Source organism: Pontixanthobacter luteolus (assembly GCF_009828095.1).
Lineage (GTDB): Bacteria > Pseudomonadota > Alphaproteobacteria > Sphingomonadales > Sphingomonadaceae > Pontixanthobacter > Pontixanthobacter luteolus.
In genome coordinates this window covers 57,672-114,960 of record NZ_WTYP01000001.1, presented here as the reverse complement: position 1 = coordinate 114,960, position 57,289 = coordinate 57,672, and the positions used below count along the sequence as shown (strand labels likewise).

Genomic DNA, 57,289 nt, shown 5'->3' with positions numbered 1-57,289 from the left:
ATCGTTGCCCAAGGCGGCGAAGGCGGCGGCCATTGCGGCGATGTGTCGACTATCATTCTGGTCCCCGAGGTCATCGAAGCCATAGAGCAGGCTGGCGCTGACATCCCGGTGCTTGCCGCAGGCGGCATCATGAACGGGCGGCAGATGGCCGGCATGATGGCAATGGGGGCCGCAGGGGCGTGGTGCGGCAGCGTATGGCTGGCATCGCCCGAAGCGGAAACCAGCGAGGTGTTCCGCCAGAAAATGGTCGAGGCAGGATCGCGCGATACCATCCGGTCAAAACACCGGACCGGCAAATACAGCCGCCAGCTGCGCACCGCCTGGCATGAACGATGGGATGCGGCAGGCCTGCCCGCATTGCCGATGCCGCTGATGAGCCTGCTGGCAGAGCCGGTCCTGCGCGCAATCGATGCAGCGGCAGTTGCAGGCAATCCCGAGGCACGCCAGCTGGCAACCTATTGGGTCGGACAGGGTCTGGGGCTGGTCAACGATCAGCGAGGCGTCGGAACCATCGTTCAGGACTTCAAGACGGATTTTGCGGCCGGATTTGAAAATCTCGCGGCAAATTTCGAGTAGCTTTCGGCTGCCTGACCATGACCCTGCTCTACCGCCTCGATACCGGATCAGCCTCAATTGCCGAGATATTCGGCGTGTCGGCCGGCGATGACCCGTGGGCGGGCGGGTATGCAGCGCCGGGTAGTTTCGCCCCGATCGTAACCGGTGGCCGCGAATTCATCGCTGGCCCGCGCAAGGAGCATACCAAGCCGCGGATCACTCCGCGTCTGTGGGGCGTGCCGCCGCCGCCATCTGCCCACGCCAGCACGCGCGGTGTGGCGACAGTCCGCAATGCAGCCAGCCCGTTCTGGATCGGCAATCTGCGCAATAGCGAGTTTCGCTGCCTGATTCCGGCGACCAGCTTCATGGAGTGGGGAAAGGCAAGCCCCGGCGATGGCCGCCGCGCGCAGCACTGGATCGCGCCGGGCGATCAGCCCCTGTTTGCGTTTGCTGGGGTCTGGAAAGACAGCGAAGTGCCCAGCTTCGCGATGATGACGTGCGAGCCTAACGCGGCATACAAGGCAATGGGCAAGGACAGTATGCCGGTGATCCTGCCGTCTGACGAACGTGCGCGCCATATCTGGCTGTATGGCAGCTGGGACCGTGCCAGCACCTTGCTGCAACCCTATCCATCATCGCTGATGCGCGAACTGGACAGCGCGCCCGCGCGGTAATCGCCTCAGTCAGCGCCGACGCTGCGCAGATCGCCGACGAAATTGTCGGTCCACCCGTGAATATCTTCCTCGCGGACTGATTTCACCATCGACTGATAGCGCCGCTTGCGTTCCTCCAGCGGCATATCAAGCGCCAATCGGATCGCGCGCGCCAGATTGTCCGGGCTGTGCGGATTGACCAGTACCGCGTCTTTCAACTGGTGCGCGGCGCCGGCGAATTGCGACAGGATCAGCACGCCGGGATCTTCCGGGTCCTGCACCGCGACATATTCCTTCGCCACCAGATTCATTCCGTCGCGCAGCGGTGTGACCAGGCCGATTTTGGCAGTTGAATAGAAACCGCACAGTTCCGCCAGGCTGTGCCCCTTGTTGACATATCGGATCGGCACGATGTCCACTTCGCTGCGCGCACCGTTGATCTGCCCCGTCTTCTGTTCCAGTTCGGCGCGGATTTTCTGATAGCTGTCGACGTCTTCCCGGCTGGGCGGCGCGATCTGGATGAACACCAGGTCGCGCACCCGGTCAGGGTTCTGATCGAAAAAGCGAGATATACCGTCGATCCGTTCAGGCAGACCTTTTGAATAATCGAGCCGATCCACGCCGATCATCGCGGTACGGTGCCGGGTGCTGGAAAGCATCCGCTGGGCCGCCTGCCGCGCTTCGGGCAATTTCGCCTGCGCCTGGATATGATCCCAGTCGACGCCGATGGGATATGCGCGGGCATAGGTCGTGCGCCCTTCGAAACTGATCCTGCCGGTCGCCTCGTCCACTTCAGCGCCCAGTTCTTTTTCGCAGTAATGCAAGAAACTGCCTAGCCACTCATCGGTCTGGAAGCCGATCAGGTCATATTCCAGCATCGTGCGCACCAGCCGCTCGTGATACGGCAGCGACACGAACAACCGGGCCGGCGGCCACGGCGTGTGCAGGAAGAACCCGATTCGGTTTTTCAGCCCCTTCGAACGCAGCCGTTCCCCCAGCGGGAGCAGGTGGTAATCGTGAACCCAAACCAGATCGTCGGGGTCGATCAGCGGCGAGACACTCTGCGCGAAAGCTTCGTTGACCCGCTCGTAACCTCTGCCGGTTTCGTTCTCATATTCGGTCAGGTCGATCCGGTAATGAAACAGGGGCCACAGGGTCGAATTGGCATAGCCGTTGTAATATTCCTCCACATCGTGGTGGCTGAGATCGATCGTCGCGGTGGTCACGCCGTCATTGGTATGCAGCTGGATATGGCCGGTGGTCTCGTCCGCCTCCTGCCCCGACCAGCCGAACCAGACGCCGCCGAATTTCTTCAGCGCCGAATTGAGCGCCCCGGCGAGGCCCCCTTGCGCGCCCGCAGCGCCGCGCCCCTTGGCAACGGCGACGCGGTTCGAAATGATTACCAGCCTGCTCATGATATCAGCGTACCTCGCTCCACGGTTTGGACAGCAGCCCGGCGCAGTTGATGATGCCAACCAGCGAATAGGTCTGCGGGAAATTGCCCCACAATTCGCCCGTTTCCCAGTCCAGGTCCTCGCTCAGCATACCCGACCCGGTGGTGTGCCCCAGCATGGTCGAGAAGAGGCCGTGCGCCTCTTCGCTTCGGCCAGCCAGATGTAACGCCTCGATCAGCCAGAATGTGCATACGTTGAAGGCGGTTTCAGGGGCACCGAAATCATCTTCGGTCGCATAGCGCAGCATGTGTTCGCCGCGCCGCAATTCCTTTTCGATCGCTGCGAAAGTCGACTGGAATCGCGGATCGTCGGGTTTCAGGAAGCGCAGATCAATCATTTGCAGCAGGCTGGCATCGAGATAGTCTGTCTCGAAACTGGCCTTGTAGTGCCCCCGACTGCCGTTGCCGTCACCTTCGACCCAGGCCTCTTTCTCGATCGTCTGGCGGATCGCGTCAGCCCGCTCGCGCCACAATTTCTCGCGCTCGGGCTTGCCGATCCAACCGGCGGTGTTGGCCAGCCGGTCGCACGCGGCCCAGCTCATGACAGCCGAATAGGTGTGCACTTCCTGCCTCGTGCGGAATTCCCACAGACCGGCGTCAGGCTGGTCGTGCATCTTCCACGCCATTTCGCCTACCTCTTCGAGACTGGCGAAATCGGTGTCGTCCGCAATCCGCATCAGACGCTTGTCGATAAAGCCCTGCACCGTCGGCAAGACGATCTGGCCATAGCAATCGTGCTGGATCTGTTTGTAGGCAGCATTGCCGACCCGCACCGGCCCCATCCCGCGATATCCGGCGAGATGCGCGGCGGTCGTCTCGTTCAGTTCGCTTTCGCCCATCACCGAATAGAGCGGCTGGATCTGGCCGCCTTTCGCAGAATCGACGATATTACGCAGATAGCCGAGGTATTTTTCCAGCACATCCAGCGCGCCAAGCCGGTTCAGCGCCTGCACGGTGTAGTAGGAATCGCGAATCCAGCAGAACCGGTAATCCCAATTGCGTTCGCTGCCCGGTGCCTCCGGAATTGAGGTTGTCAGCGCCGCGACAATCGCCCCGGTTTCTTCATGCTGGCACAGCTTCAGCGTAATCGCGCAGCGGATCACCTCGTCCTGAAATTCGAACGGCGTGGCAAGGCCGCGCACCCATTGCTGCCAGTATTTGCGCGTCGACTGTTCCATCCGGCGGATTTCCTCGCGCAGATTTCCGGCAAATGGTTCGTCCGGGCCGAGGAAGAAATGCGTGTCTTCCTCGATCCGGAAAGTGCGCCCTTCCATGATGTAGCCAATCGGCGCATCGGTACTGAGCCGCATCGCCTGCGGACCGACCAGATAGCGTATGTGATTGGTACCGTTGGTGGTTTCGACGGTGTGCGCGCCGTAATTTTTCATCGGCCGGAGGATAACCTTGATCCGCGGATTGCCGGCCACTGGGCGCACGATACGGCCGAAAGCAACCGGGCGGTACATCCGTCCCTTACCTTCATAACGGGGGCAGAAATCCAGTACCTCCACTGCGCTGCCGTCTTCTGCGGTGAGGCGGGTGACCAGGATGGGCGTGTTGCGGATGTATTCCTGCGACGCTGAAACCTGCCCATCGAGCTCGAACCGCCAGACGCCCGCATCCTGTTTTTCGCCGTTCAGCAACGCGCAGAAAACGGGATCGCCATCCACGCGGGGAACACAGCCCCACACCAGACCGCCGCGTTTGTCGATCAAACCGCTGACCTGGCAGTTGCCAACCGGCCAAAGCTCGAGATCTGGAGTGTGGGGGCTTACAGCTTCAGCCATTCATAGACCTCTTTCACAGTGTTGATGCGGTATGCCGCGTTTTGCGAGGGGCGATCACCAACGGCGATGCCGAACCCGCCCAGTCTGCTCGCCTGGGCAAATCCATCTTCGTCGGTCACATCGTCACCGATGAAGATCGGCAGGCTGCCCGCAAACGGATCGGTTTCCATGAATGCTGCAACTGCAGAGCCCTTGTCTGCACCGGGATGGACCAGTTCGATTACGCATTTCCCGCTTTTGGCGCGCAGATTGTTGGCCGAGGCAATTTGCCGGGCCGCCGCCTCTATCTCCGGTCCGGTTTCAGGTGCAGCGCGGTAATGCAGCGCTGCACCAAAACGCTTGCGTTCAAACAGCGCGCCATTGGCTGCCGCCACTTCCTGTATTTCCTCGACGATGGAAACTGCCAGTGGTGCGGGATTGCTGCCAAGGCTGGTGCCATCTGCGGCAACCCGCTCCGCCCCGTGCGATCCGCCGCGGGCAATGGCAAGGTCGCCCACGTGATCGGCGATATTGTCCAGCCCGCGCCCGCTAACGAGAGCAAGGCGTCCGTCCAGACGCTGGCCGAGCTCCTCTAATCGCGAGGAAAGGTCCGCAGGCACTTCGATCGCATCGGGACCCGGCGCGATTTCCACCAAAGTGCCGTCAAAGTCGAGAAACAGCGCGACCGCCCGGCTTTCCGCCAGTTGCTGAAAAGCAGGCGGCGGGGGGAGCGTGGAATCGGGCGCAGACGCGGTCATTGCAAGGGGTCTACCTTGCATCGGCGCCGCTTGGAACCTGTCATGCAAACCTATTCACTGCATTGCAGCATAAATTCGCCGCAGCGCAGCATCGCCCCTTCGCAGCAGCACCCCAGCCCTCGGGTCCAGTGAAAGCACGCCAGCGGCGCAAATGAAACCAACCCGGCGGATATTTCGATCAGGGCATACGGTTTAGCGGGATAGACGCATCGCAAAACCGGCTGCGACCGCAGTGAACAGCGCTGCGGCGGTACCGGTTGCCCCGGCGATGAACAGCACCGAGTTGCCCGCCGCCATGGCGGCAAAATTCGCACCAATTGCAGCCAGACCGGCAATAAGTGTCAGGCCGCCCAAAACCTTCAGACCCGCCGAATTGCCGCTGACTATGCGCAGACCGAAGAAGGTCGCGGCAATGCCCAGAAACAGCTTGGCCAGATAGAAGAAGAAAAACGCACCTGAGACAAAAACGAAAAACAGGCCGGTTTCATCCCCACCGGCGCGCGCCGCCGGTTCGAACATCGCAAGGCCGATCCCGATCTGGACCAGGTTGAAGACCCCGAACAGCCCCAGTGCGCACCAAGCGACAGGCATCGCTGCACCGCGTGCGAGCGTTACAAAGGCGGACAGCGCAATGATTATGAATGCGGCGGCCTCTATCGCCCAGACCGCTGTAATCTCTGTGCCGCGCTCGTCGAAATAGCGAATGACGTCTGCGCTCGTCAGTGCAGCCCCCGCTTCGGCAGGCTGAGGGCCGCCGAGGAATGCCATATAGACCAATTGCAGTACGACCGTTGCGATCAAGGCGATGGAGACGAACTTCACCGCACGGTTGCTAGCAATATCCATGTGTCATTCCCCGGCAGCAGGCACGTGTACCGGGCCTGCGTGTCACCCAATCTTACTTGCTGGCGATCCAGCGATCGATCTTGGCTTCGAGGACCGGCAGCGGAAGGCCGCCCGTACCCAGAACCTGAGCGTGGAATTCCTTGATGTCGAAATCATCACCAAGCTCTGTCTCTGCCTTCTGGCGCAGTTCCTGAATTTTCAGGGCACCAACCTTGTAGGCAAGCGCCTGGCTCGGGATTGCGATGTAGCGTTCGACCTCGGAAACCACTTCGGTACGGGTCATACCCGAATTGGCGAGCATGAAGTCGATCGCCTGATCACGGGTCCAGCCCTTCGCATGGAGGCCGGTATCGACCACCAGCCGCATGGCGCGCAGCTGCTCATCCTGCAATGTGCCGTAACGGTTCCATGGATCATCGAAGAAGCCCATTTCGTAACCGAGTGTCTCCGAATAAAGCGCCCAGCCTTCAACGAATGCCGTCGTCCCGCCAAAGCGCATAAACGCAGGCAGCGCGTCGTTTTCTTGTGCCAGGCTGATCTGGAAGTGATGGCCCGGCGCGCCTTCGTGCAGGTACAGTGTGACGTTGCCCGTCGTCAGGCGGCTGGGCAGGTCATAGGCATTGAAATAGAATGTGCCGGGGCGCGAACCGTCTGGCGTTCCGGACTGGTACGAACCGCCCGCACTGAACTGTTCGATCGCAGGATCGTAGGGCTGAATGCGCAGTTCGGATTTCGGCAGCAGGCTGAAATAATCGCCGATTTTTTCGTCTACCTGCTTGCCGATGTCGTAATAGCTCTGCGTCAGCGCTTCGCGGCTTTCCGGCTTGAACTGATCATCGGTGCGGACATAGTCGAAGAATTCGTTGAGTGTTCCCTCGAACCCGACCTCGGCCTTGATTTCTTCCAGGCCGGTCTTGATCCGCTCGACTTCGCTCAGGCCGAGATTGTGCAGATAGTCGGCCGACAGAGGCAGCGTTGTCGTGTTCTCGATCAACTGGGCGTAAAGCTTGTCGCCGCCTTTCATGTCGCTCAGGCCGACGGTGTCGCGGGCAGCCGCCATGTATTCATCACGCAGGAAATCACGCATCCGGGCGTGAGCTGCATAGATTTCCGCAGTCTTGGCTTCATAGGCTGCGGTCAGGCGCGCCTTGTCTTCGTCGGAAAAATCTTCCGGGAACGCAGCAACCGGGCCCATGAACTGCGAATCCGCAATCGGGATTGCCAGCTGCGTATCGAATTGCTGGATCACATTGTTGATCGTCAGCTTGGTTTCGACGACGCCGCTTTCCATCCCGTCACGGAACTTGTCGATCGCGCGGTCGGTGATGGCGATGTAATCATCGTGGCGCGACAGGTTGTCTTCGTAGTTCGCAAGCGTCTTGAACGGCGCGGCGCCCTTGCCGCTGGCAAATGTAGGATAGAAAGTGTGGAAGCCGCTGAAATGGTTTACCGGGCGCACTTCGGTCAGCGCACGGATTTCATCGGTCTGACCGGCCAGCGACTGTTCCTGATTATATTTGAACACGTCATAGGCCAGCTGATCGGTTTCGCTCAGCTTGCTGCGGTCGATCTGCGCAAGCAGGGCAAGGTTGAGCTGCGTATCGAGACGGCTGGCGTAAAAGCTGGAATCGGTCAGGTAATCGCCAAGCTTGTCGGCGTCGCTGTCATCGCCGCGGAACAGGCGGCCAAGCGGGTTTAGCTGCAGGCTGCGCGCATCGGATTCGGCGAACAGCGCGGTCAGCTTCTCGCCTTCGGTCTGGGCAGTCTCTGTTGCAGCTGTTTCAGCGTGGTGATCGGCCAGCGCTGGGGCTGCCGGAAGTGCAAGTGCGGCGGTTGCCAACAAGGCAAGGCGTAGAGTTTTCATCGTGTTAGTCCCCTAAATGATATCGTGCGAAGTGTATTAGTCAGGCAAGGCAGGTCAAGGCATGCCCCTATCGACCAAAGGCATTTGCCGGTCGATTAGCGGCACGCCGCCTGGCGGGCCGTGATCAGTCCGCGATCTTGCCCCGCACCATTACCCAGTCGACGTTTTCCAGTACGGTTACGTCGGTCAGCGGATTGCCTGCCACCGCAATGATATCTGCCGAGTATCCCGGTGCAAGGCGGCCAATCTGGCCTTCCATACCGAGCACCTTCGCGGCGACCGTAGTCGCACTGGCAAGCGCCTCGCGGTCGCTCATCCCCTGATCCTTCAGCAGGCCGAATTCCTCTGCATTGCGGCCGTGCGTGAAGACGCCGGCATCGGTCCCGAAAGCGATCTCGACCCCTTCCTTGCGGGCACGCGTGACCAGCGAAAGCGCCACATCAACGGTTGATCGGATCTTCTCCTCAACCACCGGCGTGTAGACCCCCTTGCCCAGCCCTTCGCTGATACCTTTGAACGCCATCAAGGTAGGGACCAGGATCGTCCCGTTCGCTTTCATGGTTCGCGCCGCCTGCTGGTCGATGAAAGTGCCGTGTTCGATCGTGTAAATGCCCGCCTTGCTCGCCGCCTCGATTCCGCGCGCGCCATGCGCATGCGCCATGACCTTTAGCCCCAGCGAGCGGGCGGTGTCGGCGATGCTCTTCATCTCGTCGGCGGTGAAGTGCGCCTCCAGACCCGCGCCCTGCTGGCTGAGCACACCGCCGGTGGCAGTAATCTTGATCACGTCAGCCCCGTTCTGGCCCGCGCGGCGCACTTTCTCGGCGCATTCGACAGCGCCAGTGCAGGTGTATCCACTGGTCAGCACTTCGTTCACCTCGGGCTTGAAGCCGGAAACATCGCCGTGCCCGCCGACAATCGCCAGTGCCGGACCCGCCGCGACAATCCGCGGCCCAAGGATCATACCCTCGGCAGTGCCGCGGCGCAGAGCAAACGAGGTATGCTGCGCACTGCCCGCTTCGCGCACTGTGGTGAAACCTGCCCGCAGCGTTGTTTCTGCATTCTTTGCGCCGACCACAACGCCCCATTCTTCTGCCTCGATCGCTTCTTTCCAGAAATCGCCGCCAGGATCGCCGGTCAGATGGACATGCAAATCGATCAGCCCGGGAAGGACTGTCTTGTCGGGCATGTGCACCATCGTTGCACCTTCGGGCGTAGGTAGGAAACCGTCATCGATGCTCACGATCTTGCCATCGGTCACGGTGATGGTTGCCGGGCCGGATGCGGTTCCGGCTGCGTCGGTGACCACCGATCCTGCGTGGATGATGGTTGTTTGGGCAAAAGCAGTGCCTGCGAACAGGGCAGTGCTGGCGGCAAGTGCTGCGGCAATCAATCGTGTCGAACGCATTTGAAAATCTCCCTCGTTGCGCAGGTGATGCCTATGATGTCCCGGCGAGGCAAGCGGGCTGTGCGGAACTTCGCACCAGCCATCCGGTTGCACTGGTAACCAGTTTGGGTATTACCGTCGCAAACGTACGTCACGAGAGGAAAACACCAGATGACACGCAAGCTCTTGCTCGCAGCCACTCTGCTTGGTTCGGTTTCAATCGCCGCAACCGCAGCAGCCCGCCCGATGACCCCGGAAGATGTTGCCAAGCTGGAAAGCGTCGGAGCTATCGCGGTTTCGCCCGACGGTTCGCGGGTCGCCTACACCACTTCCAGCTTGCCCGATGTGACAGAGGGCGAAGACAATGGCTCTTTCAAGCAGGAACTGAGCGTTGCCTACGGTCCGGATAACGCACGCGTTTTCCTTCCCGCCGATGTCAGCCCTTCCAACATCAAGTTTTCGCCTGATGGCCGCACGATCAGCTTCATCTGGTCGCAGGACAAGGAAAAGCGCGCGGTCTGGGGCATCCCCGTTGATGGCGGCGCGCAGCGCAAGCTGGCCGCAGTGGACGGTGCCAATGTCAGCTCCCACGTGTGGAGCCCCGACGGAACCACCATTTACATGCTGGCCAGCGCCGATGCTGACGAACAGCGCGAAGAACAGAGCGATGCCGGTTTTGACGCGGTCGTATATGAAGAAGAAGCCCGCCTAAACCGGCTGTTCTCCGCGCGGTACGGCACCGATGTGGATGCTGATCCGGCGGAGGTCACCATCCCCGGATATGTCAGCGCATTCCAGGTTGCGCCGAACGGCACGACCGCAGTGATCGAAACATCCCCCACTCCCAATGTCGACGACAGCTATACGCTCAAGCGGGTCAATATCCTCGACCTGTCGAGCGGCGACATTACCGCAATCGTCGAAACACCCGGCAAGATCGACGATGTCGAAATTTCGCCGGACGGCAGCAAGCTTTCGATGATCGCCGGGATCGACGAGAACGACCCCGCCCCGACTACGCTGCACCTGGTCGATATCGCGACCGGCGCATTTTCAGCCGTCAACGGCGGAGCAGCAGAGGCTGCGGTGGACGCCGAATTCCTCGCCGATGGACGCCTCGCGACTGTCATCGACAAGGGCGCGACCAGTTTCCTGCGCATGTATGATGCGAACGGCAACCAGCTGGCCGAATACGGCACTGGCGGCATTGCAATTTCGGGCATCGAGGCTGGCGGCGACCGTATCGTTGTGCGCGGCGATAGTGCCATGCACCCAAGCGAGCTTTTCGCGCTGGAAGATGACGGCACGCTGACCCGTTGGAGCAACCACAATGGCTGGCTCTCGGAAATCGATTTCGGCACTCAGCGTACGGTTACCTACAAGGCGCGCGACGGACAGGATGTCGAAGGCATTCTGATCGAACCTGTCGGCGGCATCCCCAGCGGCGGCGCGCCGATGATCATGAATGTTCATGGCGGGCCGGAAGCACATGAAAGCAATGGCTGGCAGACTGCCTATAGCAAGCCCGGCCAGGTTGCCGCCGGTCAGGGTTACGCCGTGTTCCTGCCAAACTATCGCGGCTCCACCGGCTACGGGGTCGATTTCGCCAAGGCGCACCAGAACGATTACGCTGGCAAGGAATTCAACGACATCGTCGATGCGAAGCGTCACTTCGTTGCTGAAGGCATCGCCGATGCAGACCGCGTCGGTATCACTGGCGGTTCCTATGGCGGCTATGCCTCTGCATGGGGCGCAACTGCGCTGTCGGCAGAATATGCGGCGAGCGTGATGTTCGTCGGCATTTCCAACCAGATCAGCAAATTCGGCACCACCGACATTCCGGTCGAGATGTACAATGTGCACAGCCGCAAATGGCCGTGGGAGAATTGGCAGGGTATGCTGGAAGTCTCGCCGATCTATCACGTCGACAAGGCCGAAACGCCGATCCTGATCATGCACGGCGCAGAAGATACGCGTGTCGCGCCCAGCCAGAGCTATGAACTGTACCGCAACATCAAGGTTCGCACCGACACGCCGGTGCGTCTCGTGCTGTACCCCGGTGAAGGGCATGGCAACCGCAAGGCAGCCAGCCGCTATGACTACAATCTGCGGATGATGCGCTGGTTCGACACGTACCTGAAGACTGGCGACCGTGATGCACCGCTGCCGCCATCGCGGCCGCAGCTGGCCGAAGGTGCCAAGGGCGCGGCTGCCGCAGAAGATTGACCATCGGGCTGGCCCTGCTGGCCTGCACAAGAAAGCCCGCCGCCGGATCGAACCGGCGGCGGGCTTTTCTTTAATAGCTTGGCCTCAGACGCGGCGCATCGTTTGGCGCTTAGAAGGTGTAACCCACGCCAACTGCCACGAACCACTGGTCCGCATCGCCGCGAATGCTGGTGAGAGGCGTATTCTTTGCATCGCCCAGCATGCGCGAATATCCGCCGATACCGACCAGTGCGAGGCCGCCATTGGTGGCATCCCCGTCCAGGTCATAACCCAGCAACATCGTGGCACTTGCCTTGGTAAATCCGCCCTCGGCCTGAAACTGCGGCAAGCCGCTGACTGTGCTGCCCGCAGCATCGACGCTGAAATAATAGTCGGCATAGCTATCATCGGCATATTCCGCGCCCAGCGTGAGCGAGGCAACTGCACCGCGGCTGAGCGGCGTGAAATATGTGACCGACGGATCGATTACCATCCCGTCATGCGCGCCCGCGACATCCCAGCGCATATCGACGTTGAAGCTCAGGCTGTCATACGGGTTGAGCAATGCAGGCAGGCTGATGCCCGCTGTCGGACCGACTTCGATTGCCGTATCGAGTTCGCCCAGGCTTTTTACCACCGGGTCTTTGATCTGCGAGGCACGCGAGCGGCGAATACGCGCCGCTACGCCGAGATCCAGACCGGGCCCTTCCTCTGCATCAGGAATGAAATCAACGGCCAAACCGCCGGGGCGCGGATTGAAATCGACCCCGCCAACCGAGCCTTGCACAATCGGCAGGACGGAAACGACGTAATCGTCCGAACCGTCATAGCTTGGCGAATACGCGGCGCCGATGCCAACGCTGACCCAGTCACCGTCGAAAACGGTTTCCGGGCGCTCTGCCGGGCCAGAGACTTCAGCGGTTTCGCCGGTGTCTTGATAAGTCTGCGCCATCAATGGCTGACCTGCGATTGCCGCGGATGCAGCGATGAAAAGCGATGTTTTGGTGAATGACATTCTTGAACCCCTGTTTGGGTCACTAACGGGATTGCAGAAATGTCGTTCCTGTGCGGCGCGCAATTATCCCATACCCTGCCACTGCTTGATCGCCTCTATCGGCCAGAACAGCATGACGATGTTGAGGCTCAGATTGTCGCGGATCGCCCACAAGGTGAACAATTCGAAGAATCCCGCCAGCAACAGGCTCGCCTGCCACGGGATGCGTGCCGCGACATAGAAGCCGGCGATCATCCAGCCGATATCGGCCATCGAATTCACAATGGAATCGCCCGCATAGCCCAGGCTGATCGTCGCCTCCCGGTAACGGTTGATAACCGCCTCGGTGTTTTCGGAGATTTCCCAAGCAGCCTCGACGATCACTGCGATGGGCAGCGCCCATTTCGCCGGTCGCCCGCCAAGCAGCGCCCATTTTTTCCAGAGCAGGAACGCCGCCGCATACATGATCAGGCCATGGGTAAAATGGCTGGGGCTGTACCAGTCTGCGATATGCTGGCTGTTTTCGGAAGATTGCACCACGCCGTGCCACAGCTTTACCGTTCCGCAGTCACAGATCGCAGGCCGTCCCATCGCGAACAGGATCGCCAGAACGACAAGCAGGAGAATGATCGTCGCCAATGCGGCTTTGCGATGCGGCAACAGATGACTGGTCATGCCGCCTTGTGACACGGGGGACGACGGAAGCAAACACATTGCTCCCCGGCGCGGCGCAGCCTAGGGGAATGCAGGTAATGAACGGGCGCGCTAGTCAGACCAGAACCGAAATTGCCATTGTCGGCGGCGGACTTTCCGGCGGGCTGATTGCGCTCGCGCTGCGCCGCCACCATCCGGAAATGCATGTCACGCTGATCGAGGCTGGCGAAACGCTGGGCGGAAATCACCGGTGGAGCTGGTTCGAGAGCGATCTTGGCCCCGAAGGAACCGCGCTGATGGCGAGTTTCCGCAAATCCGAGTGGGATGGATACCAAGTCCAATTCCCGGCTTACCGGCGCAGGCTAGGCTCACGCTACAGATCGCTGACTTCGGAAGATTTCAATGCCGCGCTGCGCCGCGAACTGGGGCAGGACACGATCCACACCGGCTATTCTGCGGCATCAATCGATGCAGGCGGCGTCACGCTGGCAAACGGCCACCGTATTTCCGCGCGCTCCGTCATCGATTGCCGGGGTCCTGAGCCCAGCCGGCACCTGACCGGCGGCTGGCAGGTTTTCATGGGCCGTCTGACACGGACCGATCGGCCGCACGGCATCAAGCTGCCGGTGATCATGGACGCGAATGTCGAACAGTTTTCGCCCGGCAGCGATGATGGGGCCTACCGTTTCGTCTATGTCCTGCCGCTGGGCGCGAACGAGCTGTTCGTCGAAGACACCTATTACACGGACACACCCGATCTGGACCGCAGCGCATTATCATCCCGCCTCGACCGATATCATGCCGCGCAGGGCTGGGACGGCCAGATATTGGGCGGTGAAACGGGCATCCTGCCGGTCATTACCGGCGGCGATTTCAGCGCGTTTCAGGCGCAGCAGCGCGTCGATGGCGTCAGCCTTGCTGGCGCGCGTGCCGGATTGGTCCACCCGCTGACCAGTTACACCTTGCCCTTTGCAGTCAGCACTGCACTGGCGATTGCACAGGACGCAGAATTGCCCGGACAGCAGTTGGCCGCTCTGCTTGAAACACGCGCACGCAGGCATTGGTCGCGCACCGGCTTTTACCGGATGCTTGGTTCGATGCTGTTCGGTGCGGCCCGGCCGCGGGAACGCTACCGGGTGTTCGAGCGCTTCTATCGCTTGAACGAGGGATTGATCGAAAGGTTCTATGCCGGGGAATCGCGCCTGAAAGACAAGGCGCGCGTCCTGATGGGCAAGCCGCCCGTACCTGTCGGCAGGGCAATTTCCGCCCTGGCCGGAAAAGGCGCGCCATTGATTGCGCGCGAGGAGAAAATTGGATGAGCAGCAAGACTGCCAGCGCTGAACCTGACCTGCTTTCCCAAGTGGAAGCTGCACCGATGGATACGGGAACCGGCAAAACCGCCTGTGTGATCGGTTCCGGCTTTGGCGGTATGGCGCTAGCCATGCGTCTGCAATCGGCCGGCATCCAGACAACCGTTATCGAAGCCCGCGACAAGCCCGGCGGCCGGGCCTATTTCTGGGAGAAGGACGGCTTCATTTTCGATGGCGGCCCGACCGTTGTAACCGATCCGCCCTGTCTGGAAGAATTGTGGTCGATATCCGGCCATGACATGAAAAAAGATGTCGAGCTGATGAAGGTCCACCCCTTCTACCGGCTCAACTGGCCCGACGGTCACAATTTCAATTATTCAAACCGGCAAGAAGAACTGAACGAGGAAATCGCCAAGCTGGAACCGGAAGACGTCGCCGGGTATCAGCGGTTTCTCGAATATTCTGCCGGGGTTTACGAAGAAGGCTATGTGAAGCTGGGCACGGTCCCGTTTCTCGATTTCAAATCGATGCTGAAAGCTGCACCCGCGCTGGCCAAGAAACAGGCATGGCGCAGTGTTTATTCGATCGTTTCGAGCTTCATCAAGAACGAGAAAATCCGCGAGGCGCTGAGCTTCCACACGCTGCTGGTGGGCGGAAACCCGTTCAAGACCAGCGCAATCTACACTTTGATCCACAAGCTGGAAAAAGATGGCGGCGTCTGGTGGACGCGCGGCGGCACCAACCGCCTGATTGCCGGGATGATACGCCACTTCGAACGGCTGGGCGGGACCATGATGATCGGTGATCCGGTGATCCAGGTCCACACCACTGGCAACAAGGCGACCGAGGTCGAAACAAAGAGCGGTTTCAAACAGCGTTTCGATGCGGTCGCCAGCAATGGCGACATCATGCATTCCTACCGCGACCTGCTGTCAGGCAGCAAACGCGGCAAGGATCAGGCGAAGTCCCTGTCACGCAAGAAGTTCAGCCCCGGCCTGTTCGTCGTCCATTTCGGGCTGGAAGGGACATGGCCGGGTATCCCGCACCACATGATCCTGTTCGGCCCGCGGTATAAGGGGCTGCTGGACGATATTTACGACAACGGCGTGCTGCCGCAGGATTTCAGCATTTATCTGCACCACCCGACCGTGACCGACCCCAGCATGGCCCCGAAGGGCAAAAGCACTTTCTATGCACTCGTGCCCGTTGCCCACATGGGCAAGCTGCCGGTCAACTGGGACGAAGTCGGACCAATCCTTGAAAAACGGATTCTGGACGAGGTCGGCCGGCGTTTGATCCCGGACATCCATGATCGCATTGTGACCAAATTCCATTATGCGCCCAGCGATTTTGCAGAAGATCTGAACGCGCATCTCGGCAGCGCTTTCAGCCTTGAGCCGATCCTGACGCAAAGCGCATGGTTCCGCGGACACAACCGCGATGATGTGATCGACAATTTCTACCTGGTCGGTGCCGGGACGCATCCGGGCGCAGGTATTCCCGGTGTCGTGGGAAGTGCTAAGGCGACCGCCGGCCTGATGATCGAGGATTTGAAGAAATGAGCCACCCGATGAAACGTCTTGCCGTCTATTGCGGCTCCGCCACGCCGGACGATCCGCGCTATATGGAACTTGCCGCGCAGGTTGGCGCTACACTTGCACAGCACGGGATCGGCGTTGTCTATGGCGGCGGCAGGCTGGGTCTGATGGGCGCAGTTGCAACCGGCGCGCTGGAAGCTGGCGGCGAAGTTATCGGCGTAATTCCCGAAGCGCTTGCCAATTCCGAGGTCGCCAACCACGACTGCACCGAATTGCATACCGTATCCGGCATGCACGAACGCAAGAAACTGTTCACCGATCTGTCGGACGGGTTCGTAACCATCCCCGGCGGCGTGGGCACAATGGACGAATTGTGGGAAGCGATGAGCTGGGCACAGCTTGGTTATCACAGCAATCCGGTCGGCCTGCTTAACGCGTTCGGTTTCTATGACCAGTTGATCGCTTTCAACTCGCACATGGCATCGGTCGGCTTCGTTCGGCCTGCGCACCACAGCATCATGATCTGGGACGGTGACATAGAAGGCCTGCTGGGCAAGATGGCCGCTTACGAACCGCACAAACCGATTTTCCAGATGAAGGCCGACGATCTTTGAGCCCGATCCGGATCTCTGCCCGTATGCTCGCGCCTTCGCGCATCCTGCGCGGCACGCCGCACCAGGCGGGCGGAGGCAGGGACCGGTTTGCACTGGTTGAAAAGGCGCGCCGGTCGATCGAGGAAGGCTCCAAAAGCTTTACCGCAGCATCCACCCTGTTCGACATCGACACGCGCGAACGCGTCTGGCTGCTCTATGCCTGGTGCCGCCGGTGCGACGACATCGCCGATGCACAGGAAATGGGCGGCGAACTGGGCGATCAGGCGGGCGCGGAAAGCAGGCTGAAATCGATCCGCGTGCTGACACAGCGCGCGTTCGACGGACTGCCCACGGCCGATATTGCGTTCGACGCCTTCGGCCTGGTCGCGCAGGAAGGCCGCCTGTCCGCGCAAATGGCGGAAGACGTCATCGAAGGTTTTGCACTGGATGCACGCGACTGGCGTCCGCGCAGCGAGGCAGACCTGCTGCGCTATTGCTATCACGTCGCCGGTGCGGTCGGAGTGATGATGGCCGCGGTCATGGGCGTCGATCCTGACGATGACGAAGTGATGGATCGGGCCTGCGATCTGGGCATCGCGTTCCAGCTGGCCAATATCGCCCGAGATTTGCTGGAAGATGACGCCGCCGGGCGGTGTTATCTGCCGATGGAATGGCTGGTGGAAGAAGACATCGAACCCGGCCAGCATACCAAACCGCACCACCGCGCTGAACTGGCCGACATGGCCGAAAAACTGGTCCTGCTGATGGACAAATACGCCAAGCGCGCCCGGCTGGGCACGGTGGGTCTACCGTTCCGTAGCCGCTGGGCGATCCTGTCCGCCGCCCGCATTTACACCGATATCGGTTACGAGGTGCGCCGGCGCGGCAAGGCTGCGTGGGACCACCGCGTGCATACCAGCAGCCTTGGCAAGCTGGGCCATGTAACCGCCGCTTTCTTCGAAGCGCTGAAAAACGATCCGGTCGGCCCGGACGATGAACCGCCGCTGGATCGGGGCGAGATCCTGCTGGCCGTGCGGATGGCCGGCCCCATCGCCCCGCCGCCGATGGACCCGCTGCCCGACGAACTGTGACCTGCTGCCCTCTGCGCTCGACATGGGCGGCACAGGGTTCTAATCGGTTGGCATGATTTCAAAGCTTCTGATCGCCAATCGCGGCGAGATTGCCTGCCGTATTATCCGCACCGCCCGCGAAATGGGCGTCGCCACCGTTGCGGTCTATTCCGATGCCGATGCGAAAGCCTTGCATGTGCGCAGTGCCGATGAGGCGGTGCATATTGGCCCCTCCCCCGCTGCGGAAAGCTATCTGGTGGGCGAGAAGATCATCGCCGCTGCCAAACAGACCGGCGCGGAGGCGATCCATCCGGGCTACGGCTTCCTGTCCGAGAACGCCGACTTCGCGCAGAGCGTGATCGACGCTGGCCTGATCTGGGTCGGACCAAAGCCGGAGAGCATCCGGGCGATGGGCCTCAAGGATGCGGCCAAGGAACGCATGATCGCCGCCGGAGTGCCCGTAACCCCCGGCTATCTTGGCGCAGACCAGTCAGTGGATCGCTTGAAGAAAGAAGCTGACGCCATCGGCTATCCCGTGCTGATCAAGGCAGTCGCAGGCGGCGGCGGCAAGGGCATGCGCAAGGTCGACGCAGCAGAGAATTTCGAAGCCGATCTGGAAAGCTGCAAGCGCGAGGCCAAGGCCAGCTTCTCCAACGACGAGGTCCTGCTCGAAAAGTGGATCACCTCGCCGCGCCATATCGAGGTGCAGGTGTTCGGCGACAGCCACGGCAACGTCGTCCACCTGTTCGAACGCGATTGCTCGCTCCAGCGCCGCCACCAGAAGGTGATCGAGGAAGCCCCCGCCCCCGGCATGGACGAGGCGACCCGCGAAGAAATTTGCGCCGCTGCTGTCAGGGCTGCCAAGGCAGTCGATTACGAGGGCGCAGGCACCATCGAATTCATCGCCGACGCCAGCGAAGGCCTGCGCGCCGACCGCATCTTCTTCATGGAGATGAACACGCGGCTACAGGTGGAGCACCCGGTGACCGAGGAGATTACCGGCGTGGACCTGGTAGAGTGGCAGCTGCGCGTGGCGAGCGGGGAGCCGATCCCGCTCAAGCAGGAGGAGCTGAGCATCGACGGCTGGGCGATCGAGGCCCGGCTCTATGCGGAAGATGTGGCGGCTGGCTTTCTTCCTTCGACCGGCACGCTTGAGCAGTGCCATCTCCCTGACGGCGCGGAGGGTATCAGGGTCGAAACCGGGATCGAGCGTGGCTCAGCAGTTTCACCATTCTATGACCCGATGATCGCAAAGGTTGTCGCGCACGGATCGACCCGAAACGAAGCAATTTATCGGCTGGGGACCGCGCTTGAAGGTGTGGCGGTGTGGCCGGTGAAGTCCAACGCTGGATTCCTGTTCGATCTGGTGACCCACGAGGCCTTTGCGTCCGCCGAACTTACCACGGCTTTCATTGCCGATCACGAGAATGACCTGAAACCGATGACTCAACCGAAGGCAGAAATGCTGAACCGAGCGGCGTCGGAATTGCTGGATCAGTACGAGGATGGAGACCGCCAAGCCCTTTCCGGTTTCCGACTCAATGCGCCAGCTAATCGCACGGTGCGGCTGCGTTCTGGCAAAGAGACCTACGCAGTCGAACCTGATGATCATCGTTCTGATCACACCTTCTCTTCGCTCGCCGCTCCCGACATTGCTCTCGTAAGTTATCGAGCCGACACTTTTGCGGTTTCGCTCGATCACGAGAGAGGCACCGGCCACGCCTCCGCCGCCGACGGCGCAATCCTCGCACCCATGCCGGGCAAGGTCATCGCGGTCGATGTGGCAGAGGGCGACACGGTTTCCGCAGGCCAGCGGCTGATGGTGCTCGAGGCGATGAAGATGGAACACGCCCTCACCGCGCCATTCGACGGGACCGTGACCGAGCTGTCGGCCAGCGAAGGCGGGCAGGTGCAGGTCGAGGCGGTGCTGTGCGTGGTGGAGCCTACGGAGTGAGGCTTGCTGCTCAGCACCAAATGGTTGCGCAGCAACCGCAAGCTCGCCGATGTTCTTTAGCGCCCGCCCGCAGCGACGCGATCCTTGAAGGAATGAGCGAGGAAATCGCACGCCGAATGGCGTGCGGAAAACAAAAATGACCTGGAAGAGCGAACTCGAGGAACTACGCCGCCGCGAGGAACTGGCGGAACGCATGGGCGGGGAAGAAAAACTCGCCCGCCAGCATGGCCGCGGCAAAATGGATGCACGCGCGCGCCTTGCCGCTCTGGTCGATGACGGGTCGTTCCGCGAAATCGGCAAGATCGCGGGCAAGGCCAGCTACGATGAAAACGGCGATCTGGAGAGTGTCCTCCCCGCCCCGTTCCTGTTCGGCAAGGCTCTGATCGAGGGGCGACCGGTTGTCGCCACGGCAGACGATTTCACCATTCGCGGCGGCGCGGCAGATGCCGGGATCAGCCGCAAGATGGTACAGGCGGAAAAGATGGCGCACGAGATGAAGCTGCCCATCATCCGCATGATCGACGGCACCGGCGGCGGCGGAAGCGTGAAGACGCTGGAGGCGATCGGCGCAACCTATATTCCCGCAGTGCCCGGCTGGGGCGAAGTGGTGAAGAACCTCGATACGGTGCCCGTTGTGGCGCTGGCGCTGGGCCCGACTGCAGGACTGGGCGCAGCGCGCACCGTTGCCAGCCATTATTCAATCATGGTTCGCGGGCTGAGCCAGATTTTCGCCGCCGGCCCCGCCGTGGTCGATGGCCTGGGCGCGAGCTACAAAAGCGCCGCCGATCACCAACAGGCGAAAGAAGACCTCGGCGGCAGCGACATTCACACGCGCAACGGCGTGGTCGATGACGAAGTGGCAAGCGAGGCCGAGGCGTTTGCCCGCGCACGGCATTTCCTTTCGTTCATGCCCGAACATGTCGGCCAGCTGGCGCGCCGGTCCAATTGCACCGATCCGATCCACCGGCGCGAAGACGCACTGCTCAGTCTGGTCCCGCGCGATCCGAAGCAGGTCTATTCCATGCGCCGATGCCTGGAGATTGTGCTGGATCAAGGCACAGTGTTCGAAATTGGCCGCAACTGGGGCCGCGCGGCCATCACCGCGCTGGCCCGGCTTAACGGATATCCCGTGGCCGTGGTTGCCAGCGACCCGAGCTTCCTTGGCGGATCATGGGAAGCCAAGACCAGCGAGAAGGTCGAGCGGTTCGTGAAACTGGCCGACCAGTTCCGCCTGCCGATCATTCACCTGGTCGACAATCCCGGTTTCATGATCGGGCGCGAGGCGGAAATGGCGGGCACCATCCGTTACGGCGTCAACGCGATGAATGCGATTTACAAGGCCACCGTGCCGCTTGCTTCCGTAGTACTGCGGCGCGCATACGGCATCGCAGGCAGCGCGATGAGCAATGCGGAAACCTATCAATACCGCTTCTGCTGGCCCAGCGGGGACTGGGGCAGCCTGCCCATCGCAGGCGGGCTGGAGGTTGCCTATAAATCGGAATTGGAAGCCGCCGAAGATCCTGCCGCCGAATTGGAAGAGATCAAGGCGCGGCTGAACAAGGTCACGTCACCATTCCGCAGCGCAGAACGGTTTAATGTCGAAGATATTATCGACCCGCGCGACACGCGTCCCTTGCTGTGCGAATTCGCCGAACTGGCTTGGCGTAGACTGGAAAGCGAATAGGCTCTGCGGGCCCCCGCGCACAATCTGACGTGCCCTGTCGTTACTCAGTTACTCACCCGGCGGAACAGCTTGCCATGTTCGCTGAACAGCACGATGGCCAGCGCCAGTAGCGCGCAGCTGAGCATCGAAACCGCCAGCGGCCGCGCCGTTCCATCGTATAGCCCGCCGATTACCGCACCCAGAACCGCGCCTGTGCTCATGCGCAGCGCGGTCTGCGCTGAACTGGCGGCACCGGCGATATGGAAGAACGGCTGCATCGCGATCGAACTGAAGTTTGCGCCAATAAAACCGAGCATTGCCATCGACAGGCTCATCAAGACGATGAACTGTGCCAAGGGCTGCTGCGCCTGACTGGCACTGATGAATTGCACCACGCTGATGGCGATGAATGCGATCAAGGCCGTGTGGCTGACACGGCGCGCGCCAAAGCGTTCAACGATCCGCGAATTGGTGAAATTGGCCAGCACCATGCCAACCACCGCGCCGCCGAAAATCAGGGCGAAGTAGTTGCCCATGCCGAATGTTTCGCTGATCAATTGCTGGCTGGAATTGAGGAAGCCGAACAGCGAACCGAACACCAGCGCGCTGCCCACGACATAGCCGATCGCGCCGCGATCCGTCAGCGCGGTGCCCATATTGCGCAGGATGGTGCCCACCTTGATGTCCTGTTTGTTGCCTTCCTGCAGCGTCTCTGGCAGCCGCGCCCATACCCAGATGCTGACCAGCAGACCAACCACCGCCATGGCCCCGAAGATCGCGCGCCAACCGGCCAGATACATGATCCCCTGCCCGACCGCCGGGGCGAGAATGGGCACCAGCAGGAAAATCATCATGATCAGGCTCATCAATCGGGCCATGCGGTCGCCGCCGACCTGATCGCGCACTATGGCAGCGGGGACCACGCTGAGACCCGCGCAGGATATTCCCTGCACAAGGCGCAAAGCCAGCAGCACATCGTAATCCGTTACCAAAGCACAGGCGAGCGAAAGGACGATGTAAGACACCAGCCCGATTGCGAGCACCGGGCGCCTGCCGAAACGGTCCGCAAATGCGCCGGGGAAGAAGGCGCCGATACCGGAACCAAGGAAGTAAGCGCCGATCACGAACTGGCGGTCATTTCCCGACGCACCCATTTCGCTGGCCATCTGGCCAAGCGCAGGGAGCATGGCATCGATCCCGAAGGCCTGCAGGCTCATCAGCAAAGCCATCAGCACGATCATTTCGCGCTCGCCCAATGCGGGCCTCGGATTGATCGGCTGGGTTGTCATTGGTTTTCCTTGGCTGCTGGCCGTGCGAAAGGCCAGCACGTTTTACCTTGCAACTTAAATCAGCAGGGCCGCAGGCGGTTCCCCGCAAACCCGAACGCGCCTATTCCTACAGTGTGACGAACGAGAATCGACAGGATGCAGGCTCTGACAGCGGCGGCGATGAAGCCAGCGGCCTGCGCAAGATCATCCATGTCGACATGGATGCGTTTTTCGCCAGCGTAGAGCAGCGCGACAATCCCGACCTGCGGGGAAAACCGGTGGCCGTCGGGGGCAGCGGAGGCCGCGGCGTGGTAGCCGCGGCAAGTTATGAAGCGCGGAAGTTCGGGGTCCGTTCCGCCATGCCGTCTGTCACTGCAAAGCGGCTGTGTCCCGACCTCATATTCGTGAAAAGCCGGTTTGACGCCTACCGCGAGGCATCGGGCAAAATCCGCGAGATATTCCTCTATTTCACTCCCCATGTTGAACCGCTCAGTCTGGACGAGGCATATCTCGACGTGACCGACGACATTCGCGGGATCGGCAGCGCGACCCGGATCGCCGAACTGATCCGCACGCGAATCCACGAACAAACTGGGCTGACTGCCAGCGCGGGGGTCAGCTACAACAAATTCATCGCCAAGTTGGCCAGCGACCAGAACAAGCCCGACGGCCTGTGCGTGATCAAGCCGGGTCATGGCGCGCAGTTCGTGGCAACTTTGCCTGTTCGCAGGTTTCACGGCGTTGGTCCGAAAGGTGCCGAGAAAATGGCCCGTCTCGGCATCGAAACAGGCGCAGACCTTGCGGCGAAGGACATTGAATTCATGCGGGCCAATTTCGGCAGTTTCGCCGATTATCTCTACCGCGCCGCGCGGGGGATTGACCTGCGCCCGGTCCGTGCAAACCGGATTCGGAAATCCGTGGGCGGGGAACGGACCTTCAGCGACGACATCTCCAGCGGTTCTGCCTTGCGGGAGACAATGGACAATATTGTCGACATCGTGTGGGAGCGGATTGAGCGATCCGAAGCTAAAGGGCGAACCGTCACCCTGAAAATGAAATACACCGATTTCCAGATCGTCTCGCGTGCGCGCTCGCTGACTGGTAATGTTCAGGACAAAGCGGAATTCGCCCGTATCGGGCACGAATTGCTGGAGGAGATGCTGCCCCTGCCGATGCCGATCCGCCTCATGGGGCTGACACTATCCAATCTGGAGCGCGAAGGGCAGGATGAGCGCAAGCCAGATACGGCGCAGCTATCCCTGCTTTGAATGTTCCGCCCACAAGGCCAGCCTGCGCCGCGTGGTCTTGGTCAGCGGTTCGGGCAGTGAATGCATCGGGAAAAACCGCGCATCGATAACTTCACGCATGTCGGCCCGGGGCATTCCCGAAACCTTGGCTGCAAAAACATGCACGGTGTTTTCAGCGCCGAACAGCACGTCTTCCTGAATGCCGATCAGTTTGAGCGAGTGAGCATCGCAGCCCGTTTCTTCCTGCAGTTCCCGTCGCGCGGCAACATCCGGCTGTTCGTTTTTACCAACCCCGCCTGTGGGCACGTTCCAGCCGCCTGAACCATAGCTAAGCCGGATCAGCAGCAACTGCCCCTGCAGATCGGTGGCAATCACTGCCACGCCTTGCAAGGCCGGTTTCGTCAGCCGCCACCACGCCGTTCTGCCCCGGTCAGCCGCACGGTAAAGCAACCGGTGCATGGCCGGTGGTATCAGGCGAAGCATTGTACGTCCTGACCGGCAGCCGATAGCAAACGGGCAATCGGCAGATCATGTTCGCCGTCGGCAGCCGCATCAAACACGGCGCGCTTGTCTTCGCCGCGGATGACAAACACCAGCGCATCGCTGTTTAGCAGCGCCGGAATGGTCAGTGTGATCCGGTCAAACGGCGCCTCCGGAGGGAGTGGATCGGGGGTCAAGGTTCGCACAGGCTGCGGATCGTCTGCCTTCGGATCCGTATTCGGGAATAGGGACGCGATATGCCCATCGGCCCCCATGCCAAGCCACGCCAGAGCGAAACGCGGCGGCTGTGCATCGGGGGAAAGCGGGACGATCCGTGCGCCGACAGGTTCAAGTAGGCTGCGGATCTTGCCGGTGTTGCTGGCCGCGTGATCTTCCGGAACAATCCGGTCATCGCCAGGCCACACATCAATCCGCGACCAATCGATTGCGCTGTCTTTTAACCGCTCGAATATCGGAAACGGGGTCGATCCGCCGGGAACCGTGATCGCAATGCGCCCATCGCTATCCCGCAGTTCTGCAAGCAGTTTTTGTTCCAGCCACGCGGCGATCGCGTGGTCATCAGCATTTTCGACAAGGGTCACATTGGCCATGTGGCGCACCATAACAAAAAGCCCGCCGGGGCATAATGCTCCGACGGGCTTTTCGGGGGGAAAGACAATTCCTTATTTCAAAGTCTGGCTGAGGAACCACACGCGCTCTTCTGCCATGTCGGTCCAGTCATCCAGCAGACCGTCGGTCGCATTGTCGCCTGCCTGTTCGGCCAGCGGCTTCATCTCTTTGAGGCGCTTGACCATCGCAGCATTGTCGTCGCGGAGCTCTTCGACCATTTTCTCGGCCGAGAGGCTGGTGTCGTCCTGATCCTTGACCTGCGTGTTTTTCGATACCGAGGCGATGCCGGTCAGCGTATTCTCGCCTAGCTTGCGGACCCGTTCGCCGATCACATCGATCTGGTCACGAATTTCGATGGCATGCTCGTCGAACATCAGGTGCAGATCGCGAAAACGCGGTCCAGCCACGTGCCAGTGAAAATTCTTGGTCTTCAGATACAGTGCAAAGTGGTCTGCCAGCAGGCCGTTAAGTTCGCCGACCAGTGCCATTTTCGAGTTGTCGCCAGTGTTGGCCATTTCATAGTCCCCTTCGGATCAAGTGCATATGCAAGATCAACGGGCGGAACGCGCTTGGGTTTCCCAGTTTGTCCCTTTTAGACTAATCGGATATCTCGATTACCAAATAAGACCACGTGCGGAAAGTGCGATCACAGCTGCCGCGATGCCAACCACGATCGCCAGCACGGTACGGATCGTTCTGAGCGGCAAGACAGCCTCCAGATCACCGCGCAGAACCCAGCCGAGAGCGACCGCTGCGATTCCCCCGATTGCCCCGCCTGCACCGGCAAACCACGACAGGCCCGCCCCCGCAGCAAACGCAAAAATGAGGAAGCGCGAGGCATCGCCGAATTGGCGTGCAAGCAGCACAATGCCGATTGCGCCGAGAGAGCGGGTTGGCTCCACCGGTTTCCTTACGCGGTTCGGCCACGCCAGTTCGGCGCTGGCCATAATCAGGGCAAAGGCGGCCAGCATCGTTTTGGCAGGCCCGGGCAACATCGCGCCGATATGCGCGCCCGCCGCTGTCATCAATGCGGCGGTGCCGGCAGCAATCAGGCAACCAAGTACCAACAGCGCATAATTGCGCCCAAGTACGCCCGAAAGGCGCGCAATCAGGACCTGGTCACGGCTGCCGAGCGAAGTCAGGAAAACCGCAACCAGCGAGAACAGGAAAGCCGACACCGGCGATCAGCCCCGCGCTGCGGCTCAACCGAACCAGGGACCGGTGATCGCCAGTGTGGCGGTCGGGCTGTAACTGTTCACGAACAGCACCTTACCATCAGGAGAGAAGCACGCACCAGCCGGTTCGCTCTGCACCCGCAGCAACGCCAGCGGATAAGCCTGGCCATCTGGCGTGATGCCGCGAAGGTGGTTGTTTACCACATCTGTATACTGGTCTTCGCAGACGATCAGGTGTCCATTGCCCTGTACGGTCAAATTGTCGCCGTAGTTGAACTGATCGGGCGATGTGCTTTCGAAAAACAGCGCCAGCCCATCGGCGCGCTTGCCGCGTCCGGGTACCAGCTTGAATATCTGGCCCAGTTTCGCCGCGCCGCCATTGGTACAGGCGAAGTAAAGCTCGCCCTCGCCCATATGGATGCCTTCCCCTCTTGCGAACAGCAACCCACCCTGCGACGCGCCGCGTTTGCGCAGGTCATCTTCGGGGGCTTCAACATTGTCGAGGTCGATCCAGCGCACTTCGTGCATGTCGCCGGTGCTGACTGTCTCGCCGGACCAGTTACGGCTGTCGGTGATGTTGTTGGTCAGTGCCAGTGCCTGAAGCTTGCCGCCCTGCTCAAGCTTGCCGCGCACGTTGGGAATGAAACGGTAAAGCAGGCTGTCCTGCCGGTCTTCGGTCATGTAAACAATGCCGGTTTCCGGATCGACACAGGCAGCCTCGTGGTTGAAACGGCCCATCGCCTTCAGTGGTTCGGGATTGACCAATGTGCCAGCATTGGCAGGCACTTCGAACACCCAACCATGGTCTTTCTGGTTCTTTTCCGTGACACCGAAGACAGCTTCCTCGCAGGTCAGCCAGCTGCCCCACGGGGTCACCCCGCCAGCGCAATTGCGCACCGTTCCGGCGAGCGAGCGATATTCCTGTTCGATCTCCAGCGTTTTCGCATCGAGCACGATGGTGGTCGTACCACCGGGCATAACCTTGCCTTCGATCCGGTCATAACCCATCGGAATATCGCCGCCCGGATCGTTGTCGGGCATCAATTCGTGGTTGCGCACCAGTGCCAGCTTGCCATTGCCGAGATCGAAACAGCCCATCCCGTCAGCGCGGTCGGGCACGGTCAGTCCGTCTGCCATGCGATCGCCGAGTTTGGAGATGATCCGGTAAGAAAAGCCGGCCGGCAGATCGAGCAGTCCCGCCGGGTCAGAAACGAGCGGGCCATAACCCGCGAAAGCCTCGCCGCCGGATACCGCGTTGCGCGCTGCTGGCCCCGCAGTGCACCCGCTGGCGAGCAAGGCGGCAAAGGCGGTGCCGGTCGCGCCCAAGAATTGGCGGCGGCTGGGGGCAGCGAATGGTGCGGCGGTATTGGTCATCGAGTCTCTCCCGGAATCTGAATCGCAATTGCGATAGCACCATGAATCCCCCATGACAGGTGCAAAGATAAGAACATCGAGGGAGAGTGATGCAATGAAACTCGAAAGCGGAATGGCCGCAGTGGTCACCGGCGGGGCATCGGGCCTTGGCCATGCAAGCGCAAAAGCGCTCGCCGCGCAGGGCCTGAAAGTCGCAATATTCGACATCAATGACGAGGACGGGGAAAAATACGCTGCGGAAATCGGCGGGACTTTCCACCATGTCGATATCATGGACGAACAATCGGTTGTCGATGGTTTCGCTGCAGCACGGGCCGCCAATGGCCAGGAACGCGTCACCGTGCACTGCGCCATGGCCAGCAAGCGCGGGAAGACGCTGGGCTGGGACAAGGAGAAAGGCGGATACAAGCGTCTGCCAACCGAAGAATATGAATTCGGCGCGCAGGGCATACTTATTGCCAGCTACCGTGTCGCTTCGCTTTCTGCCCTCGGCATGGCCAATTCAGAGGCCGTGAACGAAGATGGCGAGCGTGGATCGATCACGCTGACAGCCTCCGTCGCCGCGCAAGACGGGCAGATCGGTCAGGTAATTTACGGCTCCTGCAAAGCCGGTGTGAACGGGCTTGTGCTGCCGATGGCGCGTGACCTGATGGATATGGGAATTCGCGTAAACTCGGTCATGCCCGGGATCTTTGCCACACCGCTGATGCTGGGCATGAAGGATCGCAACCCGCAAATGTGGGATCAACTGAATGCCAGCGTCCCGTTTCCGAAACGGCTCGGTCATCCAGAGGAATTTGCCAGCCTGATCGTGCAAATCGCCAGCAACAGCTACATTAATGGCCATCAGTTCCGTCTCGACGGGGCGATCCGGATGCCGCCGCGTTAAAGGACCCTATGCAATGACCCAGGCTACCAACGAATATCCCGTTACCGGATATGCTGCGACATCGCCCGATAGCGGCATGGCACCTTTCGATTTTACTCGGCGCGGGCTGCGTGATGACGACGTGCTGATCGACATTACGCATTGCGGCATCTGCCATTCAGACCTGCACACTGCCCGCAATGACTGGGGCCGCACAACCTATCCCATCGTGCCGGGCCATGAAATTACCGGCACGGTTGCCGCAGTTGGCGAGGCAGTTACCCGCCATCAGGTTGGCGACCGCGTGGCCATCGGCTGCATGGTCGATAGCTGCAAGCAGTGCGATCATTGCAAGCAAGGCCTCGAACAATATTGCAAGAACGGCATGGTCGGCACCTATGGCGGGACCGACCGGCATGATGGCAGCAAAACGCAAGGCGGCTATTCCAACCGAATCGTTTGCCGCGACGAATTCGTCCTGAAAGTTCCAGCCGCGCTGGACATGGCCGATGCCGCACCCCTGCTGTGCGCAGGGATCACCACATACTCACCGCTCAGGAACTGGAAAGTCGGGCCGGGCAGCAAGGTTGCTGTCGCCGGGCTTGGCGGGCTTGGCCATATGGGCGTGAAATTCGCCGCAGCGATGGGTGCCGAGGTGACCGTTCTCAGCCGCACCGAAAGCAAACGCGAAGACGCCGCAGCACTGGGCGCTCACGACTTCCTGATCACGACCGATAAAGACGCGATGAAGGCGAAGTCAGGCTATTTCGACATGGTCCTCAACACCATCCCCGTGCGCCACAATGTCGCGCCGTATCTGCACCTGCTGAAAGTCGACGGGGCGCAGGTGCTGGTGGGGATGATCGACATGATGCCCGAACTTCACACCGGCCTGCTGCTGGGCCGCAAGATCCTGACCGGAAGCGGAATCGGCGGGATCGAGGAAACGCAGGAAATGCTCGATTTCTGTGCCGAGAAAGGCATCACTCCGGAAATCGAGATGATCCGGATGGATGAAGTCAACGAAGCTTACGACCGGATGGAAGAAAGCGACGTGAAATACCGCTTCGTCATCGACATGGAGACCCTGGGCTGAGCCGACCGCGCTTTCGCTAGATACACCAGTCCATTTGCTGCCCGTCGCTGGTTTCCTGAACCATCTTCTTCCTGTTCAGGACCATACGGTCATACAGTTTGCGCACCAGATTGCTGCCTGTCTTTTCGAACAGGAACGGGAAGAAGCCGTGCAGCACACATGCCAGACCGGCAGTGATCATCGGCAAACCGAAGCTGGTCGCAGCAACGAAGTGCTCGCCATAGCTTTCGCCGACTGAACGCGGATGGTCTGTGAAGATATTCATGTGCACTCCGGCATTAAAGGAATTGAACCGTCAGCAGGGACAGGCCAAACGCGGTCAGCGTCGTAATAATGACCGGCCCAAAACTGCGCAAGCCATGCGAGAGCATGCCCGACAGATCCGACTTGATGGCCGCTGCGATTACGGCGAACAGCAACAGGGTGCTTGCGGTTCTAGACCCGAAATCTACCACCGGCTGCGGGATTGGCATCAGGCTGTTCACCGCAACCAGCGCAATGAAGCCAAGAATGAACCATGGCAGCCCCTGTTTGATACTGAACTTGCGCCCTCCAGCCTCTTCGCCGCCGGGCGAGAAGCGCTGCAGCGCCAATGATACCAGCACCAGGATCGGCACCAGCAAGGCCACGCGCGATAGTTTGACCACGGTCGCCACTTCGCCCGCCTGTTCCGAAAACGCGAACCCGCCGGCCAGCGCCTGGGCGACGTCGTGGATCGACGCCCCGGTCAGGAAACCCGCCTGCGTGTCGTTCAGCGACAGCATCGCTGCGAGAGCCGGATAGAATGTCAGGGCAAATGCACTCGCCAGCGTCGTGCCAAGCAGGACAATCGTAAACCGCTCCTGGCTAATGCGCCGCTCTCCGATGATGCTCCACAGTGCAAGCGCGGCGGAGGCCCCGCAAATTGCCGTCGCCCCGCCCGCAAGCAGTCCGAACAGCAGATCCAGCTTGAGAAGTTTTGCAGCAATCACCCCCGCGGCGATTACCGCTGCCATGATGCCCACGAGTGACAGGAACGGGACAATGCCAAGTGCGGCAATTTCGGCAAAGCTGATCCGCATCCCGATCAGAACGATGCCGATCCGCAGCAAGGTCTGCGACGACAGATCCAGCCCCGGTGCCAGCCTGCGGTCCGCATTGGTGAAATTGAGAGCAAAACCGATCAACAGCCCCATCAGGACCGATGGCGCGCCATATTGATCACTCAGCCAAAGCGAAGCGAGTGCAGCCACGCCGACCAGCGCAAGACCGGGGATGTAGCCAAGCAGGCTGGGCCGCTGCGTGTGCTCGGCCAGCTGCATCTCTCCGTAGAGATCAGCCATCCAGAAAGCTTCACGCCGGTCCTGTGTCAATGAAGCCTCCCTGTATCTGTTGCCGCCACCGCAAGCCCGGAAAGTGGGCTGGAACGGTGGAGGGAGACCAATAGGTCAAGTAAACAACTGAACTTACTTTGTTTTTTAAAACCCGAGAAACGAAAAAGCCGCCATCCGCCCTCCACTTACCCGCGCTTCTGTGAAAAAAACACGGGGTTGTGAGGGACGTTTGCGCCCGCTGCAGCGCGACCTGACTAGCTTGCTAGCTGTCGCTTGTCACCGGTGCCACTGGGAACTCGTATGTGTATGTTGCGCGGCGATTGGGCGCGGCGACTTGTCAATTTGCGCCCCGATGGCGGTCAACGAATAAGGGGCAGCATCAGCCCAAAAGCTGACCTCATACCGATGGCGCGAGCAGCATCGCCCCGGTAATACCCGCCTGGTCACCCAAGCCCGGCGCAACGATCTTGTGTTTAGCTTGCCCAGGAAAATACGCTGCGCTCAGTTCCGCTGCTCTTTTCCTAACGCGGTCGAGCAAACGAGGCGTCTTCATGACGCCACCCCCCATGACGATGGCTTCCGCCGCAGTCATAGCAATCAGCGAATGGGCAATCTGAGCCAAATAGTCAGCAATGATCTCATGCGCGATGTGATCAGACGGCAGCTCGGATAGCGACGCTCCCCAACGCGCCTTGATAGCCGGACCACTAGCCAACCCTTCGAGGCAATCGCGGTGATGAGGGCATGTCCCTTCGAAATTCATATCGTGCGAGTGACGGCGCGGGTAAATGTGCCCCATCTCCGGATGCGCGGCCCCATGAACCGGCTTGCCGCCCAGTATCAGGCCTCCGCCAATACCGGTGCCCACCGTGATGTAGGCAAGTGACGAGGCATCCCGGCCGGCACCATGCTGATGTTCGGCAAGTGCCGCGCCGTTTACGTCAGTGTCGAAGCCAATCGGCACTCCAAATCGCTCGGCAAAAAATCCGGCGATATCGCAATTCGCCCAGCCTGGTTTGGGCGTGTTGGTGATGTGTCCCCAGCGTGGCGATGATCGGTCCAGTTCGACAGGTCCGAAACTGGCAATGCCGATCGCGTCTATTTGGCCATGACTTTCAAGCCATGCCGCTGCCTGCCCCAGCGTATTTGCGGGAGAGTCGGTGGGAATTTCGTGCCGCGCTATGATCTCGGTCGGTGAATGACCGACAGCAAGCACGAACTTGGTTCCGCCAGCCTCGATACCGCCGATCAGGCCCGTTTTTCCCGCAAGGTCCATTCTCAGCCGACCACTCGCGACGTCGCGCCATCAAGTTCGAGCTGCACGAATGGAGCGAAGGTTCCACCAAAGCGCGCCCTGCGCGTTTCTGCTTCCGGCAGAGTGTCGTCTTCTGGTCCCCAATAGTCGACGAAGCTGGTCACGCTTAGATCGGGCAAGACCCACCAGCTATATGCCTGTGTCGGCCGTTCGATCGGATTGCCGATCACCAGTCCGTGTCCGTTCAAAAAGGTCCACGGGCCATCGATCGATTCGGCGACTGCTCCGTAAAGTCCTGTTGGGGCGACGATGCCCGGCGCGAACACACCACGCTGGGTGGACCAGAACAGATATATCCGCCCCCCATGCTCAACGATATGAGGCCGTTCGAGCTCGTTACTTACGCCGGATGCGGTGATCAGCGGAGGGAGCAAGCTGTAACCATCGCCCTCGGCAATCGCTGCGCCAATGACACCGTCATGCAGACTGGGCTGCGTGCCCGATGAGCCGGTAAACAGGACATAATCCTGACCCTCGCGGCTACGATAATGCGAGGGATCGCGAAACGCCTTGATCTTGCCCGGTTCACCTTCGTTCTCGTTGGCGGGGCGATAGAAATGTCCATCGGCCTGAACGAATTCCACCGGCTCTGACCATGCGCCAAACTCACCGTCTGCAGGCATCGGCGCGCGCGTCAGAAACAGGCGCTGGTGATAGGAAAGTGTCGCATCGCCCTTGTGCCCTGTGGCGGTAAAGAACAGCGTGACTTCCCCGTTTTCGAGCCGAGCCGAGCCGGACCATTGGCGCGCGGCGGGCGAAATTTCTTCCGGCAACGTCAGGCCGATATGTTTGAATTGATCGCCAAGCCGGTGAAAATGATGGATCCGAGCGAGATGATGACGTTGTTCAGGGTCTGCGGCTCTCTCCACCGTCAACGCAAACCACAACTCGCCGCCGCACCAGGCCACGGGATTTCCGTGAGGATCGGCAAGAGGCCAAGCGTCCCAGACATCAAGTGATGGCGACATCGGCTTGGCAGCGGCGGCATCAATGATCGCTGCCTGATCGAACTTGGCTTCCGCGAGACCCGCGAGAACATCAGGTGTCCAGCACGTTGCCGAGGGTTTGAGATCCGCAAGTTTACCATCGATAGCAGTCATAGGTCCCATCGTCGTTTTGCAAAAGCGTGCCAACTTGTCGAAAGACCCGCAGCCCGCCTTGTCGCCTTGCCAAAGTAGAGAAGCAGCGATTGATTACTACTTGAGTGTCTTTGGCCGATCGAAACAGTTTTGTCCCGACCGGCCGCCAACTCTCTTTTGCTTCAGAAGTCGAAGCGGATCGATGCTGCGATCGTGCGCCCAGCAATCGAGCGTGCGCGGACAAGGTTGTTGCCCGGGATCGCCCCTTCTTCTGCTTCTGTATAGCCAGACTGATTGAACAGGTTGGTTGCATTCAGCGCCAACTCGACACGGTCAATTGGGCGAATGGCCAGGAAGGCATTGACCTGGCTATAGCCCGGCAGTTCCAGCTGGTTGTTATCCTGCGTGAAGCTGTCGGTAGTGCCGATGATGTTGGCGCCTGCTTTGAAGAAGCCGTCATCATACTGTGCAGTTGCCTGATAGACGAAGTCCGCCTGACGACGCGGCGTGTTGCCGATCACGCCAGCGTTGAGCGAGCGGACGATTTCGGAATCGGTCCATGTTACACCTGCAGAAAGCGAGAACGGACCAACCGAATAGGCGCCTTCAAGCTCAATGCCTAAGGCCTCGTAGTCGGTGTCGGTCAGCAGCAGCGGAGCGATTTCGACGTTCGTTTCGCTCGTCTCGGCATAAAAGCCAGTGGCGTAGAGCGACAGGCCGTTCGCCTGATACTTCAAGCCCAATTCAAGCTGGTTGACGTCAGCGATCACGCCATTGTCTCCGCCCGGCAGACCGCCATCGACAGTGCTAACAGCTGGCGAGAGCAAGCTGCGGTCAGCGGTGTGGCGACCGCCCTGACTGTAACGCGCAAAGACGCCCAGATCATCAGTCACAAGGTAGTTCGCGCCGATCGACCATGAGAAATAGTCGAAGTCATAATTGACCGGAGCAGGGCTACCCAGTGGCAGAACGCTGGTTAGCGATTCCGGGGTGCTGATGGTGCCGTCATTGTCGAAATCGAAGCTGGTAACCGGCCCGTCACCGGTGACCGTGCCGCTGGCATCGCCATAATCGTATCGGATGCTGGCATCCAATGTCAGACGGTCGAATTCGAGTGCGAGCGAGGCAAACGGTGCATAGGTGCTGTAAGCCACGTCGTAATTACGACGGCAGCAATTGCCGAAGAAGTTCGCACCAAAGCCAACCACACCATTCTGGGTTACCGTGTTTCCGCCTGCATCAACGATGTCGACAAGCACGGCCTGTCCGTCACCCTGAACTGTCTGGACATGCGAGGTCCAAAGCCAGTCAGTGTCAACGTCCTGGCGCGACAGATAGAAGCCCGAGGTGAAGGTTGCCGAACCGCCGCCAAAGTCGAAATCCTTGCTGATGCGGAAATCGTTGGTGATGTTGTCGAGGCTGTTCAACCGGACATTGAAGTTCACGATGTTGGTCAGCAGGCCGTTTCCGCCAATGGTGGATGCGGTTGCCACGTCGCCGGAGTTCGGTCCGGTGGCAAGGACGATGCTTGAACCAGCACCGCCGATACCATCCGCGATTTCCTGAGCAGCACCTACGCTTGCCGGGAACGGCGAAACGAAGCTTCCCGAATTGTTGGCGTAACGGAAACGATTGGTCAGCGTCCAGCCAGAGCCAACATCAATCTCTGCTTCCACGCCAAATGCCTGCGATTTAACCGAGAGACCGTCACGGAAATTGTAGGTGGTCGGATTGTTGCCGCCATCAAGTGTCGTGATGGTGGTAATGAACGGGCTGTAAAGCGAGTCCGTGCGAGCGTCGAAACCGGCGATAGATGTATAGCTGGGATCAGAATTGGTCCCGCCAACGAACACTGGCTGCGGCAGAATGGTCGGCGTCGTATCGTTCAAATACTTGGCATGAAAACGAACATAGCCGCCGTCGAATTCTTTCGTGAGGTTCGCTTTGACCTGACCGCCGTCATAGCCGTTATAGCCGATGTCGCGCGGACCTTCGCCAGTGCGGTAGAAACCGCCGACGTGGAAATAGAGGTCATCGCCAAGGCTGCTACCGTAATCGAAATCGACCCGGTAGGTCTCGAAATCGACGCCAATTGTTCCCTGGATCGCGCCCCCTTCTTGCGCGCCAGTTTTAGAGATGAAGTTGACCACACCGCCCGGGGCATTGGATGCGAAAGTCGATGCCGAACCACCGCGAACCGCTTCGACGCGCGCGACGTTGCGGTCAGCGCGCAGGAAATTGTCGGCGTTGCCGAAGATAATGTCACCAAACTCGAGGACGGGCAGACCGTCTTCCTGGAGCTGGAGGTAGCGTGCACCGCCGGTTGAAACCGGGATACCGCGCACGGCGATGTTTGCATTGCCTTCACCCCCCGATGCTTCGGCACGAATGCCGGGGATCTGACGGATAAGGTCAGCCGATGACGGCGGAGCAAGATCGGCGATCTGCTCCGCGCTTACGGCGCTGACCGAGACCGAGCTTTCAAGCCGGTTTTGGCCGCGGGCGACAGCGGTAACGATAATTTCTCCGCCATCATTGGCAGCCTCATCCGAGGCGGCATCCTGAGCCTGCGCAAAAACCGGGGTCGAAAAGGCGCCCAGCGCGACGCCGAAAGCCAAAGCGTGACAAAACTTCATGTCGATCTCTCCTTAATCCCTCGCACTATATTGCGCGATTCGCAGTAAGGCATAACTCCATTGCAAACGATTGCAACAGCGAAATTGCAAACGATTGCAATCGTGCGCAAACTATGTCACGAAAATGCAACAAGGCCGAGAAGATAACGGCACGTGAGAGGATGTTGAACCATGCAAACCGCGGTAAAACCACGGCTTTCTTTGCTGCGAATCATTGAAATGAATATTGGCTTTTTTGGCCTGCAGTTCAGTTTCGGCCTGCAGCAGGCCAATATGGGGCCAATCTACGGCTTCCTCGGTGCTGACGAGGCGACGATGCCGCTTTTGTGGCTTGCCGGCCCAATGACCGGTCTCATCATCCAGCCAATTGTTGGCGCAATGAGCGACCGCACCAACACCCGCTTCGGGCGCCGCACACCCTATTTCCTGATCGGCGCAATCATCTGCACGATCAGCCTTTTCCTTATGCCATATTCATCCACGCTCTGGATGGCGGCATCACTCCTGTGGATTCTCGATGCTGGCAACAACATCACTATGGAGCCATATCGCGCCTATGTCGCAGACCGCCTCGTGCCGGGCCAACGGTCAGTCGGGTTCCTGACGCAGAGCGCGTTTACCGGGCTCGCGCAAACCCTGTCCTATCTCGCTCCAACTTTGCTGACCGCTTTCATTGCGCAGGACGTACTCGACGACAATGGCATCCCGGTAATCGTCCGCATCGCGTTCATCATTGGTGCAATCCTATCGATCTCTACCATCGCCTGGTCGGTATGGCGGGTTCCCGAACTGCCGATGACCGATGATGAGAAGGCCGCTCTGGAAAAGAAGCCTTTGACCGTGAAGGACACGTTCGCAGAGATCGTGGATGCGATCCGCGAAATGCCAAAACCGATGCGCCAGCTCGCGCTTGCGATGCTTTGCCAGTGGTACGCGATGTTCGCATACTGGCAGTACATTACCTTCGCAGTCGGCCGCTCACTTTACGACACTTCCGATCCCTCCACCGCCGCGTTCCGCGAAGCCACGCTGACGACACAGCAGGCGGGCGCGCTCTACAACTTCATCGCTTTTCTCGGGGCCTTGTTGCTCATACCAATCGTGGCGCGACTTGGCGCAAGATTGGTGCATGCAGTTTGCTTGTCGGCCTCGGGCACGGCCATGCTGCTCATCCCCGGTGTCGAGACCCCGATGGCGTTGTTCGTTCTGATGCTCGGCATTGGTATCGGATGGGCCGGGATGATGGGCAATACTTACGTGATGCTGGCAGATTCAATCCCGGCTAACCGCAACGGCATTTACATGGGCATCTTCAATATGTTCATCGTGATCCCGATGCTTTTCCAAACGCTGACGATGCCGCTGATCTACAATCCGGTGCTAGGCGGAGATCCGCGTAATGTATTGATGCTTGGCGGTGCGCTCATGTTTGTGGGTGCCATTGCAACTCTTTTTGTCGATGCTGGGCACAGAGTGCCGCGTGAACAAAAGATTGTGGCAGGCTAAGGGGCGACAATGGCCGATTCAGACACTCAACCTTCCGTAGACAAGCCAAACCGCGTCCGCACCATCACGGACCTGGCAAAGATTGCCGGTGTCTCGCCCGGAACCGTCTCCCGAGCGCTTTCCGGAAACAGTCTGGTCAACACCAAGACGCGCGAAAAGATTGAAGCCATCGCGCGCGAGCACGGATTTCGGCCGAACCAGATGGCGAGCAAGCTGCGCAGGCAAAAAACAGGGGTAATCGGGGTCGCCATTCCACTGGGGCATGACGTTAGACAGCAAATCTCTGACACCTTCTTCATGACGTTGCTCGGTCATTTGGCAGACGAGCTGACCGAGAGGGGTTTTGACATCATGTTGAGGCGGGTGATCCCTGCACAGGACGAGGATTGGCTCGACCGGTTCATCGGTTCAGGAATGATCGATGGCGTCATCGTGGTCGGCCAGTCCGACCAGTTTGACCGGATCGAAGACGTTGCGGATGGCTATCTGCCGATGGTGGTTTGGGGCAACCATCAGGAGGGCCAGCGGCATTGCGTTGTCGGTACCAACAACCGTTTGGGCGGAAAGCTCGCGGCGGAAAAGCTTATTGCAGCCGGAGCCAGGCGTCTCGCATTTCTGGGAGATACACAGCCAATCGAATTTGCCGCCCGTTTTGCAGGCGCAAAGGAAGTCGCCGAAAAGATGGGCGTGTCTATTCGCGCGCTTCCCACACACTTGTCACGGGATCAAACCAGCGAGGAAATCGCAGAGCATTTGAGCAATATCGAAGGCGAGATCGACGGCATCTTTGCGGCAACAGACACGATCGCTGTCACGTGCCTGAAGGAGCTCAGGGACCGCAACATCAACGTGCCGGCTCAACTCAAGATCGTGGGTTTCGACGATCTGCCAATCTCAAGCCAGACCGTCCCTCCCCTGACAACTGTCAGGCAGGATATCGCTGCAGGTGCCAAGGGGCTCGCGGACCTTTTGCTTCGGCGTCTCGCTGGAGAAGATACAGAAAGCCTGGTCCTGCCTCCGCACTTGATTGTGCGTGACAGCGCCTAGAAGGTCTCCTGAGCCAAAAGGATGAGCCCTGACGAGCCGCCAAATTTGGGAAATTTGGCGAGACTGTGCGGGCAAATGCAGGACAACCGAACACCAGAAACCCTATGGTTTCCAAAGGTTCGAAAGCGTTTCCGGGATGTTTTGGGAAGGCGCCGCTGGAGCGGGTGAAGGGAATCGAACCCTCGTCGTCAGCTTGGGAAGCTGCTGCTCTACCATTGAGCTACACCCGCAAGGTCCATTCGCGGCGATTGCACCGGCTCGTTTATCCGTCAACATGGTTTTTCCGCACTGGCCCCGCTACAGGCGTATCAACGACCTGATAGGAGAGCGATTTCAATGATTACGGACGACCGGGTGATCCTCGGCCTGCTGGCGGCAGTGCTTGCCTTTGTGTTTTTCACGCGCGACCGTGAGGGTTGGCAGAAATTCTACACCTTCGTGCCGATCATCCTGGTCTGTTATCTCGTTCCGTCGCTGATGGTGACCTTCGGCCTGATCAATGTCGATGACAGCAATCTGTGGCCAATTGCGAAGGATTATTTCCTGCCCGCCGCGTTGTTCCTGATGACACTTAGCATCGATATGCGGGGTATCCTCGGGCTGGGTCCCAAGGCGCTAATCATGTTCTTCACCGCCACCATCGGCATCGTGATCGGGGGACCGATTGCGCTGTGGATCGTCGCTCAGTTCGATCCTGCTATCGTCGGCAGCGGAGCAGATGCGGCATGGCGCGGGCTTGCCACCCTGGCGGGTAGCTGGATCGGCGGGGGCGCCAACCAGACCGCGATGCTGGAAGTTTATGGCTACAATATCGAGAATTACTCCGCGCTGATCGCCGTCGACATTATCGTCGCCAATATCTGGATGGCGTTCCTGCTTTACGGTGCCGGTGACAGTAAGCGGGTCGACGGTTGGCTCAAGGCGGACAGTTCGTCGATCGATGCGCTGCGCGACAAGATGGCCAGTTACACCGCTTCGGTCGAACGCGTGGCCAGCGCAAATGACTACGTGCTGCTGTTCGGCGCGACTTTTGCTGTGGTCGGGCTGTGCCATCTGGGCGGATCGGCACTGGGCAGCTTTTTCGCCGGATTGTGGGGAGAGGATGCGACACTCGCGAGCAGCTTCTTCTGGGTGGTGGTGATTTCCACAACGCTCGGGCTGGCGGCCAGCTTTACCAAAGCGCGCAACCTCGAAGGGGTCGGGGCAAGCAAATTCGGCACCGTGTTCATCTTCCTGCTGGTGGCGGTAATTGGCACCAAGATGAACATTCTGAAAATCGCCGATGCGCCTTCATTCATGGTCATCGGACTGATCTGGATGCTGATCCACACGATCCTGCTGCTGACAGTCGCCCGGATCATCCGCGCGCCGTTCTTCTTTGTCGCTGTAGGCAGCAAGGCGAATGTCGGCGGGGCAGCATCCGCCCCCGTGGTTGCAGCGGCATTCCATCCCGCCCTGGCACCGGTCGGGGTGCTGCTGGCGGTGCTGGGTTATGCCGTGGGCACATACGGCGCGATCCTGTGCGCAGCGATGATGGCACAGGTCAGCTAGGCGCATCCGCAGATACGCTGAATGCATATCTGCGGGGTCGCATTGGCAGCTTGAACGCGCTATGGAGCGCGCAACAATAATTCAAAAGACTTTGCAGGAGATGCGCGATGCGTCAGGTTGATCACTTCATTGCAGGCGGAGCTGGCACCAGCACCGGCCGCACACACAAAATCTGGAACCCGTCGACCGGCGAAGTGCAGGCCGAAGTCGGCTTGGGCGATGCGACGCTTTTGGAAAAGGCGGTTGCAGAAGCGAAGAAAGTGCAGCCTGAATGGGCCGCGACCAATCCGCAGAAACGTGCCCGCGTGATGTTCGAATTCAAACGGCTGGTCGAACTGCACAAACAGGAATTGGCCGAACTGCTCTCCAGCGAACACGGCAAGGTGGTGGATGACGCGCATGGCGACGTGCAGCGCGGGCTTGAAGTCATCGAATTCGCTTGCGGCATCCCCCAGGCGCTGAAGGGTGAATATACCCAGGGCGCAGGCCCGGGCATCGATGTTTATTCGATGCGCCAGCCGCTGGGTATTTGTGCGGGCATCACCCCGTTCAACTTCCCTGCCATGATCCCGATGTGGATGTTCGGCATGGCGATCGCGGTGGGCAACGCATTCATCCTGAAGCCCAGCGAACGCGACCCGAGCGTGCCCGTTCGTCTGGCAGAACTGTTCGTGGAAGCCGGCGCGCCAGAAGGGCTGTTGCAGGTGGTGCACGGCGACAAGGAAATGGTGGATGCGATCCTCGACCACCCGGATATTCCGGCGATCAGCTTCGTCGGATCATCCGACATCGCGCAGTACATCTACCAGCGCGGAGCCGCCAATGCGAAGCGCGTACAAGCATTCGGCGGCGCGAAAAACCACGGTATCGTGATGCCCGATGCGGATCTGGACCAGGTCGTCAACGATCTGGCGGGCGCAGCTTTCGGATCAGCGGGCGAACGCTGCATGGCGCTGCCGGTTGTTGTCCCGGTTGGCGAAGACACCGCAGACCGGCTTCGCGAAAAACTGATTCCGGCGATCAACGCCTTGCGCGTGGGCGTTTCCAACGATCCCGACGCGCATTACGGCCCAGTCGTCACACCGGAACATAAGGCGCGCGTCGAAGGCTGGATCGATACGGCGGAAAAGGAAGGCGCCGAAGTCGTGATCGACGGACGCGGGTTCTCCCTGCAGGGCCACGAGGACGGTTTCTTTGTCGGCCCGACCCTGCTCGACCGGGTCACAACGGACATGGAAAGCTACAAGGAAGAAATCTTCGGGCCGGTGCTGCAGATCGTACGGGCGCGGGACTTTGAAGACGCAGTCCGCCTGCCGAGCGAGCATCAATACGGCAACGGCGTGGCCATCTTCACCCGCAACGGCCACGCGGCCCGCGAGTTTGCCAGCCGCGTGAATGTCGGGATGGTTGGCATCAACGTGCCAATTCCCGTCCCGGTCAGCTACCACAGCTTCGGCGGGTGGAAACGCAGCGGCTTTGGCGACATCGATCAATATGGCATGGAAGGCCTGAAATTCTGGACCAAGGCCAAGAAGGTCACTCAGCGCTGGCCAGACGGCGGCGGCGACGGGTCCAACGCCTTTGTCATTCCAACCATGGGGTAACCATTATGCGCCGACGCCTGATCCCTCTCGCCATGGTCGCACTGCTCGCAGCCTGCGACCGCGGCGGCGAACCGACCGAGCCTGTGACGACGATCGAACCCGATCAGGCAATTCCGGTCGAACCCGATGGCGGGATCGGCGACGGCGCACCCCCGCTTGACGAATTGGCAGGCAATATTCCGGCGCATTTCCAAGGCGTATGGGATTATGTTGGCGGAACCTGCAATCCGGCGTCCGACATGCGAATGGAAATCAAACCTCGGCAGATTCTGTATTACGAATCTCTCGGTCTGGTTGCCGGTGTTGGTTCGGAAGGCAGCGATGCGCTGGTCGATCTGGTGATGGAGGGCGAAGGTGAACAATGGGTGCAGGTCTCCCGCCTGTCACTGTCCGCCGACGGTGAAACGCTGAGCGTGAGCGATGGCACGAAGCCCAAGGTGAAAGACGAATACCCGCGCAAGCGCTGCCCTGCCTGATGCAAAACCGGACGCGCACATCATCGGGTTCTCCGTTCGAGGATCAGTTCGGATTTTGCCGGGCCATCCGCATTCCCGGCCACGGCGCGGATCGCATCATCGTCGCGGGCACCGGCCCTATCGAGGATGACGGCGAAACAACCGAAGGCGGAGCGGCCGAACAGGCGGAACGCTGCTGCGCGCTGATCGTGAAAGCTATCGAAAACCTTGGCGGAACCGCCGCTGATGTCGTGCGCACGCGAATGCTGCTGACCGATATCGATCAACAGGCCGAAGTGGGCGAAGTTCATTCGCACTTCTTTGGTGCCGCTCGCCCAGCCGCCACCATGATGGGTGTGGCCGCCCTGTGCCGCCCCGAATGGCTGGTTGAAATCGAGGCTGAAGCAGTCGTCGAGCACTGAGGCTGAAAAGACGTATTCGTCCAATCAGTGAAGTTTGAGCGCAGCTAGTTCCATCATGCCGACAAGCTGCGTGCCATCAGCACTCAGCCTTGTGGGTAGAGGCCGCGAATGTAGAATTGAGGGGACATATCATGCGCACACTCACACTTTTGGCAACTGGATCGCTTGTAGCCGCGATTGCCAGCAGCGTTTCAGCTGCACCGGATAACAAACCCATCCACGCCGCAACGCAAACGCAGGTGACGGGATGCATCGTGCGCGGCACGCTTGACCAACCATTTCAGGCCGACCAGGAATGCGAGGCAACATACGTCGTAAAACGCAACAAGGACGGGCGACTGATCTATCAGGCCTACCGCGACAAGGGCACTCTGCAACCGGGCCAGGAAATCGATACAGCTTTCGTGAACCGAGAAGAATTCATGATCGGAGACTATGAGTGCAAGCTGGTCGAAACGGCACAACCGAGCGGTAAAACCAGCTCTTTCCGCCACTGCCGTCTGGGCGAATAACCGCATCCCCGGCATCTCGCCGGTAACGACAATACGGTTGTATAAGAATTGGAAAGGGTCGGCGCGGCGATGGCTGGGCTGGCCCTTTTGCTTGCCTGCAACCTTGGGCAAAGCACGCACCGTTTTGGCAGCCGTTCTGCTGCCTTTTTGAAAAGACGCATTTGTCCAATCACCCTGGCCGACTCAGCCTTAGACAGCGGGCATCCACTTTGTGGGACACCTCGCCTCAAACTGGTCGCAGAGGGCGCGAACTGAAACTTGGGAGGACTTTAATATGCGTAAATATGTATTACTCGCCGCCGGCGCAGCCGCAATCATGGCCGCACCGCTTTCCGCAGCACCGGAAAACAAGCCGGTGAATGCTGCTGAGCAGATCCGCAACGACAATTGCATCGTGCGCGGCGCAGTAGACCAGCCTTATCAGCTGGACGCAAACTGCGATGCAAAGATCACGAACAAGCGCAATCAGGACGGCGTGCTGGTTTACCAAGTCTACCGCGACAAGGGTACGCTTCAGCCGGGTCAGGAAATCGACACCGCGTTCAATTTCCGCGAGGATTCGATGATCGGCAACTATGAATGCACAACCACTGAAACCGCGACGCCGGGCGGGCAGTACCGTTCATATCGTCACTGCCGCTTGGCTGACTGACAGGCTCTGTTAAAGACAGGGGGCATCGAGCTGCTACGCAGTTCGTTGACCGAGGAAATGGCTGGCACGGGCAATCCGCGTCAGCCATTTTCTTTTTGCCAACTTGTTCGGACAGACCCCGGGGAACAAACTCTCTCTGGCCCGCTGATCGCCCTTCAACCGGTCGTTCACAGGTGCTAGGGGCGCGGTCATGACAAACCAATTCCAACTCAATGAAGACCAGCTTGCGATCCAGGAAATGGCGCAGCGTTTCACCGCCGACAACATCACACCCTTCGCTGCGGAGTGGGACGAGAACCATCACTTCCCGCGTGATGTGATCCAGCGGACCGGTGAACTCGGCTTCGGCGCGATTTACGTGTCCGAAGAATCGGGCGGCATTGCGCTAGGCCGGCTGGAAGCCGCCTTGATCATGGAGGCAATGGCTTACGGCTGCCCGGCAACCAGCGCCTACATCTCCATCCACAACATGGCCGCATGGATGATCGACCAGTTTGGATCTGCTGCGCTCAAGGAGAAATACCTCCCCGACCTCGTCACGCTCGACAAGATTGCCAGCTATGCCCTGACCGAGCCCGGCAGCGGGTCCGATGCTGCGGGCCTGAAAGCTGCCGCCACACTCGACGGCGACCATTATGTGCTGAACGGTACAAAACAGTTCATTTCCGGCAGCGGTTTCAACGATGTCTATGTCGTGATGGTGCGCACGGGTGAGCACAAGTCTAAGGGCATTACCTGCCTGGTGGTGGACAAGGACACGCCGGGCCTCAGTTTTGGCAAACCTGAAAAGAAACTGGGTTGGAATGCGAGCCCGACCGCGCAGCTGATTTTCGAAGATTGTCGCGTTCCGGTATCCAACCGCGTCGGCGACGAAGGCGAAGGCTTCCGTTTCGCAATGATGGGTCTTGATGGCGGGCGCCTTAACATCGGCGCCTGTTCGCTGGGCGGTGCGCAGCGCTGCCTCGACGAGGCGATTGGATACACCAAGGAACGCCAGCAGTTCGGGCAACCGATCGCCGATTTCCAGAACACCCAGTTCATGCTCGCAGACATGGCGACCGAACTGGAGGCTGCACGGGCCTTGCTGTATCTCGCCGCAGCCAAGGTGACCGACAATGCGCCGGACAAATCGCGCTTTTCCGCGATGGCCAAACGGCTTGCGACCGACAGCGGCAGCAATGTGGTAAACAATGCGCTGCAGCTTTTCGGCGGCTATGGCTATCTGCGTGAATACCCGATCGAACGCTTCTGGCGCGATCTGCGCGTGCATTCGATTCTGGAAGGCACAAACCAGGTGATGCGAATGATCGTTGGCCGCGACTTGCTGCGCCAGTAACCATTCGTGCCAAGCCTGCATTTCGACATGACCGCGATCGTGGTGCCGGATTATGATGCCGGCATCGATTTCTATTGCGGAACGCTGGGGTTCGAACTGGCGGAAGACATTGATCTGGGCGGCGGCAAGCGCTGGGTCGTGGCCGCGCCCGGTTCGGGCGGCCGTCTGCTGCTTGCGGCGGCGTCCAGCGACCGCCAGCGAGAGGCCATCGGAAATCAGGCCGGCGGGCGCGTCGGGTTCTTTTTGCACACCGATGATTTCGCTGCATCCCATGCCGCTTTTGTGGCAAAGGGCGTATTATTCCATGAAGAGCCGCGCCATGAAGCATATGGCAAAGTGGCCGTTTTCAGTGACCCGTTCGGAAACCGATGGGACCTGATAGAACCAAAGAAAGCTGCATCGTGACAGACGATATTTTGATCCACACCCATGGCCGGGTCGGCCACATCTCGCTCAACCGTCCGAAGGCAATCCACGCACTGACGCTGGACATGTGCCACGCGATGAGCGCCGCATTGGCCAAATGGGCAGATGACGATGCGATCGAGGCGGTTATCCTCGATCATGCCGAGGGGCGCGGTTTCTGTGCCGGCGGCGATATCAACCTGCTGCGGAAATCGGCGCTGGAAGATGGCGGTGTGAAAGGCCGGCAATTCTTCCATGACGAGTATCAGCTGAATCACCAGATGATGACCTATCCGAAACCAATCGTGGCGTTCATGGACGGCATCACCATGGGCGGCGGCGTCGGGATTGCCCTGCCCGCGAAATTCCGTGTCGCGACCGAGAACACGCGGTTTGCGATGCCAGAGACGGGCATTGGCCTGTTCCCCGATGTTGGCGGCGGCTGGCACCTGTCGCGGCTTGGCGGCCGCCTTGGGCAATTCCTCGCGCTCACCGGTGCACGGCTCGACGGGGCTGAATGTCTGTGGGCCGGACTCGCAACGCATTACTTGCCGAGCGAAATGCTCGCCGATGCGAAGGCGCGGATCATTGAAAAGCCTGGGCGGATTTCCGGCGTGCTGGCGGAGATGCCAGGCAGCCCGCCCAAAGCACGTATCGAGGAAAATGCAGACAGGATCGCGAAGCATTTCGCATCGGATCGGCTGGAAGACATCCTCGCCAGTCTGGAAGCTGATGTAGAAAACAACGGCAGCGAATGGGCGGCCAAGGAACGCGACACACTAGGCACAAAGAGCCCGCAAACGCTGAAAGTCGCCCTTCGGCAGCTGGCGGAAAGCGCGAAACTAGATAGTTTTGAAGACAATATGCGGATGGAATACCGCATCGGTTCGCGCGTATTGCTGCGTCCCGATTTTGCCGAAGGCGTGCGCGCCGTGATCGTGGACAAGACGCACGATCCCAGATGGACCCCGGCGACCCCGGAGGAAGTGAGCGAGGAATTGCTGGACAGCATCTTTGCCCCTCTCCCCGCCGATGAAGAATGGAAACCACTATGACCGACACCAGCGCGAGCTACGAAACCATACTCACCGAAACTGACGGTGCCGTCACCATCATCACGCTCAACCGGCCGAAAGCGTTGAATGCGCTTTCCAGCGTTGTTCTGGAGGAACTGATCAAAGCCTTCGCCGCGTATCAGGCCGATGACAGCCAGCTGTGTGCGATCATCACCGGGTCGGGCGACAAGGCATTTGCCGCAGGTGCCGACATCAAGGAAATGTCGGACAAGGCAGCCGCCGATTTCTATCTCGACGATTTCTTCAGCCGGTGGACCAGCGAGATCGTGAAAACCACGCGTAAACCGTGGATTGCAGCGGTCAACGGCTTTGCACTGGGCGGCGGGTGCGAGCTTGCGATGATGGCCGATTTCATCATCGCCAGCGACAACGCGAAATTCGGCCAGCCCGAGATCAAGCTGGGTGTGGCCCCCGGCATGGGCGGCAGCCAGCGCCTCACCCGCGCAGTCGGCAAGTCGAAAGCGATGGAAATGTGCCTGACGGGCCGCATGATGGGCGCAGAAGAGGCAGAACGCAGCAATCTGGTCGCAAAAGTCGTGCCGCATGACGAGTTGATGACCGAAGCAAAGAAAACCGCCGCGCTCATCGCATCGATGCCGCCAATGGCTGCGATCGCGAACAAGGAAATGGTCAACTCGGCTTACGAAATGACGCTCGAACAGGGCATCGTTCAGGAGCGCCGCCTGTTCCAGATTCTAGCCGCGAGTGAAGACAAGAAAGAGGGCATGGCAGCCTTCGTTGAAAAGCGTGAAGGCAAGTGGACTGGGAGATAATCCTCAAAAGTCTTGGCCTGCTGCTGTTCGGCCTGCTTTTCGTCTGGCTTGGGGCAACCGGTTGGAAGCATCGCCGCGAAGAGCGTATCAGTCTAATCGAAGCGGCAATACTCAAGGCAGGCGGTGAAGAAGAGCCGCTGCCCCGCAATAATTGGGACCGGTTTGCAGCATACGTCCAGCCAGTCCTGATGTTAATTTTTGGCCCGTTGATGATCCTTGGTGGACTAGCGGTGCTTTCACTTCTGGGAGAGTGACATGAAAATCGCATTTATCGGCCTCGGAAATATGGGCGGCGGCATGGCCGCGAACCTCGTGAAGGCCGGGCATCAGGTCAACGCATTCGATCTTGCCGAACAGGCGCGCAGCGCAGCGAAGGACGCGGGCTGCGAAGTGTTTCACGACCTGAAAGAAGCCGTTCAGGACGTCGAGGCTGTGGTCTCCATGCTGCCAAATGGCGGTATCGTGAAGGCGGTCTATGAAAACGATGTGATCGGTCATGCACCAGCGGGCGCAATCCTGCTTGATTGTTCGACCATCGATGTTGCCACCGCGAAGGAAGTGACCGAAGCCGCGACCAAGTCGGGATACGAAATGGTCGATGCGCCCGTTTCCGGCGGGATTGCGGCAGCCAATGGCGGCACGTTGACGTTTATGGTTGGCGGCACCGAAAGCGCGTTCGCCCGCGCAGAGCCGATCCTGCAGGGCATGGGTAAGGCCGTGATCCGCGCAGGCGATGCCGGTGCAGGCCAAACCGCAAAAATCTGCAACAACATGCTGCTGGCGGTTCATATGATCGGTACCTGCGAAGCCATGAAAATGGCGGAAAAACTCGGCCTCGACCCGCAGAAGTTCTATGAGATCAGCTCGCAATCCTCGGGTTCGAACTGGTCACTCAACACCTATACCCCACTGCCCGGTGTCGGTGCGCAAAGCCCGGCTGACAATGATTATCAGGGCGGGTTTGCCACAGCGCTGATGCTGAAGGATTTGCGTCTGGCGATGGAGGCGGCGGAAAATTCCGACAGCGCCGTTCCGCTGAGTTCAAGGGCCGCATCGCTTTACGAAGATTACAGCGGTGCCGGAAACGGGGCGCTCGATTTCTCGTCGATCATCAAGACTTACTGATTGCCGAGATAATCTGATCCAGCCATTCGCGCGGGGCGCAGCGGCGGCCGATATCGGCGACAAATTCCTGCCCCCGCGCAACGCTCCTAAGCCGCTGGCCGCGTAACCAGCGATCAGCGCGGTCATGATAGGTCAGTTCCCCGCGCCGCAGCCATGCGGGCCGGTTCCACAGGCTGGGCGGGCCGCCCGCTACCGTCAGCCTGAGATCATCGCCGGCCGATCCAGCGGTCCTGCCATCGCCCACGTAAATCACATCATTCTTCGCATGAAGCCCAAGCGCGTGCGGGTGGCCCATTTCGGCAAATTCGGCCCGCTGCGCTTCGCCGCAAGCGGGCAGATCGACGACCTTCTCGATCCTCTGATATCCGAATATTCGGTGATGCGGCTCTCCCGATTTACCTTCGCGGAACAGCCCGAAAAACACGAACACGTCGCCGATACCTACACCCTGATTGGCAAGATGGGTTTGCGCTGCGCCGCATTGGCCGAACAGGCACACGCCATCGCTGCGAAACATGGGATCATGATGACAGTAGTCGGCAGGCGAAACCTTGCCCCGGCTTGCCGCCCCGGCCAGTTCGCCAAGCCTCAGATCGGCATAGGTCGTCGCCGAATGGCCGCCGCTCGGGATCGGCAAGCTGATCGGCCTGCCGCCAACAATCGGCGATGGTCCGCCGCCAGCCGCGCTGTCGAAACCTTTTCTGCTGAAAATTATCCGCATATCTGGCCAGCCGTGCCTTCCATCCCCAACTATGGCAAGACTTGCGCAATATGCACCAGACACTAGGGACCAAACCGTGAAAGTAACTGCACTCATAATGGCCGGCAAGCGTTCCGGCGTTCTCGACCCCCTTGCTGCAAATGCAGGCGTTGCGCAGAAATGCGTAGTTCCCGTGCGCGGCGTCCCGATGGTGGAGCGCGTTGTCCGCGAAGTCGCCGGATGCGACCGGATCGGCGAAATCCGTATCGTCGCCCATGAGCCCGACGAGATCGAGCAATTGCCAACGGTTGCCAAATTGATTGCAGAAGGCCGGCTGGTGATGCGGCCCGGCGCGTTCAATCTGGTTGATAGCGTGTTTTCCGGTGCCGACGATGCTCAGTTCCCGATTATGATCACCACGGCGGACAATTGCCTGGTGACCAGCGACGGATATGCCGAGTTTATCGACAAGGCACTGGCCGCAGAAGCAGGCGCTGCTGCCGCGCTGGCCCGCAAGGAAGATGTCCGCGCCGCCGACCCGGAAGGGCAGAAGAAATTCTACGAATTCCGCGATGGCGGATATTCCAACTGCAACACCTACTGGATGGGTTCGCGAGAGGCGCTCTCCGCTGCGGAAATCATGCGCAATGGCGGCCAATTCGTGAAATTCCCCAAGCGCATCGCGCAGGCATTCGGGATCATGAACCTGATCCGGTTCTATTTCGGCTGGGGCACCAAGGAAAAGATTTTCGAGCAGGTTTCCAAGCGGTTCGGCTTCAAGATGTGCCCGATCGTGATGTCGAACGGCGAATTCGCCATCGACGTGGACAACCAGCGCACTTTCGACGTGACCGAACGGCTGCTGGCCAAAAAAGAAGGTGCCGCCGCCTGATCAGGCTGGCCGGCACGAACCCATGAAACGGCTCATACAGAACATCGGCTGGCTTCTGACCGGACGCGGTTTGAACGCCGTTCTGAGCCTGGTTTACCTCGCGCTGGCGACGCGGACGCTGGGCCTTGATGGCTTCGGCTTTTTCGCAATCATCGTCGCGCTGGGTCAGACGGTGACCGGCATTGCCAATTTCCAGACATGGCAGTTCGTGGTCCGATGGGGCGCCGGAAAGGATGGCCCGGCGGATGCAACCGGATTTGCCATCGCGCTGGATATGCTTTCGGTGGCGGCCGGAACGGTGATTGCGGCTGTGCTCGTCTATACCGCGCAGCTTTGGCTGCCTTTGCCCAGCGAATTGCTGTGGCTGACCTTCGGCTATTGCGTGGTGTCCCTGCTTGCCATTCGCACCACCCCTACCGGCCTGCTGCGCTTGCGGTTCCAGTTTGCCCGCGCAACAGCGGCAGAAGCCGTCCAGCCAATCGTGAGAACGATCGGTGCATTGCTTGCCGTGTTCTTCATGCCGACCGTGACCGGGTTCATTCTCGCCTGGGCAGCTTCGGAGGTGGCTATCGCGCTGGCACTGTGGATTGCCGCCGCCCGGATGGAGCGGATCGACCTGTCCCGGATCAGCCTGCGCCGGATCCCGCGGGACCATTCCGATGCATGGCGTTTCGTACTGTCCACCAATATGTCGGGCAGCCTGATCGTGGCCGGAAAGCAGGTGATGATCCTGCTGGTCGGCGCAATTGGCGGTGAAGCGTTTGCAGGGGGCTTCCGGGTTGCATCGCAGCTGGGTCAGGCACTCGTCCAACTGGCGCAGACGGTGTCAAAGGCGATTTATCCCGAACTGGTCCATGCGAAAGACGATGCAGTCGAAATGGCCCGAAAGATGGCCAATATCGCTTTGATCGCCGGTGTCGCTGCCGTTCTGTTTGCGCTGATGTTCGGCCGTTGGGGCCTTGAAACAGTGGCCGGCGAAGATTTCGGCGCGTTTTACTGGGCGATGGTTATTCTGGCGATTGCCGGGGCGATCGAACTGGTCGGGGCGAGCCTGGAATCGCTGCTGGTTAGTGCGGGCAATGCAGGCACGGCGTTCATTGTCAGGGCGATCCCGATGGCGGTGGCGTTTGCGTTGCTCGAATCCGCGATGAACTGGCAGGGCGTGAAAGGCGCGGCTTTTGCCATGCTGGGATCAAGCGCAGTGGCCGTGATCGGTTTCTGGGTGGCAATCCTTTCGCTGCAGCAGATACGCATCGTGCTGGAGCCAGCGAAGCCGGAAGCCAGCAAGCAGAACGATACACCCTAGCGGCGAAATTCAGTTGGGCACGCCCAGAGCGGCTGCTTCGCGCGTCAGCCGCTCGGCCTCGCCCGGATTGGCCGCAATCGCATCTTTCAGCGCCTGTGCCGCCTGATCCGGCTGACCCAGTGTCATCCGGCTGCGCATTAGCATGACCCATCCATCCGGGTTTGCCGGATTTGCGCGTAGCTTTGCTGCCAGGCTACCAACCATCCCCTCCGCCATTTCGCGCTGTTCACCCGGGGCCATTGCGCCCGCCGCCGCGATCTGTTCGCGCGAGGGGCCCGGGATGGCATTGCCTGCGGTCAGCTGCGGGGCCTTGGGCCGCGCGCTGTCGGCAGCCGCCAGCTGCGTATCGGTAGCGATGTTGTTGATTTTTCCGACCTGTTCGATCGTTTGGCGCAAATTTTGCTCCCACGGCGCGCCGGGCGGGGTGTCTTTCAGCAAGGCAAGCCAATCATTGATCGCCCCCTGATGATCACCGCTCAGATCCTTGCGCACGGCGAGGAAATACCGCGCCCGGGCATCGGTAGGGTCCAGCGCTATTGCCTTTTCGAATGCGGTGATTGCAGCAGACGGCATGGGGTTGGTCTCGCTGGCCATCAGCCTCGCCTCACCAAGTGAGGACCACAGGACGGCATTCTTGTCATCGCCTTCTACCGCCTGACGATACGCCCTGACCGCTTCGGAAAACTGGCCAGTTTCGTAATAGGCGAAGCCCAATTCCTGCCACGCCCCGGCGTTCAGCGGGTCTTTTTCAGCCGCAGCTTTCAACTGTTCGATGCTGGCCGGTCCGCCGTCAGCGATGATCGCGTCTTGGTCTGCTTCGCCTTCACCAAGCGCACGGTATCCGACGGCCGCCGCCACAATGATCGCCCCGACGACGAGCGCAACCAGTCCAATTCGAGAGATGCCGCCGGCCTTTTGCCCGCTGTCAGTTGGTTCTGCCATGCGGACTGGCTAGCATCGGTGAGCATAAGCGGCAATTGGCTCTGGCGGTTTGTCGCGATTTGCCTATGATCCCCGCATAACATAGTTAGGGTCGCGAGCGTCATTCGGGGGGAAAGATGCCGGATCAGTATCGCGTAGCAATTGTCGGATCCGGACCCGCAGGCCTGTCTGCCGCTGCGCGCGCGGCTGCCTTGGGCATGAGCCACATCCTGCTCGAAAAGACCGATCACCTTTCCGACACGATCTACAAATACCAAAAGGGCAAGCACGTAATGGCGACGCCCAGCAACTTGGTGCTGCGCAGCGACATCGACTTCGACGCGGGCAAGCGCGAATTCATTCTCGACACATGGGACACTCAGATCGCCGACAACAAGGTGAATGTGCGTCTCAATTCGGAAGTTACCGCCATTTCCGGCGAAACCGGAAGCTTCCAGATCGAGCTGAAGGATGGAGAGACAATTCAGGCCGAAGCCGTAGTCATGGCCATCGGCACGCAGGGCAATCCCAACAAATTGCGCTGCCCCGGCGCGGATTTGCCGTTGATCCAGTATCAGCTGGATGATCCGGGCGAGTATTTCGACGAACACATCACCGTGGTTGGTTCAGGCGATGCCGGGATCGAGAACGCCCTCGGCCTTGCCGCCGATCCGGCACAGCGCAATGTTGTTACCATTTTGAACCGGCGGGCAGATTTCGCCCGCGCCAAGGCCGCCAATGTTGCGCTTCTGGAAGAAGCCGAGAAGGATGGCCGCATTTCCGTGCGCCGCGAAACCAGCCCTGCGGAGGTGCGCGAAAACGAACTGGTTCTGGAAACCCGCGACGGGCAGGAAACCATAAAGTGCGACCGGATAATCGCACGCACCGGTTCGCAGCCGCCCCGCGGGTTCGTCGAAGGATGCGGGATCGAATTTACCGGAGAGGATCGCGGCGCTTTTCCGAAATTGTCGCCGAGTTTTGAAACCACCCAGTCGGGCATCCACGTCATCGGGGCTCTGGCAGGGTATCCGCTGATCAAACACTGCATGAATCAGGGGTACGATGTTATCGAGTTCCTGAACGGCAATCAGGAACTCAAACCCGCTGACGAGCCAATCCTGGCGGACAAGTTCGCTGCCCTGCCCGGCAATCGTTCGGTCGACGAATGGCTGGAAATTTTCCGCAACAACATCACCATCCTGCGCGAATTGTCGCCGCTACAGATGCGCGAATTGATGCTCGACAGCGATGTTGCCGCATTCAGCGCGGGCGAAATTATCTTCGTCCGCAACGATCCGGGCTCTTCAATGTTCGCGATCGCCGAAGGGTCCGTTCTGGTGGAGGTTAACCCAGACGATCCATCTGTCACCGTCCCGATTGAGCAAGGATCGATCTTTGGCGAGGTCGGCCTGATATCGGGGCGCCGCCGCGGGTCGACAATCCGTGCAGCGGAACCTGTCGTGACACTGGAACTCACCCGCAATGCCGCGCTAAAACTGCTGGCTACCGTGCCCAGCGCCAATCGGGCTGTGAACCAGATCACGATCGAGCGCCAATTGCTGCAAATGTTCGGCGCCGGCCTGACATCGCAGGACGTGGCCGAACTGGTCCAGTCTGCCGAAACGGTGGAAGTACGCGCGGGTCAGAACGTTATCGAGGAAGGCGGCGACGACAAGGATATATACGTTATCCAGCAAGGCTCCATGATCGTGGAGAAGAGTCTGGGCGGCAAGCCGATCTTCCTCTCTTACCTACCGGCGGGCTCCTATTTCGGGGAAATGGCGGTCATCGACCACAGCAAACGCACCGCTACGGTTAAGGCCGCGATCAAGTCCGAAGTGGTGAAATTTCCGGGCGAAGCATTTACCCGCCTGCTCGACCGCAATCCCAAGCTGCGTGAACGTGCGAAGGCTGACATGGCTTCGCGCCGCAAGGTCAATTCCTTCGTCGAAGAACGCAAGGAAAGCTTCTCCAGCGCTGTCGACATGTATTCGGAAACCGCAAAATTCCTGATCGACAACGGGATTGGCGAGGCAACCGATGTTCTCCTGATCGATGAGACCCTGTGCGTGGGCTGCGACAATTGCGAGAAAGCATGCGCCGACAGCCACGAAGGATTGAGCAGGCTCGACCGCGAAGCAGGGCGCACCTACGCGCATATTCACGTGCCAACGTCATGCCGCCACTGCGAACACCCGCATTGCATGGCCGACTGCCCGCCAAATGCGATCAAGCGCGGCCCCGACGGCGAAGTATTCATCGACGACACCTGCATTGGCTGCGGGAATTGCCAGCGCAATTGCCCTTACGGCGTGATCCGCATGGACCCCAAGCCGCCGAAAAAGCCGTCACTGTTTTCTTGGCTGTTGTTCGGTGCTGGCCCCGGCCCGGGAGAAGCGAGTTACAGCTGGCGCAAAACGACTGCTGAAAAACGCGGTCTCGAGCAGGCAAAACTCGCGATCAAATGCGACATGTGCGCCGGGATCGAAGGCGGTCCCGCCTGCGTTCGCGCCTGCCCGACAGGCGCAGCCATTCGCGTCGCTCCGGAAAAATTCCTGACCTTCACCAAGCTGGCGGAGGACGTCGACTGATGGCCTCCACGCCGAGAGATTCCAGCAAGGTCGACTTTGCATTCGCTGAAAAACGCCGTGATACCGATCATGAAAGCTTCCTCTCTCATGCGCGGATGCGGTGGCTGAAAGTTTCGTCCGCAATCTGCCTGATCGTAATCGTCAGTTATTTCCTCGTCGATGTCGAACCGCGTCACAATGGCGGCAGCTGGTATGGATATACGCTGGGTACGATCGGTGCCGGGCTGATCGTGTGGCTCTCACTGCTTGGTATCCGCAAACGCAACATCACCGATGGCCGGTGGAGCCTGAAGGCATGGACCAGCGCCCATGTCTATCTGGGGTTGGCGCTAATTGTTGTCGGCACGATGCACACCGGTTTCCAGCTAGGCTGGAACGTGCACACGCTTGCCTGGGCGCTGATGATGCTGGTGATCGTGTCAGGCATTTACGGCATCTCGGTTTACGCCGCCCTGCCCCGTTCGCTCAGCACCAATCGCCGGGAAATGACTAGGGGCCAGATGATCGAAGCATTGGCGGCGATCGACCGGCAGCTCGAAGCCGCAGCGCAGCCGCTTGGCAGAAGCGAATCCGATGCAGTCATCGCCGCGCTGGACCAGGACGTTTTCAAGGCCGGCCTCCTCGCCCGCCTGACCGGCAGCTATCCGCGCTGCGCCACGGCGCGGGCTTTGCGGGCATTCCCGGAAGGGTCGCTGAACAAAGCCGAACAAAAGGTTGCTTCGCTGCTATCCCGCCGCAAATCCCAGCTCAGCCAGATCCGCCGGCAGATGCGCTACAAGGCGCTTTTGCAAGTCTGGCTCTACATCCACATTCCAGCAACAATCGCGTTGATTGCCGCCCTGTTGGCGCATGTCATCAGCGTGTTCTACTATTGGTGAGGCGGCGATGACCAGGTTCCTGATCCGCACCATTGACTACACCTCGAGCGGGCGAGAGATCATTCGCGACCGCCAGGTTGACGGCACTGTTCTTACAGTGGGCCGTGCAGCCGAGAACGATATTCACCTGCCCGACCTGGCGGTCGAACAACACCATGCCCGGCTGGAACTGACCGAGACCGGAACTATTGAGGCTGGCGCGCTCAGCACACTCGCCTTCACCCATGACGGGCGCAAGTCGACCGCCGCGAATTTCGATCCAGCCAGCGGCGGTGAACTGGGTTTTGGCAGTTACCGGCTTTCATTTTCCAGAGAGCCGGACGGCCCCGTTCTCATCACCATCAACCAGATCGAAGAACAGGCTGGTGCTGGCGAGGAGGCCTCGGGCTTCGAGCTGGCGGCCGCCCTGCCATCGAAGCGCGTCATGGCATGGATCGGCCTTGGTGCGATCCTGATCGCGTTCCTCATGGTGCCGATATACAGCCACCTCACCCGCGACCGGGTCGAGCCGGACTACGATTCCAAGGGTCAGGTTGCGATGGATGCCAGCTGGAGCACTGGCGCGCTCAGTCTGGCGCATCACGGGCTGGAGAACAATTGCGAGGCTTGCCACGTCGAACCGTTCGAATCCGTTCGCGATGAAACCTGCCTCACCTGCCACGAAAGCATCGGCGATCATGCCGCTATCGACCGGCAGCTGACCGGGCGCGGCCCGATGTCGGCTGGCGACGAAATCCAGTGGGCGGTTGCTGACATGTTCGGCAAGGAAGGCCCGGGATCATGCACCACCTGCCACACCGAACACGAAGGTGCCGGACGGATGGAGCCGACAGCCCAGAAATTCTGCGCCGAATGCCACGATGGGATGGACACCCGCCTGACCGATACCAAGCTGGAAAATGCCGCCGATTTCGGTGACGCTCACCCGCAGTTCAAGGCAGTGTTTCACCCTGATCTTGGCAGTGACAAAACAAAGCGCATGTCTCTGGCCGACAATCCGCGCGAACAGCATGGCCTGAAATTTCCGCACGAACTGCATATGGACCCGCGCGGCGGTGTAGCCCGGATGGCTGGCAATATCGGGGCCAAACAGGGGTATGGGGACACGCTGGCCTGTTCGGATTGCCACACGCCGACAGCGGACAGATCGAGCTTCCTCCCGGTCAGTATGGAGGAGAATTGCGAGAGCTGCCACAGCCTCGTCTACGACAAGGTCGGCAGCACATTCCGGACCCTGCGGCACGGCGATGTATCGCAAATGCAAGCCGATCTTCGCGCAATGGATCGTGCACCCAGGCGGCCCATCACCACCGGTCGCAGGCGGCCCGGCGAATATGCGCGGGGCGGACTGTATTATCAGAATTTCGGGCGGCCGGCGCGGTCATACATCGCGGTAAACCGCGCATTGGCCAGCGACGGTGTGTGCGGCGAATGCCATATTCCGACCACCACCGACGGTAAGCCGGACGTGATGCCTGTGCATTTGCAGGACCACTACATCATCAATGGCTGGTTCGATCACAAGGCGCACGAGCAGGAGGATTGCACGACCTGCCACGCAGCAGAGACATCGAAGACTTCGGAGGACCTGCTGATGCCGGGTATCGCAATCTGTCGCGATTGCCATCTGGGGGAAAAGGCGAAGCAGGCGGAGGTGCCATCAAGCTGCGCAATGTGCCATTCCTACCACCCATCGCCCGCGGGATTGCCTGAGAAGGATAAGCAGGGCACAACAGACCGCGTTGCGCTGATCAGCCGGAGAGCTGAATAGGCGTGGGGGACGAGGGGGCGAAATT

The 57,289-nt window shown here is 59.9% G+C and carries 52 protein-coding genes and 1 tRNA gene (1 of these 53 running past the window's edge); 31 read left to right on the top strand and 22 right to left on the bottom strand.

The window, feature by feature from the left end; all coding sequences use genetic code 11:
- Together GRI43_RS00445 and GRI43_RS00440 are read left to right on the top strand one after the other, a co-directional pair.
- Window positions 1–576: the 3' portion of an NAD(P)H-dependent flavin oxidoreductase gene (locus tag GRI43_RS00445; RefSeq protein ID WP_160729163.1), read on the top strand. Its footprint begins 543 nt before the window's first position; 576 of the gene's 1,119 nt are visible here — the last part of the coding sequence; the start codon falls outside the window, past its left edge; its stop codon occupies window positions 574–576.
- A 17-nt stretch (window positions 577–593) separates the two neighbouring features.
- Complete coding sequence (locus GRI43_RS00440; RefSeq protein ID WP_160729162.1) at window positions 594–1,229, top strand: SOS response-associated peptidase family protein; 636 nt, start codon at window positions 594–596, stop codon at window positions 1,227–1,229.
- Between the two features lie 5 nt (window positions 1,230–1,234).
- On the opposite strand, the gene GRI43_RS00435 is transcribed toward GRI43_RS00440, so the two are convergent.
- From GRI43_RS00435 to GRI43_RS00410, 6 genes are all read right to left on the bottom strand, one after another.
- Window positions 1,235–2,623: an alpha,alpha-trehalose-phosphate synthase (UDP-forming) gene (locus GRI43_RS00435; RefSeq protein ID WP_160729161.1), complete on the bottom strand. Its 1,389-nt coding sequence runs from the start codon at window positions 2,621–2,623 to the stop codon at window positions 1,235–1,237.
- A gap of 4 nt (window positions 2,624–2,627) precedes the next feature.
- Window positions 2,628–4,448: a glycoside hydrolase family 15 protein gene (locus tag GRI43_RS00430; RefSeq protein ID WP_160729160.1), complete on the bottom strand. Its 1,821-nt coding sequence runs from the start codon at window positions 4,446–4,448 to the stop codon at window positions 2,628–2,630.
- Window positions 4,433–5,185: a trehalose-phosphatase gene (gene otsB, locus GRI43_RS00425; RefSeq protein WP_160729159.1), complete on the bottom strand. Its 753-nt coding sequence runs from the start codon at window positions 5,183–5,185 to the stop codon at window positions 4,433–4,435. Before otsB ends, GRI43_RS00430 begins: the two co-directional genes overlap by 16 nt.
- Window positions 5,186–5,377: 192 nt before the next feature.
- Window positions 5,378–6,031 carry a hypothetical protein gene (locus GRI43_RS00420; protein WP_160729158.1) on the bottom strand — a complete coding sequence of 218 codons (654 nt, stop codon included), beginning with the start codon at window positions 6,029–6,031 and terminating at the stop codon, window positions 5,378–5,380.
- A gap of 52 nt (window positions 6,032–6,083) precedes the next feature.
- Window positions 6,084–7,895, bottom strand: coding sequence for a DUF885 domain-containing protein (locus GRI43_RS00415; protein WP_160729157.1), 1,812 nt, complete (start codon window positions 7,893–7,895; stop codon window positions 6,084–6,086).
- Window positions 7,896–8,019: 124 nt separating this feature from the next.
- Window positions 8,020–9,300, bottom strand: a complete 1,281-nt coding sequence (locus tag GRI43_RS00410; protein WP_160729156.1) for a metal-dependent hydrolase family protein — start codon at window positions 9,298–9,300, stop codon at window positions 8,020–8,022.
- Between the two features lie 150 nt (window positions 9,301–9,450).
- Between GRI43_RS00410 and GRI43_RS00405 the strand changes: the two genes are divergently transcribed.
- Entirely contained in the window at window positions 9,451–11,505 is a 2,055-nt protein-coding gene (locus GRI43_RS00405; protein WP_160729155.1) for a S9 family peptidase, read from the top strand.
- 109 nt (window positions 11,506–11,614) lie between these two features.
- Here the strand turns inward: GRI43_RS00405 and GRI43_RS00400 are convergent, their stop codons facing one another.
- Window positions 11,615–12,499: a MipA/OmpV family protein gene (locus tag GRI43_RS00400; RefSeq protein WP_160729154.1), complete on the bottom strand. Its 885-nt coding sequence runs from the start codon at window positions 12,497–12,499 to the stop codon at window positions 11,615–11,617.
- Between the two features lie 63 nt (window positions 12,500–12,562).
- Window positions 12,563–13,153: a DUF2585 domain-containing protein gene (locus GRI43_RS00395; protein WP_160729153.1), complete on the bottom strand. Its 591-nt coding sequence runs from the start codon at window positions 13,151–13,153 to the stop codon at window positions 12,563–12,565.
- Window positions 13,154–13,230: 77 nt separating this feature from the next.
- On the opposite strand from GRI43_RS00395, the gene crtY reads away from it, so the two are divergent.
- The 6 genes from crtY (at window position 13,231) to GRI43_RS00365 (ending at window position 21,281) form a co-directional block, all read left to right on the top strand.
- Entirely contained in the window at window positions 13,231–14,451 is a 1,221-nt protein-coding gene (gene crtY / locus GRI43_RS00390; protein ID WP_160729152.1) for a lycopene beta-cyclase CrtY, read from the top strand.
- 56 nt (window positions 14,452–14,507) lie between these two features.
- Window positions 14,508–16,004, top strand: coding sequence for a phytoene desaturase (locus tag GRI43_RS00385; RefSeq protein WP_160730546.1), 1,497 nt, complete (start codon window positions 14,508–14,510; stop codon window positions 16,002–16,004).
- A gap of 8 nt (window positions 16,005–16,012) precedes the next feature.
- Window positions 16,013–16,594 carry an LOG family protein gene (locus tag GRI43_RS00380; RefSeq protein ID WP_160730545.1) on the top strand — a complete coding sequence of 194 codons (582 nt, stop codon included), beginning with the start codon at window positions 16,013–16,015 and terminating at the stop codon, window positions 16,592–16,594.
- A 23-nt stretch (window positions 16,595–16,617) separates the two neighbouring features.
- Window positions 16,618–17,664, top strand: a complete 1,047-nt coding sequence (locus tag GRI43_RS00375; RefSeq protein WP_160730544.1) for a phytoene/squalene synthase family protein — start codon at window positions 16,618–16,620, stop codon at window positions 17,662–17,664.
- 52 nt (window positions 17,665–17,716) lie between these two features.
- The gene (locus GRI43_RS00370) at window positions 17,717–19,597 is read left to right on the top strand and encodes an acetyl/propionyl/methylcrotonyl-CoA carboxylase subunit alpha (RefSeq protein WP_160729151.1); all 1,881 of its coding nucleotides are present in this window, start codon (window positions 17,717–17,719) and stop codon (window positions 19,595–19,597) included.
- A 136-nt stretch (window positions 19,598–19,733) separates the two neighbouring features.
- On the top strand, window positions 19,734–21,281 hold the full coding sequence (locus GRI43_RS00365) for an acyl-CoA carboxylase subunit beta (protein WP_160729150.1): 1,548 nt from the start codon (window positions 19,734–19,736) through the stop codon (window positions 21,279–21,281).
- Between the two features lie 44 nt (window positions 21,282–21,325).
- Here GRI43_RS00365 and GRI43_RS00360 read toward each other — a convergent pair whose 3' ends face one another.
- Complete coding sequence (locus tag GRI43_RS00360; RefSeq protein WP_160729149.1) at window positions 21,326–22,549, bottom strand: multidrug effflux MFS transporter; 1,224 nt, start codon at window positions 22,547–22,549, stop codon at window positions 21,326–21,328.
- A 113-nt stretch (window positions 22,550–22,662) separates the two neighbouring features.
- On the opposite strand from GRI43_RS00360, the gene dinB reads away from it, so the two are divergent.
- Window positions 22,663–23,796 (top strand): DNA polymerase IV, encoded by a 1,134-nt coding sequence (gene dinB / locus GRI43_RS00355; protein ID WP_338089986.1) that lies wholly within the window; start codon window positions 22,663–22,665, stop codon window positions 23,794–23,796.
- Here dinB and GRI43_RS00350 read toward each other — a convergent pair.
- The 5 genes from GRI43_RS00350 to GRI43_RS00330 all read right to left on the bottom strand — a co-directional run bounded on the left by GRI43_RS00350 (window position 23,782) and on the right by GRI43_RS00330 (window position 27,434).
- Complete coding sequence (locus GRI43_RS00350) at window positions 23,782–24,258, bottom strand: NUDIX domain-containing protein (RefSeq protein ID WP_160729148.1); 477 nt, start codon at window positions 24,256–24,258, stop codon at window positions 23,782–23,784. The two genes, dinB and GRI43_RS00350, sit on opposite strands and share 15 nt — an antisense overlap.
- A complete protein-coding gene (locus tag GRI43_RS00345; protein WP_160729147.1) occupies window positions 24,246–24,866 on the bottom strand; it encodes a 6-phosphogluconolactonase in 621 nt (206 codons plus the stop codon). Before GRI43_RS00345 ends, GRI43_RS00350 begins: the two co-directional genes overlap by 13 nt.
- A gap of 72 nt (window positions 24,867–24,938) precedes the next feature.
- Complete coding sequence (locus tag GRI43_RS00340; protein WP_160729146.1) at window positions 24,939–25,400, bottom strand: Dps family protein; 462 nt, start codon at window positions 25,398–25,400, stop codon at window positions 24,939–24,941.
- Window positions 25,401–25,499: 99 nt separating this feature from the next.
- Entirely contained in the window at window positions 25,500–26,063 is a 564-nt protein-coding gene (locus GRI43_RS00335; protein ID WP_160729145.1) for a hypothetical protein, read from the bottom strand.
- 24 nt (window positions 26,064–26,087) lie between these two features.
- Window positions 26,088–27,434 (bottom strand): alkaline phosphatase PhoX, encoded by a 1,347-nt coding sequence (locus GRI43_RS00330; protein WP_160729144.1) that lies wholly within the window; start codon window positions 27,432–27,434, stop codon window positions 26,088–26,090.
- A gap of 94 nt (window positions 27,435–27,528) precedes the next feature.
- On the opposite strand from GRI43_RS00330, the gene GRI43_RS00325 reads away from it, so the two are divergent.
- Window positions 27,529–28,323, top strand: a complete 795-nt coding sequence (locus tag GRI43_RS00325) for an SDR family oxidoreductase (RefSeq protein WP_160729143.1) — start codon at window positions 27,529–27,531, stop codon at window positions 28,321–28,323.
- Window positions 28,324–28,336: 13 nt separating this feature from the next.
- Entirely contained in the window at window positions 28,337–29,398 is a 1,062-nt protein-coding gene (locus GRI43_RS00320) for an NAD(P)-dependent alcohol dehydrogenase (RefSeq protein ID WP_160729142.1), read from the top strand.
- A gap of 16 nt (window positions 29,399–29,414) precedes the next feature.
- Here GRI43_RS00320 and GRI43_RS00315 read toward each other — a convergent pair whose 3' ends face one another.
- From GRI43_RS00315 to GRI43_RS00295, 5 genes are all read right to left on the bottom strand, one after another.
- Window positions 29,415–29,663: a DUF6356 family protein gene (locus tag GRI43_RS00315; protein ID WP_160729141.1), complete on the bottom strand. Its 249-nt coding sequence runs from the start codon at window positions 29,661–29,663 to the stop codon at window positions 29,415–29,417.
- Window positions 29,664–29,676: 13 nt separating this feature from the next.
- On the bottom strand, window positions 29,677–30,750 hold the full coding sequence (locus GRI43_RS00310) for a YeiH family protein (protein ID WP_235903550.1): 1,074 nt from the start codon (window positions 30,748–30,750) through the stop codon (window positions 29,677–29,679).
- A gap of 358 nt (window positions 30,751–31,108) precedes the next feature.
- Complete coding sequence (locus tag GRI43_RS00305; RefSeq protein WP_160729140.1) at window positions 31,109–31,987, bottom strand: ROK family protein; 879 nt, start codon at window positions 31,985–31,987, stop codon at window positions 31,109–31,111.
- 2 nt (window positions 31,988–31,989) lie between these two features.
- Window positions 31,990–33,126, bottom strand: a complete 1,137-nt coding sequence (locus GRI43_RS00300; RefSeq protein WP_160729139.1) for a glycoside hydrolase family 68 protein — start codon at window positions 33,124–33,126, stop codon at window positions 31,990–31,992.
- A gap of 161 nt (window positions 33,127–33,287) precedes the next feature.
- A complete protein-coding gene (locus tag GRI43_RS00295) occupies window positions 33,288–35,741 on the bottom strand; it encodes a TonB-dependent receptor domain-containing protein (RefSeq protein WP_160729138.1) in 2,454 nt (817 codons plus the stop codon).
- 171 nt (window positions 35,742–35,912) lie between these two features.
- Between GRI43_RS00295 and GRI43_RS00290 the strand changes: the two genes are divergently transcribed.
- The gene (locus tag GRI43_RS00290; protein ID WP_160729137.1) at window positions 35,913–37,247 is read left to right on the top strand and encodes an MFS transporter; all 1,335 of its coding nucleotides are present in this window, start codon (window positions 35,913–35,915) and stop codon (window positions 37,245–37,247) included.
- A gap of 9 nt (window positions 37,248–37,256) precedes the next feature.
- Window positions 37,257–38,294, top strand: coding sequence for a LacI family DNA-binding transcriptional regulator (locus GRI43_RS00285; protein ID WP_160729136.1), 1,038 nt, complete (start codon window positions 37,257–37,259; stop codon window positions 38,292–38,294).
- Window positions 38,295–38,450: 156 nt separating this feature from the next.
- Here the strand turns inward: GRI43_RS00285 and GRI43_RS00280 are convergent.
- A tRNA-Gly gene (locus tag GRI43_RS00280) sits at window positions 38,451–38,524 on the bottom strand.
- Between the two features lie 106 nt (window positions 38,525–38,630).
- On the opposite strand from GRI43_RS00280, the gene GRI43_RS00275 reads away from it, so the two are divergent.
- The 12 genes from GRI43_RS00275 (at window position 38,631) to mmsB (ending at window position 48,205) form a co-directional block, all read left to right on the top strand.
- Window positions 38,631–39,845 (top strand): DUF819 family protein, encoded by a 1,215-nt coding sequence (locus tag GRI43_RS00275; protein ID WP_160729135.1) that lies wholly within the window; start codon window positions 38,631–38,633, stop codon window positions 39,843–39,845.
- 107 nt (window positions 39,846–39,952) lie between these two features.
- Complete coding sequence (locus GRI43_RS00270) at window positions 39,953–41,449, top strand: CoA-acylating methylmalonate-semialdehyde dehydrogenase (RefSeq protein ID WP_160729134.1); 1,497 nt, start codon at window positions 39,953–39,955, stop codon at window positions 41,447–41,449.
- A 5-nt stretch (window positions 41,450–41,454) separates the two neighbouring features.
- Window positions 41,455–41,925, top strand: a complete 471-nt coding sequence (locus GRI43_RS13820) for a hypothetical protein (RefSeq protein WP_202391558.1) — start codon at window positions 41,455–41,457, stop codon at window positions 41,923–41,925.
- Window positions 41,925–42,326, top strand: coding sequence for a RidA family protein (locus GRI43_RS00265; protein WP_160729133.1), 402 nt, complete (start codon window positions 41,925–41,927; stop codon window positions 42,324–42,326). The genes GRI43_RS13820 and GRI43_RS00265 overlap by 1 nt, the downstream gene beginning before the upstream one ends.
- 131 nt (window positions 42,327–42,457) lie before the next feature.
- Entirely contained in the window at window positions 42,458–42,838 is a 381-nt protein-coding gene (locus GRI43_RS00260) for a hypothetical protein (RefSeq protein WP_160729132.1), read from the top strand.
- A gap of 274 nt (window positions 42,839–43,112) precedes the next feature.
- Window positions 43,113–43,490 (top strand): hypothetical protein, encoded by a 378-nt coding sequence (locus tag GRI43_RS00255; protein ID WP_160729131.1) that lies wholly within the window; start codon window positions 43,113–43,115, stop codon window positions 43,488–43,490.
- 190 nt (window positions 43,491–43,680) lie between these two features.
- Window positions 43,681–44,826 (top strand): acyl-CoA dehydrogenase family protein, encoded by a 1,146-nt coding sequence (locus GRI43_RS00250; RefSeq protein WP_160729130.1) that lies wholly within the window; start codon window positions 43,681–43,683, stop codon window positions 44,824–44,826.
- A gap of 6 nt (window positions 44,827–44,832) precedes the next feature.
- Window positions 44,833–45,231 (top strand): VOC family protein, encoded by a 399-nt coding sequence (locus GRI43_RS00245; RefSeq protein ID WP_333908169.1) that lies wholly within the window; start codon window positions 44,833–44,835, stop codon window positions 45,229–45,231.
- The gene (locus tag GRI43_RS00240) at window positions 45,228–46,286 is read left to right on the top strand and encodes a 3-hydroxyisobutyryl-CoA hydrolase (RefSeq protein ID WP_160729129.1); all 1,059 of its coding nucleotides are present in this window, start codon (window positions 45,228–45,230) and stop codon (window positions 46,284–46,286) included. The genes GRI43_RS00245 and GRI43_RS00240 overlap by 4 nt, the downstream gene beginning before the upstream one ends.
- Window positions 46,283–47,080 carry an enoyl-CoA hydratase-related protein gene (locus tag GRI43_RS00235; RefSeq protein WP_160729128.1) on the top strand — a complete coding sequence of 266 codons (798 nt, stop codon included), beginning with the start codon at window positions 46,283–46,285 and terminating at the stop codon, window positions 47,078–47,080. Before GRI43_RS00240 ends, GRI43_RS00235 begins: the two co-directional genes overlap by 4 nt.
- Window positions 47,065–47,334, top strand: a complete 270-nt coding sequence (locus GRI43_RS00230; RefSeq protein WP_160729127.1) for a hypothetical protein — start codon at window positions 47,065–47,067, stop codon at window positions 47,332–47,334. The genes GRI43_RS00235 and GRI43_RS00230 overlap by 16 nt, the downstream gene beginning before the upstream one ends.
- 1 nt (window position 47,335) lies before the next feature.
- Window positions 47,336–48,205 (top strand): 3-hydroxyisobutyrate dehydrogenase, encoded by an 870-nt coding sequence (gene mmsB, locus GRI43_RS00225; RefSeq protein ID WP_160729126.1) that lies wholly within the window; start codon window positions 47,336–47,338, stop codon window positions 48,203–48,205.
- Here mmsB and GRI43_RS00220 read toward each other — a convergent pair.
- Window positions 48,192–48,926, bottom strand: coding sequence for an Nmad3 family putative nucleotide modification protein (locus tag GRI43_RS00220; RefSeq protein WP_160729125.1), 735 nt, complete (start codon window positions 48,924–48,926; stop codon window positions 48,192–48,194). The two genes, mmsB and GRI43_RS00220, sit on opposite strands and share 14 nt — an antisense overlap.
- 76 nt (window positions 48,927–49,002) lie before the next feature.
- Here GRI43_RS00220 and GRI43_RS00215 point away from each other — a divergent pair, with 76 nt between their 5' ends.
- Both GRI43_RS00215 and GRI43_RS00210 read left to right on the top strand, forming a co-directional pair.
- Window positions 49,003–49,797 carry an NTP transferase domain-containing protein gene (locus GRI43_RS00215; protein ID WP_338089985.1) on the top strand — a complete coding sequence of 265 codons (795 nt, stop codon included), beginning with the start codon at window positions 49,003–49,005 and terminating at the stop codon, window positions 49,795–49,797.
- 22 nt (window positions 49,798–49,819) lie between these two features.
- Window positions 49,820–51,103 carry a lipopolysaccharide biosynthesis protein gene (locus GRI43_RS00210; RefSeq protein ID WP_160729123.1) on the top strand — a complete coding sequence of 428 codons (1,284 nt, stop codon included), beginning with the start codon at window positions 49,820–49,822 and terminating at the stop codon, window positions 51,101–51,103.
- 9 nt (window positions 51,104–51,112) lie between these two features.
- Here the strand turns inward: GRI43_RS00210 and GRI43_RS00205 are convergent, their stop codons facing one another.
- Window positions 51,113–52,045, bottom strand: coding sequence for a tetratricopeptide repeat protein (locus GRI43_RS00205; protein WP_160729122.1), 933 nt, complete (start codon window positions 52,043–52,045; stop codon window positions 51,113–51,115).
- Between the two features lie 116 nt (window positions 52,046–52,161).
- On the opposite strand from GRI43_RS00205, the gene GRI43_RS00200 reads away from it, so the two are divergent.
- The 3 genes from GRI43_RS00200 to GRI43_RS00190 are packed head-to-tail and all read left to right on the top strand — an operon-like array spanning window position 52,162 to window position 57,264.
- Complete coding sequence (locus tag GRI43_RS00200; RefSeq protein WP_160729121.1) at window positions 52,162–54,615, top strand: NAD(P)-binding domain-containing protein; 2,454 nt, start codon at window positions 52,162–52,164, stop codon at window positions 54,613–54,615.
- Complete coding sequence (locus GRI43_RS00195) at window positions 54,615–55,493, top strand: hypothetical protein (RefSeq protein WP_160729120.1); 879 nt, start codon at window positions 54,615–54,617, stop codon at window positions 55,491–55,493. The genes GRI43_RS00200 and GRI43_RS00195 overlap by 1 nt, the downstream gene beginning before the upstream one ends.
- Window positions 55,494–55,500: 7 nt before the next feature.
- A complete protein-coding gene (locus GRI43_RS00190; protein WP_160729119.1) occupies window positions 55,501–57,264 on the top strand; it encodes a cytochrome c3 family protein in 1,764 nt (587 codons plus the stop codon).
- The last annotated feature ends 25 nt before the right edge of the window (window positions 57,265–57,289 follow it).

Excerpts from the sequence above, each read along its gene's own strand:
- GRI43_RS00415 (WP_160729157.1), bottom strand. The coding sequence starts at position 7,895 with ATGAAAACTCTACGCCTTGCCTTGTTGGCAACCGCCGCACTTGCACTT.
- GRI43_RS00370 (WP_160729151.1), top strand. The coding sequence starts at position 17,717 with ATGATTTCAAAGCTTCTGATCGCCAATCGCGGCGAGATTGCCTGCCGT.
- GRI43_RS00275 (WP_160729135.1), top strand. The coding sequence starts at position 38,631 with ATGATTACGGACGACCGGGTGATCCTCGGCCTGCTGGCGGCAGTGCTT.
- GRI43_RS00285 (WP_160729136.1), top strand. The coding sequence starts at position 37,257 with ATGGCCGATTCAGACACTCAACCTTCCGTAGACAAGCCAAACCGCGTC.
- GRI43_RS00260 (WP_160729132.1), top strand. The coding sequence starts at position 42,458 with ATGCGCACACTCACACTTTTGGCAACTGGATCGCTTGTAGCCGCGATT.
- GRI43_RS00205 (WP_160729122.1), bottom strand. The coding sequence starts at position 52,045 with ATGGCAGAACCAACTGACAGCGGGCAAAAGGCCGGCGGCATCTCTCGA.
- GRI43_RS00210 (WP_160729123.1), top strand. The coding sequence starts at position 49,820 with ATGAAACGGCTCATACAGAACATCGGCTGGCTTCTGACCGGACGCGGT.
- GRI43_RS00435 (WP_160729161.1), bottom strand. The coding sequence starts at position 2,623 with ATGAGCAGGCTGGTAATCATTTCGAACCGCGTCGCCGTTGCCAAGGGG.
- GRI43_RS00325 (WP_160729143.1), top strand. The coding sequence starts at position 27,529 with ATGAAACTCGAAAGCGGAATGGCCGCAGTGGTCACCGGCGGGGCATCG.
- GRI43_RS00255 (WP_160729131.1), top strand. The coding sequence starts at position 43,113 with ATGCGTAAATATGTATTACTCGCCGCCGGCGCAGCCGCAATCATGGCC.
- GRI43_RS00375 (WP_160730544.1), top strand. The coding sequence starts at position 16,618 with ATGCTCGCGCCTTCGCGCATCCTGCGCGGCACGCCGCACCAGGCGGGC.
- GRI43_RS00315 (WP_160729141.1), bottom strand. The coding sequence starts at position 29,663 with ATGAATATCTTCACAGACCATCCGCGTTCAGTCGGCGAAAGCTATGGC.
- GRI43_RS00395 (WP_160729153.1), bottom strand. The coding sequence starts at position 13,153 with ATGACCAGTCATCTGTTGCCGCATCGCAAAGCCGCATTGGCGACGATC.
- GRI43_RS00350 (WP_160729148.1), bottom strand. The coding sequence starts at position 24,258 with ATGCTTCGCCTGATACCACCGGCCATGCACCGGTTGCTTTACCGTGCG.
- mmsB (WP_160729126.1), top strand. The coding sequence starts at position 47,336 with ATGAAAATCGCATTTATCGGCCTCGGAAATATGGGCGGCGGCATGGCC.
- GRI43_RS00405 (WP_160729155.1), top strand. The coding sequence starts at position 9,451 with ATGACACGCAAGCTCTTGCTCGCAGCCACTCTGCTTGGTTCGGTTTCA.
- GRI43_RS00270 (WP_160729134.1), top strand. The coding sequence starts at position 39,953 with ATGCGTCAGGTTGATCACTTCATTGCAGGCGGAGCTGGCACCAGCACC.
- GRI43_RS13820 (WP_202391558.1), top strand. The coding sequence starts at position 41,455 with ATGCGCCGACGCCTGATCCCTCTCGCCATGGTCGCACTGCTCGCAGCC.
- GRI43_RS00290 (WP_160729137.1), top strand. The coding sequence starts at position 35,913 with ATGCAAACCGCGGTAAAACCACGGCTTTCTTTGCTGCGAATCATTGAA.
- GRI43_RS00320 (WP_160729142.1), top strand. The coding sequence starts at position 28,337 with ATGACCCAGGCTACCAACGAATATCCCGTTACCGGATATGCTGCGACA.
- GRI43_RS00380 (WP_160730545.1), top strand. The coding sequence starts at position 16,013 with ATGAAACGTCTTGCCGTCTATTGCGGCTCCGCCACGCCGGACGATCCG.
- GRI43_RS00440 (WP_160729162.1), top strand. The coding sequence starts at position 594 with ATGACCCTGCTCTACCGCCTCGATACCGGATCAGCCTCAATTGCCGAG.
- crtY (WP_160729152.1), top strand. The coding sequence starts at position 13,231 with ATGAACGGGCGCGCTAGTCAGACCAGAACCGAAATTGCCATTGTCGGC.
- GRI43_RS00300 (WP_160729139.1), bottom strand. The coding sequence starts at position 33,126 with ATGACTGCTATCGATGGTAAACTTGCGGATCTCAAACCCTCGGCAACG.
- GRI43_RS00430 (WP_160729160.1), bottom strand. The coding sequence starts at position 4,448 with ATGGCTGAAGCTGTAAGCCCCCACACTCCAGATCTCGAGCTTTGGCCG.
- GRI43_RS00190 (WP_160729119.1), top strand. The coding sequence starts at position 55,501 with ATGACCAGGTTCCTGATCCGCACCATTGACTACACCTCGAGCGGGCGA.
- GRI43_RS00345 (WP_160729147.1), bottom strand. The coding sequence starts at position 24,866 with ATGGCCAATGTGACCCTTGTCGAAAATGCTGATGACCACGCGATCGCC.
- GRI43_RS00220 (WP_160729125.1), bottom strand. The coding sequence starts at position 48,926 with ATGCGGATAATTTTCAGCAGAAAAGGTTTCGACAGCGCGGCTGGCGGC.
- GRI43_RS00195 (WP_160729120.1), top strand. The coding sequence starts at position 54,615 with ATGGCCTCCACGCCGAGAGATTCCAGCAAGGTCGACTTTGCATTCGCT.
- GRI43_RS00400 (WP_160729154.1), bottom strand. The coding sequence starts at position 12,499 with ATGTCATTCACCAAAACATCGCTTTTCATCGCTGCATCCGCGGCAATC.
- GRI43_RS00330 (WP_160729144.1), bottom strand. The coding sequence starts at position 27,434 with ATGACCAATACCGCCGCACCATTCGCTGCCCCCAGCCGCCGCCAATTC.
- GRI43_RS00365 (WP_160729150.1), top strand. The coding sequence starts at position 19,734 with ATGACCTGGAAGAGCGAACTCGAGGAACTACGCCGCCGCGAGGAACTG.
- GRI43_RS00385 (WP_160730546.1), top strand. The coding sequence starts at position 14,508 with ATGGATACGGGAACCGGCAAAACCGCCTGTGTGATCGGTTCCGGCTTT.
- GRI43_RS00340 (WP_160729146.1), bottom strand. The coding sequence starts at position 25,400 with ATGGCCAACACTGGCGACAACTCGAAAATGGCACTGGTCGGCGAACTT.
- GRI43_RS00410 (WP_160729156.1), bottom strand. The coding sequence starts at position 9,300 with ATGCGTTCGACACGATTGATTGCCGCAGCACTTGCCGCCAGCACTGCC.
- GRI43_RS00360 (WP_160729149.1), bottom strand. The coding sequence starts at position 22,549 with ATGACAACCCAGCCGATCAATCCGAGGCCCGCATTGGGCGAGCGCGAA.
- GRI43_RS00250 (WP_160729130.1), top strand. The coding sequence starts at position 43,681 with ATGACAAACCAATTCCAACTCAATGAAGACCAGCTTGCGATCCAGGAA.
- GRI43_RS00235 (WP_160729128.1), top strand. The coding sequence starts at position 46,283 with ATGACCGACACCAGCGCGAGCTACGAAACCATACTCACCGAAACTGAC.
- otsB (WP_160729159.1), bottom strand. The coding sequence starts at position 5,185 with ATGACCGCGTCTGCGCCCGATTCCACGCTCCCCCCGCCGCCTGCTTTT.
- GRI43_RS00420 (WP_160729158.1), bottom strand. The coding sequence starts at position 6,031 with ATGGATATTGCTAGCAACCGTGCGGTGAAGTTCGTCTCCATCGCCTTG.
- GRI43_RS00305 (WP_160729140.1), bottom strand. The coding sequence starts at position 31,987 with ATGGACCTTGCGGGAAAAACGGGCCTGATCGGCGGTATCGAGGCTGGC.
- GRI43_RS00265 (WP_160729133.1), top strand. The coding sequence starts at position 41,925 with ATGCAAAACCGGACGCGCACATCATCGGGTTCTCCGTTCGAGGATCAG.
- GRI43_RS00295 (WP_160729138.1), bottom strand. The coding sequence starts at position 35,741 with ATGAAGTTTTGTCACGCTTTGGCTTTCGGCGTCGCGCTGGGCGCCTTT.
- GRI43_RS00200 (WP_160729121.1), top strand. The coding sequence starts at position 52,162 with ATGCCGGATCAGTATCGCGTAGCAATTGTCGGATCCGGACCCGCAGGC.